Origin of the sequence: Nonomuraea sp. GTA35, from assembly GCF_041950525.1 — a bacterium.
GTDB lineage: Bacteria > Actinomycetota > Actinomycetes > Streptosporangiales > Streptosporangiaceae > Nonomuraea.
Genome location: NZ_JBGNUV010000004.1, coordinates 734627 through 790852, shown reverse-complemented (window position 1 = coordinate 790852; position 56226 = coordinate 734627). Strand labels below are relative to the sequence as shown.

Annotated in this window: 51 protein-coding genes (2 of these 51 only partly in view); 30 read left to right on the top strand and 21 right to left on the bottom strand. The window is 71.8% G+C overall.

Annotation, left to right across the window (positions count from 1 at the left end; all coding sequences use genetic code 11):
- From ACBJ32_RS22105 to ACBJ32_RS22085, 5 genes are all read right to left on the bottom strand, one after another.
- Window positions 1–674 carry the 5' portion of a DUF4097 family beta strand repeat-containing protein gene (locus tag ACBJ32_RS22105; RefSeq protein ID WP_375128290.1) on the bottom strand. It extends 52 nt beyond the left edge of the window, so 674 of the gene's 726 nt are visible here — the first part of the coding sequence; it begins with the start codon at window positions 672–674; the stop codon falls past the left edge of the window.
- A 93-nt stretch (window positions 675–767) separates the two neighbouring features.
- Complete coding sequence (locus tag ACBJ32_RS22100) at window positions 768–1607, bottom strand: LLM class flavin-dependent oxidoreductase (RefSeq protein WP_375128289.1); 840 nt, start codon at window positions 1605–1607, stop codon at window positions 768–770.
- The gene (locus tag ACBJ32_RS22095; RefSeq protein WP_375128288.1) at window positions 1604–2434 is read right to left on the bottom strand and encodes a GNAT family N-acetyltransferase; all 831 of its coding nucleotides are present in this window, start codon (window positions 2432–2434) and stop codon (window positions 1604–1606) included. The genes ACBJ32_RS22100 and ACBJ32_RS22095 overlap by 4 nt, the downstream gene beginning before the upstream one ends.
- A 120-nt stretch (window positions 2435–2554) precedes the next feature.
- Complete coding sequence (locus tag ACBJ32_RS22090) at window positions 2555–2902, bottom strand: STAS domain-containing protein (protein ID WP_357873163.1); 348 nt, start codon at window positions 2900–2902, stop codon at window positions 2555–2557.
- 34 nt (window positions 2903–2936) lie between these two features.
- Window positions 2937–4382: an LCP family protein gene (locus ACBJ32_RS22085; RefSeq protein WP_375128287.1), complete on the bottom strand. Its 1446-nt coding sequence runs from the start codon at window positions 4380–4382 to the stop codon at window positions 2937–2939.
- An 81-nt stretch (window positions 4383–4463) separates the two neighbouring features.
- Between ACBJ32_RS22085 and ACBJ32_RS22080 the strand changes: the two genes are divergently transcribed.
- Window positions 4464–5480 (top strand): glycosyltransferase family 2 protein, encoded by a 1017-nt coding sequence (locus ACBJ32_RS22080; protein WP_375128286.1) that lies wholly within the window; start codon window positions 4464–4466, stop codon window positions 5478–5480.
- A 51-nt stretch (window positions 5481–5531) separates the two neighbouring features.
- On the opposite strand, the gene ACBJ32_RS22075 is transcribed toward ACBJ32_RS22080, so the two are convergent.
- Both ACBJ32_RS22075 and ACBJ32_RS22070 read right to left on the bottom strand, forming a co-directional pair.
- The gene (locus ACBJ32_RS22075) at window positions 5532–7268 is read right to left on the bottom strand and encodes a CDP-glycerol glycerophosphotransferase family protein (protein ID WP_375128285.1); all 1737 of its coding nucleotides are present in this window, start codon (window positions 7266–7268) and stop codon (window positions 5532–5534) included.
- A 26-nt stretch (window positions 7269–7294) separates the two neighbouring features.
- Window positions 7295–8560: an SDR family oxidoreductase gene (locus ACBJ32_RS22070; protein ID WP_375128284.1), complete on the bottom strand. Its 1266-nt coding sequence runs from the start codon at window positions 8558–8560 to the stop codon at window positions 7295–7297.
- Window positions 8561–8672: 112 nt separating this feature from the next.
- On the opposite strand from ACBJ32_RS22070, the gene ACBJ32_RS22065 reads away from it, so the two are divergent.
- From ACBJ32_RS22065 to ACBJ32_RS22040, 6 genes are all read left to right on the top strand, one after another.
- A complete protein-coding gene (locus ACBJ32_RS22065; protein WP_357873174.1) occupies window positions 8673–10094 on the top strand; it encodes a CDP-alcohol phosphatidyltransferase family protein in 1422 nt (473 codons plus the stop codon).
- A gap of 11 nt (window positions 10095–10105) precedes the next feature.
- On the top strand, window positions 10106–10714 hold the full coding sequence (locus ACBJ32_RS22060) for a DUF5941 domain-containing protein (RefSeq protein ID WP_375128283.1): 609 nt from the start codon (window positions 10106–10108) through the stop codon (window positions 10712–10714).
- A gap of 77 nt (window positions 10715–10791) precedes the next feature.
- Window positions 10792–11526: a phosphocholine cytidylyltransferase family protein gene (locus ACBJ32_RS22055; RefSeq protein ID WP_357873179.1), complete on the top strand. Its 735-nt coding sequence runs from the start codon at window positions 10792–10794 to the stop codon at window positions 11524–11526.
- Between the two features lie 28 nt (window positions 11527–11554).
- A complete protein-coding gene (locus ACBJ32_RS22050) occupies window positions 11555–12595 on the top strand; it encodes an iron-containing alcohol dehydrogenase family protein (protein WP_357874258.1) in 1041 nt (346 codons plus the stop codon).
- Window positions 12573–13340 (top strand): CDP-alcohol phosphatidyltransferase family protein, encoded by a 768-nt coding sequence (locus tag ACBJ32_RS22045; RefSeq protein WP_357873182.1) that lies wholly within the window; start codon window positions 12573–12575, stop codon window positions 13338–13340. The genes ACBJ32_RS22050 and ACBJ32_RS22045 overlap by 23 nt, the downstream gene beginning before the upstream one ends.
- Window positions 13341–13526: 186 nt before the next feature.
- Window positions 13527–14411, top strand: coding sequence for a glycosyltransferase (locus ACBJ32_RS22040; protein ID WP_357873184.1), 885 nt, complete (start codon window positions 13527–13529; stop codon window positions 14409–14411).
- Here ACBJ32_RS22040 and ACBJ32_RS22035 read toward each other — a convergent pair.
- Entirely contained in the window at window positions 14408–15121 is a 714-nt protein-coding gene (locus tag ACBJ32_RS22035; protein WP_375128282.1) for an acetoacetate decarboxylase family protein, read from the bottom strand. The two genes, ACBJ32_RS22040 and ACBJ32_RS22035, sit on opposite strands and share 4 nt — an antisense overlap.
- A gap of 106 nt (window positions 15122–15227) precedes the next feature.
- Between ACBJ32_RS22035 and ACBJ32_RS22030 the strand changes: the two genes are divergently transcribed.
- Window positions 15228–15674 carry an RNA polymerase sigma factor gene (locus ACBJ32_RS22030; RefSeq protein WP_375128281.1) on the top strand — a complete coding sequence of 149 codons (447 nt, stop codon included), beginning with the start codon at window positions 15228–15230 and terminating at the stop codon, window positions 15672–15674.
- A gap of 13 nt (window positions 15675–15687) precedes the next feature.
- Complete coding sequence (locus tag ACBJ32_RS22025; protein ID WP_375128280.1) at window positions 15688–16575, top strand: hypothetical protein; 888 nt, start codon at window positions 15688–15690, stop codon at window positions 16573–16575.
- Window positions 16576–16592: 17 nt separating this feature from the next.
- Here the strand turns inward: ACBJ32_RS22025 and ACBJ32_RS22020 are convergent, their stop codons facing one another.
- From ACBJ32_RS22020 to ACBJ32_RS22005, 4 genes are all read right to left on the bottom strand, one after another.
- The gene (locus ACBJ32_RS22020) at window positions 16593–17555 is read right to left on the bottom strand and encodes a glycosyltransferase (protein ID WP_375128279.1); all 963 of its coding nucleotides are present in this window, start codon (window positions 17553–17555) and stop codon (window positions 16593–16595) included.
- Window positions 17556–17611: 56 nt separating this feature from the next.
- Window positions 17612–18841, bottom strand: coding sequence for an acyltransferase family protein (locus ACBJ32_RS22015; protein ID WP_375128278.1), 1230 nt, complete (start codon window positions 18839–18841; stop codon window positions 17612–17614).
- 173 nt (window positions 18842–19014) lie between these two features.
- Entirely contained in the window at window positions 19015–20661 is a 1647-nt protein-coding gene (locus tag ACBJ32_RS22010) for an LCP family protein (protein ID WP_357873200.1), read from the bottom strand.
- A gap of 138 nt (window positions 20662–20799) precedes the next feature.
- A complete protein-coding gene (locus ACBJ32_RS22005; protein ID WP_375128277.1) occupies window positions 20800–22320 on the bottom strand; it encodes a hypothetical protein in 1521 nt (506 codons plus the stop codon).
- 478 nt (window positions 22321–22798) lie between these two features.
- Between ACBJ32_RS22005 and ACBJ32_RS22000 the strand changes: the two genes are divergently transcribed.
- The 3 genes from ACBJ32_RS22000 to ACBJ32_RS21990 all read left to right on the top strand — a co-directional run bounded on the left by ACBJ32_RS22000 (window position 22799) and on the right by ACBJ32_RS21990 (window position 27039).
- Window positions 22799–24937: a glycosyltransferase family 39 protein gene (locus ACBJ32_RS22000; protein WP_375128276.1), complete on the top strand. Its 2139-nt coding sequence runs from the start codon at window positions 22799–22801 to the stop codon at window positions 24935–24937.
- Window positions 24938–25042: 105 nt separating this feature from the next.
- Entirely contained in the window at window positions 25043–25972 is a 930-nt protein-coding gene (locus ACBJ32_RS21995) for a glycosyltransferase family 2 protein (protein WP_357873209.1), read from the top strand.
- A gap of 2 nt (window positions 25973–25974) precedes the next feature.
- On the top strand, window positions 25975–27039 hold the full coding sequence (locus tag ACBJ32_RS21990) for a glycosyltransferase family 4 protein (protein ID WP_357873212.1): 1065 nt from the start codon (window positions 25975–25977) through the stop codon (window positions 27037–27039).
- Here the strand turns inward: ACBJ32_RS21990 and ACBJ32_RS21985 are convergent.
- On the bottom strand, window positions 26940–27917 hold the full coding sequence (locus tag ACBJ32_RS21985) for a YbhN family protein (RefSeq protein ID WP_375128275.1): 978 nt from the start codon (window positions 27915–27917) through the stop codon (window positions 26940–26942). The genes ACBJ32_RS21990 and ACBJ32_RS21985 overlap by 100 nt on opposite strands.
- A 203-nt stretch (window positions 27918–28120) precedes the next feature.
- On the opposite strand from ACBJ32_RS21985, the gene ACBJ32_RS21980 reads away from it, so the two are divergent.
- The 7 genes from ACBJ32_RS21980 (at window position 28121) to ACBJ32_RS21950 (ending at window position 37642) form a co-directional block, all read left to right on the top strand.
- Window positions 28121–28948 (top strand): class I SAM-dependent methyltransferase, encoded by an 828-nt coding sequence (locus ACBJ32_RS21980; protein WP_357873217.1) that lies wholly within the window; start codon window positions 28121–28123, stop codon window positions 28946–28948.
- Window positions 28945–29964, top strand: coding sequence for a lysylphosphatidylglycerol synthase domain-containing protein (locus ACBJ32_RS21975; RefSeq protein ID WP_375128274.1), 1020 nt, complete (start codon window positions 28945–28947; stop codon window positions 29962–29964). Before ACBJ32_RS21980 ends, ACBJ32_RS21975 begins: the two co-directional genes overlap by 4 nt.
- Before the next feature lie 93 nt (window positions 29965–30057).
- Complete coding sequence (locus ACBJ32_RS21970) at window positions 30058–31173, top strand: glycosyltransferase family 4 protein (protein ID WP_375128273.1); 1116 nt, start codon at window positions 30058–30060, stop codon at window positions 31171–31173.
- Between the two features lie 20 nt (window positions 31174–31193).
- Window positions 31194–32285: a sugar phosphate nucleotidyltransferase gene (locus ACBJ32_RS21965; protein WP_375128272.1), complete on the top strand. Its 1092-nt coding sequence runs from the start codon at window positions 31194–31196 to the stop codon at window positions 32283–32285.
- A 34-nt stretch (window positions 32286–32319) separates the two neighbouring features.
- Window positions 32320–33213 (top strand): DNA-3-methyladenine glycosylase family protein, encoded by an 894-nt coding sequence (locus ACBJ32_RS21960; protein ID WP_375128465.1) that lies wholly within the window; start codon window positions 32320–32322, stop codon window positions 33211–33213.
- A 49-nt stretch (window positions 33214–33262) separates the two neighbouring features.
- The gene (locus ACBJ32_RS21955; protein ID WP_375128271.1) at window positions 33263–35809 is read left to right on the top strand and encodes a bifunctional FO biosynthesis protein CofGH; all 2547 of its coding nucleotides are present in this window, start codon (window positions 33263–33265) and stop codon (window positions 35807–35809) included.
- An 84-nt stretch (window positions 35810–35893) separates the two neighbouring features.
- Window positions 35894–37642 (top strand): substrate-binding and VWA domain-containing protein, encoded by a 1749-nt coding sequence (locus ACBJ32_RS21950; protein ID WP_375128270.1) that lies wholly within the window; start codon window positions 35894–35896, stop codon window positions 37640–37642.
- A gap of 45 nt (window positions 37643–37687) precedes the next feature.
- Here ACBJ32_RS21950 and ACBJ32_RS21945 read toward each other — a convergent pair whose 3' ends face one another.
- The 3 genes from ACBJ32_RS21945 to cofD form a co-directional block, all read right to left on the bottom strand.
- Window positions 37688–38425 carry a lytic polysaccharide monooxygenase gene (locus ACBJ32_RS21945; RefSeq protein WP_375128269.1) on the bottom strand — a complete coding sequence of 246 codons (738 nt, stop codon included), beginning with the start codon at window positions 38423–38425 and terminating at the stop codon, window positions 37688–37690.
- Between the two features lie 78 nt (window positions 38426–38503).
- Complete coding sequence (locus ACBJ32_RS21940; protein ID WP_375128268.1) at window positions 38504–39778, bottom strand: coenzyme F420-0:L-glutamate ligase; 1275 nt, start codon at window positions 39776–39778, stop codon at window positions 38504–38506.
- The gene (cofD, locus tag ACBJ32_RS21935; protein WP_375128267.1) at window positions 39775–40713 is read right to left on the bottom strand and encodes a 2-phospho-L-lactate transferase; all 939 of its coding nucleotides are present in this window, start codon (window positions 40711–40713) and stop codon (window positions 39775–39777) included. The genes ACBJ32_RS21940 and cofD overlap by 4 nt, the downstream gene beginning before the upstream one ends.
- Window positions 40714–40894: 181 nt before the next feature.
- On the opposite strand from cofD, the gene ACBJ32_RS21930 reads away from it, so the two are divergent.
- The 4 genes from ACBJ32_RS21930 (at window position 40895) to ACBJ32_RS21915 (ending at window position 48150) form a co-directional block, all read left to right on the top strand.
- Window positions 40895–42991 carry a hypothetical protein gene (locus tag ACBJ32_RS21930; protein WP_375128266.1) on the top strand — a complete coding sequence of 699 codons (2097 nt, stop codon included), beginning with the start codon at window positions 40895–40897 and terminating at the stop codon, window positions 42989–42991.
- Between the two features lie 318 nt (window positions 42992–43309).
- Window positions 43310–43570 (top strand): WhiB family transcriptional regulator, encoded by a 261-nt coding sequence (locus ACBJ32_RS21925; RefSeq protein ID WP_020546325.1) that lies wholly within the window; start codon window positions 43310–43312, stop codon window positions 43568–43570.
- A gap of 114 nt (window positions 43571–43684) precedes the next feature.
- Window positions 43685–46843 carry a glycosyltransferase family 2 protein gene (locus ACBJ32_RS21920; RefSeq protein ID WP_375128265.1) on the top strand — a complete coding sequence of 1053 codons (3159 nt, stop codon included), beginning with the start codon at window positions 43685–43687 and terminating at the stop codon, window positions 46841–46843.
- Complete coding sequence (locus tag ACBJ32_RS21915) at window positions 46843–48150, top strand: DUF5719 family protein (RefSeq protein ID WP_375128264.1); 1308 nt, start codon at window positions 46843–46845, stop codon at window positions 48148–48150. Before ACBJ32_RS21920 ends, ACBJ32_RS21915 begins: the two co-directional genes overlap by 1 nt.
- 79 nt (window positions 48151–48229) lie before the next feature.
- Here ACBJ32_RS21915 and ACBJ32_RS21910 read toward each other — a convergent pair whose 3' ends face one another.
- Together ACBJ32_RS21910 and ACBJ32_RS21905 are read right to left on the bottom strand one after the other, a co-directional pair.
- Window positions 48230–48853, bottom strand: a complete 624-nt coding sequence (locus tag ACBJ32_RS21910; protein ID WP_375128263.1) for a TetR/AcrR family transcriptional regulator — start codon at window positions 48851–48853, stop codon at window positions 48230–48232.
- Between the two features lie 73 nt (window positions 48854–48926).
- Entirely contained in the window at window positions 48927–49754 is an 828-nt protein-coding gene (locus ACBJ32_RS21905) for a methyltransferase domain-containing protein (RefSeq protein ID WP_375128262.1), read from the bottom strand.
- 236 nt (window positions 49755–49990) lie between these two features.
- On the opposite strand from ACBJ32_RS21905, the gene ACBJ32_RS21900 reads away from it, so the two are divergent.
- A complete protein-coding gene (locus tag ACBJ32_RS21900; protein WP_375128261.1) occupies window positions 49991–50230 on the top strand; it encodes a hypothetical protein in 240 nt (79 codons plus the stop codon).
- A 150-nt stretch (window positions 50231–50380) separates the two neighbouring features.
- Here ACBJ32_RS21900 and ACBJ32_RS21895 read toward each other — a convergent pair whose 3' ends face one another.
- Together ACBJ32_RS21895 and ACBJ32_RS21890 are read right to left on the bottom strand one after the other, a co-directional pair.
- Window positions 50381–50764 carry a VOC family protein gene (locus ACBJ32_RS21895; protein ID WP_375128260.1) on the bottom strand — a complete coding sequence of 128 codons (384 nt, stop codon included), beginning with the start codon at window positions 50762–50764 and terminating at the stop codon, window positions 50381–50383.
- Window positions 50765–50855: 91 nt separating this feature from the next.
- Window positions 50856–51215 carry a metallopeptidase family protein gene (locus ACBJ32_RS21890; RefSeq protein ID WP_357873261.1) on the bottom strand — a complete coding sequence of 120 codons (360 nt, stop codon included), beginning with the start codon at window positions 51213–51215 and terminating at the stop codon, window positions 50856–50858.
- Window positions 51216–51595: 380 nt separating this feature from the next.
- Here ACBJ32_RS21890 and ACBJ32_RS21885 point away from each other — a divergent pair, with 380 nt between their 5' ends.
- The 5 genes from ACBJ32_RS21885 to ACBJ32_RS21865 are packed head-to-tail and all read left to right on the top strand — an operon-like array spanning window position 51596 to window position 55607.
- Window positions 51596–51964 carry a DUF3499 domain-containing protein gene (locus ACBJ32_RS21885; RefSeq protein WP_080042876.1) on the top strand — a complete coding sequence of 123 codons (369 nt, stop codon included), beginning with the start codon at window positions 51596–51598 and terminating at the stop codon, window positions 51962–51964.
- Between the two features lie 44 nt (window positions 51965–52008).
- Complete coding sequence (locus ACBJ32_RS21880) at window positions 52009–53358, top strand: phosphomannomutase/phosphoglucomutase (RefSeq protein WP_375128259.1); 1350 nt, start codon at window positions 52009–52011, stop codon at window positions 53356–53358.
- On the top strand, window positions 53355–53522 hold the full coding sequence (locus tag ACBJ32_RS21875) for a Trm112 family protein (protein WP_080042874.1): 168 nt from the start codon (window positions 53355–53357) through the stop codon (window positions 53520–53522). Before ACBJ32_RS21880 ends, ACBJ32_RS21875 begins: the two co-directional genes overlap by 4 nt.
- A complete protein-coding gene (locus ACBJ32_RS21870) occupies window positions 53519–54625 on the top strand; it encodes an SIS domain-containing protein (RefSeq protein ID WP_375128258.1) in 1107 nt (368 codons plus the stop codon). Before ACBJ32_RS21875 ends, ACBJ32_RS21870 begins: the two co-directional genes overlap by 4 nt.
- A 49-nt stretch (window positions 54626–54674) precedes the next feature.
- Window positions 54675–55607, top strand: coding sequence for a cation diffusion facilitator family transporter (locus ACBJ32_RS21865; RefSeq protein ID WP_375128257.1), 933 nt, complete (start codon window positions 54675–54677; stop codon window positions 55605–55607).
- A gap of 43 nt (window positions 55608–55650) precedes the next feature.
- Here the strand turns inward: ACBJ32_RS21865 and ACBJ32_RS21860 are convergent, their stop codons facing one another.
- Window positions 55651–55995 carry a MerR family DNA-binding transcriptional regulator gene (locus ACBJ32_RS21860; RefSeq protein WP_357873272.1) on the bottom strand — a complete coding sequence of 115 codons (345 nt, stop codon included), beginning with the start codon at window positions 55993–55995 and terminating at the stop codon, window positions 55651–55653.
- Window positions 55996–56098: 103 nt separating this feature from the next.
- On the opposite strand from ACBJ32_RS21860, the gene ahcY reads away from it, so the two are divergent.
- Window positions 56099–56226: the start of an adenosylhomocysteinase gene (gene ahcY, locus ACBJ32_RS21855; protein WP_375128256.1), read on the top strand. It continues 1300 nt past the right edge of the window; 128 of the gene's 1428 nt are visible here — the first part of the coding sequence; its start codon is at window positions 56099–56101; its stop codon lies off the right edge, out of view.

Below are 56226 nucleotides of genomic sequence, written 5' to 3'. Positions count from 1 at the left end.
CGCTTGCCCTTCCGGTCGTTCTCGACCTCCGAGCGCGTGCTCCCGTCCGTGCTCCTGGCCGTCACCGCGTACGTGCCCGAGGGAACCCTCGCCGTCACCCTGCCGTCGCGCGAGCGCAGGTCGAGGGTGGTCGGCGGAGCGGCGAACGCCACGTCGATCGTCCCGTCCGCGGTGCGGCAGCGCACGTACTCCGACTTCAGCCCCTCGGCCTCGATCGAGCCGTCGCTGTGCAGCCGCAGCCGCCCCGAGGCGCCCGTGACCTGGATGCGCTCCCGGCTCTTCGCCGCGACGTCCTGGGTGAGGCCGTCGAGGACGAGGCCGTCCATCACGTCGATCGAGAGGCGGACGCCGGGCGGGACCTTGACGTGGTAGCGGGCCCCGCAGTCGCCGAAGACCATGTTGCAGTCGGCGCTCAGGCGCAGGGTGCCGTCCCGGAGGGACCAGGCGGGGGCGTCGGCCGCCTTGCCGCGCACCCACCGGTCCACCTGGACGGCGCCGCCGGTGCCCTGGAGGACGCGGACGCCGCCCAGGGAGGCGTCGATCTTCAGATCGGTCCCGGTGAAGGGGAACGACTGGGCGGCGTGGACCTCTTCGGCTGCCAGGTCCACGCCGCAACCGGTGCTCGCTGCCGCCAGGAGCGCCGCGCATGCTGCGAATGCCGCAATCTGCCTCATGGCCACGATCGTGGCCGAGCGCGCCGTCCCGGCCATCGACCGTCCGGCCGAATCGGCATCGGCCATTCGGCCGGACTCCGGGGACGGCGACGGCTACAGCGCCGACAGCAGCGCGTTCACCTGCCCCAGCGGGTCGGCCCCGATCGGGCGCACCGCCACCGACGTGGCCCCGGCCGCCCACAGGCTCCTGACGTGCGCCGCGGCCTCCTCAGCGGTGCCGGACGCCATCGCCACGTCCTCGGGCGGCACCCCCAGGAACCCCGCCTGCCCGGCCACCATCGCCCGCGCCTCTTCCTCGCCGCCGGCCCCGAGGCGCAGGAACGTGAACACGACCAGCTCGTGATCCTGCCCGGCCGCGATCGTCTCGATGATCCCGGGCACCTGGTCGGGGCCCACGCCCTCGGGCACGATCGTCCCCTGGGCCACGCGCCCCGACAGCGCCAGCGAGCGCGGCCGCTTCACCCCGGCCAGCACGGGCGGCGGCTCGGCCGGCGGGTGCACCAGCGACACGCCGTCCAGGTGGACCTCCTTGCCGTGCAGGGTGACGGTCTCGCCGCGCAGCAGCGCGCTCACCGCGGTGATCGTCTCCTCCAGCAGGGCGAGCGGCGAGGACGGGGCGGCGCCCACCTGCCGCATCCAGTCCTGCACGCCGTGCCCGATCCCGGCGGCCAGCCGCCCCGGGTGCACCCGTGCCAGGTTGCCCAGCTCCATCGCCAGCAGCATCGGGTTGCGCAGCGGCGCGGGGGCGATGCCGAGGCCGACACGCAGCCGGGAGGTGACGGCGAGCGCCGTGGCGGCCGAGGTGAGTCCGCCCGTCCAGCCCAGGTCCTCCACCACCCACAGGTCGTCGACGGACGTCTCGTCGAGCGCTCTCGCGAACGGGACGAGCTGCTCGGGTGGCAGCCCCCGGTCGAACATGACGCCGAGTCTCACGATGCCCTCCAGTAGTAGCGGAACAACCGGCCGGTCTCCGAGTATCCAGCACGCAGGAAGGCGTTGGCGGTGGGGACGTTCGCGACGTCGGTGGCGGCCACGACGCGCTGCAGGCCGGCCTCGGCGAGCGTGCGGGTGCCCCGGGCCAGCAGGTCGTCGACGTAGCCGTGGCCGCGGTGCTCGGGCACCACGCCGATGTAGGCGATCGAGTGGTCGTCGGGCGCCACCAGCCCGACGGGGGAGTCGCCGAGGTAGCCGATGACGAACCAGTTGGGCTTGGCCTTACGGCTCATCAGGTCGTCGTACATCCATCGGGCCTCCTTCTCCGCGCCCGACGTGGCCACCTCCACCTGCGTGTCGTGATCGAGCGAGCCCTCGGAGACGCGGACGAGGAGGTCGATCACCTCGGCGGGGTCCATGCGGCGCGCGGGACGGTACGTCAGCCTGCCCGGATCCTCGGGGACGTCGCTCACGGCCACCCACTCCAGCAGCAGCCGCTCCACCTCCATGACGAACCCGGCCTCGACGAGCGCCTCGTGCTCGACCGCGCGATCGACGGCGGGATCGAGCCCCGGCTGGAGCGAGATGTCGTGGATCACCTTGGTCAGGCCCATCGCGCCGAGGCTGCGGCGCAGCAGGCCGCCGGCGGCGACGGGGTCGGGGCCGGGGTCGAACTGCCAGACGATCGCCGGCTCCGAGCCGGGGAAGGGCGCCCAGTAGGCCAGGCGGGCCTGCCCTTCCGCGAAGCACCACTCAGGCCGCGTCCTGCCCTCGTCGAAGGCGGCGCGCAGCTGGGAGCGCCCAGGCTCGGGGAACTGGTCGAACAACGTGAAAGCCTCCGCACCTCAGGGGGCTCTCCCGCGACTCGGAGAAGGGTCGTGGAGAGGCGTGCCCAACATGACATGACCATGTTCTCGCACACCTCTTACCGGTTCACCCGTTACCGCTCAGGCGGCGCTCTCCAGCGCGGCCCGCGCCTCGGTGAGGGAATGGCTCGTCTCGAAATGCCGGTCGAGGTTCGTGATCGTCAGCAAATGGCGGATCATTCCGGGCGCGAGGACCAGGATCATGCGCCCGTGCAGGTCCTGGATGTGGTTGAGCGTGGCCACCAGCACGCCGAGCCCGACGGAGTCGCAGAACGGCACCTCGGTGAGGTCCACGACCACGTTGAGGGGATCGGCCGCCGCCAATGCCTGTTCCAGCTCCGCCCGCAACCGGGGCGCGCCTGCAACGTCGAGATCGCCTACGACGTGCAGAACCGTACAGGGCCCCTCCCGCCAGTGCCTGACCACCATGGGCCTCACCTGCCCGACACCCAGATAATTATGCCTATTTCTTACATATGTTCTGCATTGCCGTTTTGGTGGTTGGTGTAACACTCGGTTTCGCAGTCGGGGTGCCGGTGGACTTCTGTTGCTGCACTTTCGGCTGGTCGCTGCCCAGGATCAGCTCGATGCCGTCGAGCTCCGCCTTCCGCAGCTCCGCACCGGGAATGGCGGCGGCGACGACTTTCGCCTGCGCCTCGAAAGCCTCGCCGTAACGGATGAAGGTCTGCTTGTAGTCCTTCTTCGAGGTGTTTCCCGGCTTGCCCGGCACCTTGAAACCGTAGGCGACCAGCGCCTCCTTCGTGCGCGCCCCCAGGCCCGTGATCAGCGTGCCGTTCTTGACCTCCAGCGTGATCTGGCCGGTCGCGATCGCCGACGGCTTGGGGGAGGCCGAGGCCGAGGCGGACGGCGTGGGCGCGGCAGGGTCCTGGTCCGCGTCGATCTTGGTGAACAGGTCGCGCGCCGCCTGCTTGTCCCACAGCACCGCCGACTCGCCCGTGGGGGTCTTGAAGTCGACGTCGGCCAGCGGCACCTCGGCGAACTTCACGTCCGTCAGCGAGACGTCCCGCATCTGCGTGGCCAGCCCGAGCAGCCCGTCGTCGGGGTCGACCTTCACCGTGCTCAGCGTGGAGTTGACGAACGAGGCCAGCTTGGCCGGGTTGGCCAGCGTGTCGGCGCTCAGCGCCCGGTTGAGCAGCGCCGAGATGACCTGCTGCTGCCGGTCGATGCGGTCGAGGTCGGAGCGGGCGGTGGCGCGGGTGCGGGCGTAGCCGAGCGCCTGCACGCCGTCGAGCTGGTGGGTGCCGGCCGGCAGGTTGAGCGCGATCTTGGTGTCGTTGATGGGCACGGGCGTGCAGACGGTGACCCCGCCGAGGGAGTCGACGACGTCGATGAAGCCCAGGATGTTGACCTCGATGTAGCGGTTGATCTGCAGCCCGGTGGCCGCCTCCACGGTCTGCTTGGCCAGCTTCGGCCCGCCGAACTGGTACGCGGAGTTGATCTTGTGGTCGCCCCTGCCCGGGATCGTCGTCCAGGTGTCGCGCGGCAGGCTCACCACCGTGACCTTGCTGTGGTCCTCCGACAGGTGGATGACCATCATCGTGTCGGTGCGCTGGCCGCTCTCGCGGCCCAGCTTGAGCCGGTTCTGCTGCTGGCGGGTGAGGTCGTCGCGCTTGTCCACGCCGACCAGCAGGATGTTCTCGGCGCCCCGGGACGCGGGCGCGGTCACCCCGGCGTCTACCGTGCCGATCTGGCGCGGGGTCGCCCACACCACGCCCGTGGTGATCAGCACGCCGGTGGACAGGAGGCCGGCGACCAGCACGTTGCGGCGGCGGGCCTTGGCACTCCTGCGCGGCGGCCGCCGAGTGCGGACGGGTGTCGTCAGCTTGACGTCACCGTAGGCGTCTCCGCCCACGAGCACACCGCCGTCCTCCTCGTCCGGGTCGCGCATCCCGTCCCCCTCTTGTCACCCCGGAGGATCGGCCTTTCGATTGCCCTCCTCCCACGGTCGTACAGTAGCGTGAGCCCCGCCATGAAGCAGTTCCCCGACTCGCCGCACGCGCCCGCACAGACGCGCGGCTGGCCCCCCATCTCCGTCGTCATGCCGGTCCTCAACGAGGAGCGGCACCTCCGCGAGGCCGTCGAGATGGTCCTCGCCCAGAGCTACCCCGGTGAGATCGAGGTCGTCCTCGCCGTGGGTCCGTCCCAGGACCGCACCCAGGAGGTCGCCGACGCCATCGCGGCGGCCGACCGGCGGGTGACGGTGGTGCCCAACCCGACGGGCCGCACCCCCAACGCGCTCAACGCGGCCATCGCCGCCTCCCGCAACGACATCGTCGCCAGGGTCGACGGGCACGCCATGCTGCCCTCCGACTACCTGCGCGTGGCCGTCGAGACGCTGGCCGAGACCGGCGCCGACAACGTGGGCGGCATCATGGCGGCCGAAGGGATCACCCCCTTCGAGCAGGCCGTCGCGTGCGCCATGACCTCCAAGATCGGCGTCGGCGCCGCCGCGTTCCACGTGGGCGGCACGGCCGGGCCGGCCGACACCGTCTACCTCGGTGTCTTCCGCCGGTCGGCGCTCGACCGGGTGGGCGGCTACGACGAGCACTTCCAGCGGGCTCAGGACTGGGAGATGAACCACCGCATCCGCCAGACGGGCGGGCTCGTGTGGTTCCAGCCGCGCATGCGGGTCTCCTACCGGCCGAGGCCCAACGTGAAGGCGCTGGCCAAGCAGTACTTCCACTACGGCCGCTGGCGGCGGGTGGTCGCGCGCACCCACGAGGGCACGATCAACCTGCGTTACCTCGCGCCCCCGGCCGCCGTGCTCGCCATGCTGCTCGGGCTGGTCGTCTCGCCGTTCTTCCCGCTCGCGCTGATCGTGCCCGGCGGGTACGCCGTGGCCATCGTCGCCGGCTCGGCGCTGACCGGCGGCGGGCTGCCGGCGAGCGCCAAGCTGCGGCTGCCGCTGGTGTACGCCACCATGCACTGCTCGTGGGGCTGGGGCTTCCTCACCAGCCCGAAGAAGCTGGCCCGGTCGCCGCGCTGACCCCGTCCTCCCGTCCCCGCACCCCGCCGTACCCCGGCGGGGTGCTCCAGCTCATCCTCCGGAGAAGACCCGCTCCACGGCCGCGTTGAAACGCGTCATCGCGTCCGGGTACTCCGGCCCGAACAGGTAGCTCCTGAGCTTCACCCGGGCCCTGGCCAGCGTGTCCTCCCCGTCCAGGAACTCCGCCAGCCCCGACAGGTCCTCACCCAGCAGCACCCCCGCCTCCGTGCTCGGATAACGCTCGTGGAAGGCGCGCTCGGGCAGCCCCGCCACGTTCGTCACCGCGTACGGCTTCTCGCTGGCCAGGAAGTCGGCCACCACGCTGGAGATGTCGCTGATCAGCAGGTCGCACTCGTTGAAGCAGTCGTACAGGTGCGGCTCGGGCCCGGTGACGACCAGGTGCCTGATGTGCGGCGCCGCGCCGGCGGGCCTGGAGGGGTGGCGGGCCTTCGACTTGGCCAGCTCCGCCGCCTCGATCATGGCGACGATCTTCCTGTGGGCCCGGGTGGCGCTCTTGTCGCGGTGCCCGGTGAGCGGGTGCGGCTTGTAGATCACGCGCAGCGGGGGCCGATGGTCGAGGAGGGCGCGGACGATGCGCGGGCCCATGGTGATCAGCGAGGTGTGGAACAGGTCGTCGTTCCAGCCCTCCCAGGTGGGCGCGTACAGGACGGTCCGGTACGGCAGCCCCGGCCCCTCCGTCGAGATGCCCTGGAGCTGGGGCCGGCCGACCTCGTGGATGTTCTCGTCCCTGACGCCCACCTTGGCCCGGCGGTAGCGGTCGCGGCCGGCGGGCCCCGCCACCCACACCTCGTCGTAGACCCGCGAGAACGGGTTGAACGAGGCCTCCTTGTCGCTGTCGCCGTGGTTGAGGAACGCGCTGCGCAGGGTCGGGATGCGCAGCATGTGCACGTTCCTGCCGACGTTGGCGACGTACAGGCAGAGCTTGGCCCCGGCCAGGGCGCGGAAGCTCATCAGGTCGGCCGACGACGGGATGCACACCATCGGCAGGCTGGTGCACTCCAGGTGCCTGGCCATGCCGCGCTCGCGCAGCACGACGATGGCGCGCCGGGGCATGCGTTCGAGGGTGGGCAGCCACATCCTGGCCTGGTAGGCGGCGGCCGTGGCGCCGGAGAAGTACAGGATCACCTCGGGGCGGTACTTCTCGACCTGCTCGCCCACGACCTCCAGCACCCTGGCCCGGTCGGTGAGCGGCCGGGCGCGGCGCACGTACGGGATGAGCGCGAGCGCCCCCGCCAGGCCCGCCGCGAGCGCCACCGCCGCGCCTGCCGTGGCCGGTACGGCGCCCAGGACGGACCCGAGCACCGGCAGCGCGTCCAGGCAGAGGAACGGCACGCTGCCGGCGTCACGCAGCGGCCCCGGCGGCATCCTGGGGATGCGCAGCGCGGAGACGTCGAGGTTGCGGGTGGTCACCGGCATCCTGCTGAGCATCTGGCGCAGCCGCAGCGCCAGCCCCGTGTGCAGGGCCCGCACCGCGTGGATCGCCAGCATCCCGGCCGCCAGCGCCGCGAACCACGGCAGCTCGGCCCCCGCCGTGCGCGCGACCAGGAGCAGCGCCATGGTCTCCCGGGCCGCGAAGCGCAGCGTGATCCCGAGGTGCACCTTGCCGAGCAGCTCGGGCAGCGGGCGGGCGGCGCGCGGGGCCGCGTACTCGACGAGGTACGAGGCCGCCGCCACCGCCCCGAACAGCGCCGGCGCCGGCCACAGCGCCGCCACCAGCAGCGCAGGGTAGCAGCCGAGCAGCGCAGCGATCACGATGAGTCTCCTCATGTGATCGCACGGTAACAAGCCCCAGGTCAAGTGCCGTCCACGCGGGCGTCTATGACTTGCCCTGATAGGTCGGAGATGAGGATGTCCAGGGAGGTCTGCGTGACCACGAGCGGAGAGGCTCCGGTATTGAGGCAGTTGACCCGGATGCCGTCGGCGGCCCATTCGCGGGCCAGCGCCCGGGTCAGCCCGGCCACGGCCGCCGCGCCCGACTCGTGCAGGGCGCCGGAGCCGGGCGGGACCTGCAGCAGCAGGCTGCCGCGCAGGTGCGGGCGGGCGGCGCGGGCGACGTTGAGCGCGCCCAGGTGGCCGACGCCCACAGCGTCGGCTACGGTCTCGCCGCTCGCCCGCGCCAGGTCGCCGGCGTGGCCCGCGCCCGCCACCAGCACCACGTGATCGGCCCCGCCCACGTCGTCGAGCGCCTTGGCCACCGAGCCGAAGTCCTCCACGCGCACGCCGCCGGCACGGGTCAGGACGTGCACCGTGGCGCCGTGCCCGGCGGCCTCCCGCGCGAGCTCGCAGTCGCCCAGCAGGACGATCACCTGCCCGGCCAGCGCGGCCCTGTCGCCCGCCGGCACCGGCCGGGGCAGACGGAAGAGCAGATCCGCGATGTGCAGGTCGGCCGGGTGGGTCACCTTGATGTTGCGCTCGCTGCCCTGGACCAGGTGGATCGGCACCTCGGGCAGGTAGCGCAGCACCACCCCGCAGTCGTCGGTGGCGGGCAGCCCGGCGAAGCCCGGGTCGGCCATCGCCCGCTCGTACGCCTCCCGGATCACCGAGAGCCGGAAGCACTGCGGGGTCTGGCTGCGCCGCAGCCGCGACCGGTCCAGCACCTCGCCGATCGACCCCTCGGGCGTCGCCACGAGGACCGTGTCGGAGCTCGGGATCGCCACGTTGACGGCCTCGTGGGTCTCCAGCGCCCGGACACATTCCGTGATGATCCGGGGCTCCAGGAGTGGGCGTACAGCGTCGTGCAACAGCACGTTGCACTCCTCCGCGCCGAGCGCCGCCAGCGCCCGCCATGTGCTCTCCGTACGGCTGGAACCGCCGTCCACCACCTGGCTGACCTTGCGATACCCGCCACGGGCCACGATCTCGCGCACCCGGTCGGCGTACCCGGGCGTCATCAGCACCACGATCTCGTCGATCTCGGGGGCGGCCTCGAACACCGCGAGCGAATGCTCGATGATCGTCCTGCCCGCGACCTCGACGAGCTGCTTGGGCGTGCCGAGCCCGACCCGCTGCCCCACCCCGCCCGCGAGGAGCACTCCTACCGACCGCAGCCGTGAATCCATACCGGCAGCGTAACGGTGCTGTTCCGTGATATCGCGTTGACCTGTCGCTACGCTGTGTCTACGCACCCCCCGAGACCGTGTGCTCCACCCCGACCGGGAGGAGACCTGAGCTTTGCCCGACTCATTGACCCGCGAGAGCACGACCACGTCGGTCGTGCTGCTCGCCACGACGCCCGCGTGCAGGCTCCTCAGCGGTGACGGCACGCTCCTCGACCGCCTCGGCGATCAGCTCGCCACGCTGCCCGTGCGCGAGGTCCAGGTGATGTCCGCCGCAGGCGGCGGCCTCGCCGCCGACCTGCGCGGCTTCGCCAAGATCGCGCGCACCGCCACGGGCGCCGTCGCCGTGCTGCCCGCCGACCTGGTGATCCACACCGAGGCGCTGGCCGTGCTGCTGGAGCATCCGGCGCGCAGCACCGCCGCGCTGATCTCGCACGACGCCACCGCCGGGCCGCTGCGCCCGCCCGTACGCGTGGAAGGCGGCCGGATCGTCGCGGCGGGCAGCTCCTTCCACCTCGTCCCCGAGGCGAACGCCACGTTCAGGGGCGTGCTGCAGGCGGGCGAGTCCGACCTGGCCTCGCTCGCGGACATCGCCGAGGAGCTGGCCGAGCTGGCCGACGCCGGCAAGCTCGGCCCCGTCACCCCCGTCGAGGCGGTGGACCTGCTGCTGGTCGGGCTGGTCAGGTCGGGCGTGACCGTGCGCGCCTCCGGCATCGGGCTGCTGCACGCCGACCGCGTGACCGGCCAGAACGCCGCCGACGCCGCCCTGGCCAGGCTGTCCGAGGTGGACGAGGCCAAGGTCAGGCTCGACGCCTCCGTGAAGGAGGACGACGGCTTCTTCGCCACGTTCTTCGTCTCCTCCTGGACCCGCTACCTGATCAAGCCCTGCGTGCGCCTCAAGCTCACCCCCAACACGGTCACCGGCATCTCGGCCGGGCTGGCCCTGCTGGCGGCCGTCTGGTTCTCGGCGGGCACCGAGGGCGGGCGGCTGGCCGGGGCGGGGCTGCTGTACCTGTCGTTCGCGCTCGACTGCCTCGACGGGCAGCTCGCCCGCTACACGCGCACGTTCTCCCCGCTGGGGGCCTGGGCCGACGGCATGTCCGACCGGCTCAAGGAGTACGCCGTCTACGTCGGCCTGGCCTTCGGCTCCGCCGCCGGCGACATCTGGTACCTGGCCGTGGCCGCGATGGTGCTGCAGGTCGTCAGGCACGCCATCGACTACACGTACGCGGGCGCCGTCGCCGACGCCGCCCGCATCGGCTCCATGTGGGGCAGGCCCGCGCGGTCCCTGCTGGAGTCGCAGGACGTGCGCCGCGCCCCCGGCGGCGTGCTCAAGCTCGCCCAGCGGCTCGAACGCGACACGATCGCCCGCTACCTGAAGAAGATGATCGTGCTGCCCATCGGGGAGCGCATGGCCCTGATCGCCGTCACCGCCGCCCTCTGGGACACCCGGGTCACGTTCCTGGCGCTGCTCGGCTGGGGCGGCGTGGCGGCGTTCTACCAGCTCGCCGGACGGATCGCGAGGTCGGCAAGGTGATTTCGGTCCACATGACACCCGTTCCGAGCAGCACGGTCGTGGCCTACCGCGACGACGGGCCGCTCTCGCGCGCCATGGGGCTGCTCGTGGCCGGGCAGCTCCCGCCGCTGCCGCCGGTGATCGCCGGCACGTTCGTCACCGGCGTGCTGCTGCTGCTCGGCGTGGCGGGGACCGACGGGCTGGCGGTGTTCGCCCCGGCCGTGACGCTGCTGCTGGCCGGACCGGGGAGCACGCATCCGCACGACGGCAGGTTCGACTGGCTCGTGCCGCCGATCCTGCGGCTCATCGAGTACACCTTCATCGCGGCCGTCGGGTTCGCCCACGAGGTGCACCCCCTGGTGATCTTCATGTTGCTCGGAGCGCTAGGGTTTCACCATTACGATCTGGTCTACCGGTTGCGCCAGCGCGTCTACCCGCCGTCGTGGCTGGCCACGCTGGGGCTCGGCTGGGACGGGCGGATGATGGTGGTCTCGCTGGTCGCGCTGTCGGGCTGGCTGACCGGGGGTTACGCGCTGCTCGCGGTCTACCTGTGGGGGCTGTTCGGCTGGGAGAGCCTGACGTGCTGGCTCGCCGCGCCCCGATCCGGGGTGGAAGCGACCGATATGGGAACGCAAGACTAACGCCGGATTACCCGCACGGGGGCCAAAGACGAATACTCTTTGGGCCATCGGAGTCATGCTCGACTGAGGAGTGCACGTTGCTGGGAATGGTTCTGGCCGCTGGGGCCGGACGACGCCTGCGGCCGTACACCGACACGCTGCCCAAGGCGCTCGTGCCGGTCGACGGCGAGACCACGATCATGGACATCTCGCTGCGGAATCTCGCCGAGGTGGGCCTGAGGGACGTCGTGGTCGTCGTCGGTTACGCGGCGCAGGCCGTACACGAGCGCAAGGACGCCCTTGAGGAGCGCCACGGCGTCAAGCTCACCCTCGTGCACAACGACAAGGCCGAGGAGTGGAACAACGCCTACTCCCTGTGGTGCGCGCGCGAGTACTTCGCCCAGGGCGCGCTCCTGGTCAACGGCGACACCGTGCACCCGGTCTCGATCGAGAAGACGCTGCTGGCCGCCCCCGAGACCAGCGACATCCTGCTCGCGGTCGACGACGTCAAGAAGCTGGCCGACGAGGAGATGAAGGTCACGCTCACGCCCGAGGGCTCGCTGCGCCGCATCACCAAGCTGATGGACCCGGCGCAGGCCTACGGCGAGTACATCGGCGCCACCCTCATCAGGCCGGGCGCGGCCGGCCGGCTGGCCGACGCGCTCAAGGCCACGTTCGAGCGCGACCCGCAGCTCTACTACGAGGACGGTTACCAGGAGATGGTCGACCGCGGCGAGGTCATCCACGCCGCGCCCATCGGAGAGGTCGACTGGGTCGAGGTGGACAACCACGACGACCTGGCCAAGGCCCGCGCCATAGCCGTTCACTACTGAGGGGGCGCGGATGCCGCTTCTAGCGAGGATGTTGCCGGCGCCGCTGACCATGGACGTCAGGCGCGGCGCGGTCGCCCAGCTCGGCGCCCTGCTGGCCGACAGCCGCGTGGCGACCTCGGGCAGGGTCGCGGTGGCCGTCGGCATGGGCCAGGGCGACCACATCGAGAGCCTCATCGCGCCCACGCTGGGCGAGGCGGAGGTGTTCAGGGTGGCCGACGGGTCGGTCGACGCGGCCGTCTCGCTCGGCGCCGACCTGCGCAAGGCGGCCTACGAGGTGGTCGTCGGCGTGGGCGGCGGCAAGACGATCGACGTGACCAAGTACGCCGCCTCGCTGGCCGGCATCCCCATGGTCGCGGTGGCCACCAACCTCTCCCACGACGGCATCTGCTCGCCCACCGCCTCCCTCGTCTACGAGGGGGGCAAGGGCTCGTTCGGCGTGCCGATGCCGCTGGCCATCCTGGTCGACCTCGACTTCGTGCACAACGCGCCCGAGTCGCTGGTCAGGGCGGGCGTCGGCGACGTGGTGAGCAACCTGTCGGCCATCGAGGACTGGCAGCTCGGCAACGTCGAGCGCGGCGAGCCGATCGACGGGCTGGCCTGCTCGATGTCCCGTACCGCCGCCGAGGCGCTCGTCGGGCGCACCGACTCCATCGAGTCCGACGCGTTCCTGACCGTGCTGGCCGAGTCGCTGATCCTGTCCGGCATGTCGATGGTCGTCGCGGGCTCGTCCCGGCCCGCGAGCGGTGGAGATCATGAGATCCTTCATGCCGTGGATCAGCTCTTCCCCGGCACCTCCAACCACGGCGAGCTCGCCGGCATCGGCGCCGCCTTCTGCTTCTTCCTCAGGCAGGACGAAGCCCGCGTCAAACAGGTCGTCGACTGCCTGCGCCGGCACGAGCTGCCCGTCGTGCCCGGCGACATCGGGCTGAGCGCCGAGCAGTTCGCCGAGGTCGTCGCGCTGGCCCCGGCCACCCGCCCCGGCCGTTACACGATCCTGGAGCACCTGCGCATGCAGGACTCGGAGATCCGCGATCGGGTGGGGGACTATGTCCGGGCCTTCGGTAGCTGAGCTGCGCCAGGTGGCCCAGCCGCCTGGCCATCTGGAGCGCAGGAACGGCGAGCACTGGGCGGGCGTGCTCTACATGCGCCGCCTGTCCATCTACGTCACCTGGATGTTCGCCAAGACCTCCGTCACGCCCAACCAGCTCACCTGGGTGATGACCGTGGCGGGGGTCGCGGCAGGTTTCGTGCTGGCCCTGCCGGGGCTCTGGGCGGCGGTGCTGGCCGCCCTGCTGATCCAGGTCTACCTGCTGCTCGACTGCTCCGACGGCGAGCTGGCCCGCTGGACGGGCAAGACGTCGCTGGCCGGCGTCTACCTCGACCGGGTCGGCGCGTACTTCGCCGAGGCCGCGGTGCTGGCCGGGCTGGGCTGGCGGGCCTCGGCCGTGCTGCCCGACTGGTACACCGTGTGCGGCTTCGCCGCCGCGCTCGGCGCCATCCTCATCAAGGCCGAGAGCGACCTGGTGGAGGTGGCCAGGGCCAAGGGCGGGCTGGGGGCCGCGAGCGAGGCGGCGGCCGTGCAGTTCCGCTCCGGGCTGCTGGGGCTGGGGCGGCGGGTGCTGGCGGCGACCAGGTTCCACCGGATCGTGCAGCCGATCGAGCTGTCCATGCTCGCGGTGGTGACCGCGGTGATCGACCTGGTCGTCGGCGATCTGACGGCGACGCGGGTGCTGGTCGTGGCCTGCCTGGCCGCCGCGGCGCTGCAGACCGTGCTGCATCTGATCAGCATCATGGCGTCGAGGCGACTCGCTTGATGCCGAGGCTGGAACCGAGGGGGCTTCCCGTCCGTCGTATTGATCGGACGTCCGCCGTTCGGTGGGGGTTCATCGTCGGTTCCGATACGCTTAGCTTCACCATTCCCAGACCATGCAGACCAGCAGACTCGGTGATCATGAAAGAATGCTCCGCCCGTGCTCTCAACGCGTCAGGACAGTGATTCGTTGAAGATCTCGTGCGTCATCCTCACCATGGGCAACCGGGTCGCGGAGCTGAACCGGGCGGTCGAGTCCGCGCTGAACCAGGTCGACGGCGACGTCGAGGTGGTGATCGTAGGCAACGGTGCCGACGTGCCCGAGGTGTCGGCGACGCCACCCGAGGGTTCGGCCGCGGTCGTGAAGGCGATCCGGCTCGAACAGAACACGGGCATCCCCGCCGGGCGTAACCGGGGCGTGGAGGAGTGCTCGGGAGACGTCGTGCTGTTCCTCGACGACGACGGCTGGTACGCCAACCCGAAGGTCGTCTCGCACGTACGGGACCGCTTCGCCACCGAGCCCGACCTGGCCGTGATCTCCTTCCGGATCATGGACCCCGACGGGAGCGGCAGCCAGCGCCGCCACGTCCCGCGCCTGCGCGCGGGCGACCCGCAACGCTCCAGCCCGGTCACCACGTTCCTGGGCGGCGCCTCGGCGATCAGGCGCTCGGCCTTCCTCCAGGTGGGCGGCCTGCCCGAGCGCTTCTTCTACGCGCACGAGGAGACCGACCTGGCCTGGCGGCTGCTCGGCGAGGGTTACCGGATCGAGTACGACGCCGAGACGGTGATGTACCACCCGCAGGTGCCGCCGACCAGGCACGCCCAGTTCCACCGGCTCAACGCCCGCAACCGGGTCTGGCTGGCGCGGCGCAACCTGCCGTGGCCGCTGGCGGTGCTCTACCTCACCAACTGGGTGGTGCTCACCGTGATCCGCGAGCGCGGCGCCTCGGGGGCGCTCAAGGCGTGGTTCTCCGGCTTCTTCGAGGGGTTGCGCAGCCCGGCGGGCGAGCGCCGTCCCATGGCCTGGCGCACGGCGTGGCGCATGGTCAAGCTGGGCCGGCCCCCGATCGTCTAGACCTGCTGCGCCTCGCCGAAGCTCATCTCCGCGTGGGAGATGGTGGTGGCGAACATCGCCCGCTTGGGCAGCCCCAGCTCGCTCAGCTCCTTGGCGATGGGATGGTTGCCCAGGCGGATCAGCGCGCCGCTGGGCCGGATCCTGGCGCCGCTGGCACGTACGGACCAGGGGACGCGCCGCGTCACCCCGTCGCGGTGCGTGTAGGCGTCGAGCGGCGCCATCGCGCCCGCGCCCGGTACGGGCAGGCCGGGTTTGATCAGCATGTCGAGCACGAGCCGCCCGTCCTTGCGCAGGATGCACCTCTTGTACGGCGACGCCAGCCGCAGCTCGATGTCGGCCAGCTCCTTCGGAAAGCCCCACAAGGTGCGCCCGGCCTCCAGCGTGAACTCCTGGTCCACCGGCAGCCAGTGCACGAACACGCCGGCCTGTCGCAGCTCCGTGAGCCCCATGGCCCCGGACGAGCCGGGCGGGCGCACGAGGAAGGCCATGCCGAACTCGTGGTAGGTGTCGAGGTCCCCGTCGCGGTAGTCGACGAACACCAGCATGCAGACGGCCTTGCCGGGCAGCACCTCGGCGACGTCCAGCCCTGAGTACGCGATCACCGCCCTGGCGGCGTCGGCACGCACCGGGTAGAGGGCACTGCACACCTCTGCGTCCCTCACCCGCACGGGCATGCCCACCGTCCGGTTCTGGATCAGATGCGATGCCATAGCTCCCAGTACATCAACCCGGAAGCCGTGTGACCATTCCCGTCCCGGTGGCGTCTAGGTGTGATGTGACGATCGAAGGACCACGGGGGGCATCATCATCGAGGACTTGTACCGCGAGCACTGGCCGCTCGTGTGCGGGTTCCTCCTGCGCAGGACGCGTGACCCCCACCTCGCCGAAGACCTGGCACAGGAGACGTTCGTCAAGGCGACCAGGGCCCTGCTGGGCTGGCGCGGGGAGAACCCGGCCGCCTGGCTGCTCACGATCGCGCGCAACGTGCTCATCGACCACGTCCGCCGCGCGCGCCGCGAGCTGCCCCTGCCCGAGCCCGACGAGCTGGGCGCGCCCGGGTTCCACGTGGACTCCCTGGAGGTGCGCGACGCCCTGGGCCGGCTGCCCGAGCAGCACCGCAGGCTGCTCACGCTGGTCTACTTCGAGGGCTTCTCGCTCGTGGAGGTGGCCGCGATGACCGGCAGGAGGCACGCCACGATCAGGACCGCCCTCTGGCGCGCCAGGAACGCTTTCGCCGATCTTTATGGAGCCCCCAATGACTGATGACTTTCCGGAAATGCCGGACTTTGACCCGAAGCTCACCCGGAAGGCCGTCCGCCGCGGGCTGGTCAGGACGACCACCAACGTGCTGGCGGTCCTGCTGGCACTCGCCCTGGCGGCCACGCTCGGCTCGGCGCTCGTCCAGGAGCGCGGCGATCGGGAACAACGCATGATGGACGTGCTCGGCACGGCCTTCAAGGTGTACAACCCGGCCTACACGGTGACGGTCGGCGACTGCTGCGAGACCACGCCGGTGTCGATGTCGTTCCAGGTCGCCGCGGCCCCGCTGCGTGCCGTCGGCGGCTTCTGGCCGGTGGGCGGCGAGACGTACACGATCACTCAGGACTTCTTCGGCCGCGTCGGCCACCTGCCTCTGGGCAGCACCGCCAACACCAGGCTCTCCATCGCTCTCTACGACCTGGGCGGCACGCTCGCGCGCAAGGAGCAGGTCCGCAAGGTGCTGGCCAGGCTTCCCGCCGGGCTCAACACGCTGGCGGTGGTGGAGTTCGCCGCGCCGCTGCAGCAGGCCGAGCTGAAGGGCTTCCTGGAGGAGAAGAAGACCTGCGCCGACAAGGTCGTCTATGAACGCAGGCCGAGCTCGCTGCCCATCACCTGGGGAGAGATCACCTGGGACCGCGGTGAGTTCGTCGAGGGCAAGGAGGGGTGCGGCGTGGGCCTGTCCAACTTCCGTTCCTGGGTCCGGCTGCTGCGCGAGCACGACGAGGCGAACCTGCGCCGCTTCGACCTGTCCCTGAACCGGTTGCGCAAGGCGGCCGGCGACGGCCTGGCCTACGCCTACGTGGACCAGCTCGCCTCGGTCGAAGAGCTGCGCAGGCTCATCGAGGACCCGCGCGTGCGCACGATCCGCCTGGCCGACGCCACCTTCGACCTGGACCGCCCCTAGCCCCCAGCCCCCAGCCCCTAGACGGCCAGCGCGTGCCTGGTCAGGCCGGCCCACGACTCGGCGCGGCGCACGAAGGCCTCGCAGTGGTCCGGCCAGTGGTGGCGCAGCCGCGCCGCCGCGTGCCCCTGCGCGCCGAGTCGAACCCGCCGCGCCGGGTTCTCCTTCAGATCCAGTACGGCGTTCAGCACCGCGTCCACGTCCAGCGGCACCACCAGCCCGCACCCGGCCCCCTCGACCAGCGAGGCGCCCTGCGGGGTGGTGATCACCGGCAGCCCCCTGCCCATGTAGTCCATGATCTTGGTGGGGGGCGTGCCGACCGTGTCGTCGGCCAGCGACAGGCCGGCCAGCGCGCCCTCGGCCATGCGCAGGGCGTGCCGGTTCGGGACGTACCCGAACCAGTCGAGCAGGCCCACCCGCTGCGCGTCCCGCAGCAGCGGCCGCACCTCGCGGGCCGCGGCGCCGATGAGGTCCAGCCGGATGCCGTGCGGGACCAGGCGCTCGGCCAGCCCGATCAGCTCCGTCACGCCGCGCTCGGCCGACAGGCGGCCGATGTGCACGACCCTGGTGTCGCCAGGAGGGGGAGGACTGGACGACACCAGGGTCGCCTCGGGGACCACGGCGGGCGTGATCACCCGGTGGCGCCTTTCGGCGCGGGCGAGTTGCTTGGCGGTGACCTGCTCGCGCACGTCCCAGACGACCGGAGGGCGCCGGTACGGCAGCGCCCGCAGCAGCCGGTGGTCGTGCACGATCAGCAGGTCCGCGTCCCGCACGCCGCGTCTGAGCGCGGTGCGCGCCCGGCTGTAGGAGGCCTGGCGGGGCACGTCGATCGCGGTCAGCCCCATGGCGGGGGTCACGTTGAAGTAGGTGAAGGGCGCGACGTAGGTCACCTCGTGGCCCGCGTCGAGCAGCGCCCGGATCTGCCGGTGCATGATCCGGGCGTCCTCGGGATGGTGGACGGTCGTGGCGACACATGCGCGCATGTGTCGATGCTGAGCGCTTACCAGGTCAAAGGCGTTAATGCGGGTGAAACGGCTGCTTAACTTCGAGAGGGGCGCCGATAGAGCCAGGTCAGGCGGGGCTCCAGGACCCACTTGAAGACCGTGCGGGTCTCCGGCAGGCACAGGATGATGGCCAGCGCGAAGCAGCTCGCGCTGATGGCCAGCACGCCCAGCGGCCCGTACAGCCACGGCATCGACAGCCAGCCCATCTCCTTGGCGATCAGCACCGGGATGCCGTGGAGCAGGTAGCAGTAGAGCGTGCGGGTGCCGAGGTCGGTGTACCAGGTCTCCTTCCTGGGCACCAGCGCCAGCACGGCCAGGCACATGGCCAGCGCGCAGACCAGCAGCCCGATGCGCAGGCCGAGGCCCATGTACCAGGACAGGTTGAGATCCTGGAAGCTGTTCTTGTAGTAGAACGGGCCCAGCTTCGCCATGGGCGCGATGAAGATCGCCACCGCCGCCGCGCCGAGGAGGATGAACCCCGAGACGGCCTTGATCCAGCGCCGGTTGAGCAGCTCGAAGTGCTCGGGCTGCAGCACCAGGCCGATCACGAAGAACGGCAGCAGGCCGAAGAACCGGTCCATGCTGAAGTCACCGGAGATCTGCGAGAACCCGGCGAACAGGTAGATCGCGATCGCCACCGGCACCGGGTACTTCATCCGCTTCCACACCGGTGTGGACAACCGCCAGAACAGCAGCGCCAGCAGGTACCAGTTGAGCCACGCCGGATCGATGATCGTCAGGCTCCACTTCGACCCGAGGGCGGTGCGGAGCGCGGCGTAACCCACCTCGACGATCACGTACGGGACCAGGAACGTGTCGACCAGCTTGTTGGTCTTGGCGTTGGAGTTCCAGAAGTTCCTGGACAGGTAGCCGCTGATCACCACGAACAGCGGCATGTGGAAGACGTAGATGAAGATGTAGGCCGCGCGCGCCGAGTCGGCGGCCAGCGTGGGCACCAGCGAGTGGCCGATCGGCACCAGCGCGATCAGGATGAACTTGACGTTGTCGAGGAACGGATCGCGCCTGCGCTTGGCCGGCTCCGCCGCCGGCTGCGGCTGCTCCTCACGCCCCTCGCCCGACGCCGGCCCCTCGGCGATCGCCGTCTGCGGCGCGGCGCGCTCGCCGGGGGCGACCCCGTGGGGATCGGTGGACTCGCTCCAGAACGCCTCCTCCGGCAACGGCCAGCGGGCTCCCGTGTTGGCGGGCCCCTGCTCCTCTGGGCTGCGCTGGGGCGTGGCCGATGGGGAGAATCTGGTGTCAGACACGGAAGAAGTCGCTCAGCTTCGCTCGGGGCCGGGGAACCGCGACGACAAGAGCGGGAAACCCACGAGGCTTGGTGTCGCGCTGCGTCGCCAACCCGCAACAGACTATCCCGCCCTCGCGGGTCCTGTCTCTCGCAGAGGAGCAGAATGCCCGCTTCCACAGGGAACTTGGAGCCTCAGGTGCACACGTTCTTCTGCTCGGAGGCGGTGATGGTGCTGTTGTTGACGCTGTCGGGGAGCTTGGTGACCTTGACCGACTCGAAGTCCTCGCCCACCAGGAGCTGGATGATCGGAGTGCCCTTCGTGGCGCCCCCCGCCGTGGCGTTGGTGACCGTCGACGTGTACGGCTGCACGTTGGTCCCCGCCACCTTGCCCGACGCGGCCTGCGGCTTGGGCAGGACGGAACCGCCCAGCGTGATGGCGTGGTCGGCCGCCGTCTCGACCGTCTTGGTGTAGTGGATCTCGCTCTTGGCCAGGCTCACCCCGCCGGGCGCCTCGTAGTTGCCCACCCCGACGACCTTGAAGCCCTGCTTGGCCAGCTCGTCGGCCACCTCGCGGGCCTTGCCCACGGTCTTGGTGCCGTTCAGCACCTGCACGCGCACCTGCTCGGGCTTGATCTTCTCCTTGGGCTTGGTGCTCGCGCTCGAGCTCGGCTCCGGCGTGGTGACCTCGGTGTCGGTCTTGATCGAGGTGAACAGCTCGGTGGCGTCCGGCTCCTTCCAGACCACCCGGTTCGGGTCCTGCGGGTCGGGGCCCCAGGGCACCGTGGTGAACTTGACGCCGTTCGCGGTCATCGCCCTGGCGCTCATCGCGATCTGGATGAGCTGCTCGGTGTCGTTGGCCAGCTCGGGGTCCATGGTGACCGAGCCCGCCGCGGCGGCGACGAAGTCGCGCAGCCGGCCGACGTCGGTGAGCAGCTCGCTGCTGGTGGCCTTGGCCACGACCTTGCTCAGGAAGATCTGCTGGCGCTTGATGCGCTGGATGTCGCTGCCGTCGCCGTACTTGCGCAGGCGCACGTAACCCAGCGCCTTCTCGCCGTTGAGCAGGCTCTTGCCGGCCGGCAGCACCAGCTTGGAGGCCTTGTCGTCGACGGCGGTGCGCAGGCAGATCTCGATGCCGCCCAGAGCGTCGACGATGTTCTTGAACCCGCTGAAGTCCACCTCGACGTAGTGGTTCACGCGGATGCCGGTGAGGGTCTCGATCGTGGAGATCGTGCAGGCGATGCCGCCCGCGTTGTACGCCGAGTTGATCATGTCCCGGCGCGGGGCCATCTCCTGCTTGGTGGTCTCGTTCTTGCACCGGGGGATCTGCACCATCGAGTCCCGCGGGAAGCTGATCAGGCGGGCCTTGTCGCGGTTGGGCGAGATGTGCATGAGGATGATCGTGTCGGTGCGCTTGCCGCCCGCGTCGGCCTGCCGGGCGAGCTCCTGGCCGTACCTCGCGTTGCCCTGGCCCGCGCGCGTGTCGGAGCCGACGAGCAGCACGTTGAGCGCGCCGGTCTCCGGGGGACGCGGGTTGATGATGTCTTCCTTGACGCTCTTCTGGTTGATGTTGCCGAAGGCGTCGCGGTAGGTGGTGTACGCGGTCAGCGCGCCCGCGACCATGACCGTGGTCAGGCCGATGCTGACCCAGGCCAGCACGCGCATCTTGGCCTGGCCGCCTGAGCCGCCGCCGGAGCGGTGGCCGCGCGGGGGCCGGTCGTCGGGCGGCGGGGGCGGCGCGGCGGCCGCCTGCCGGCGCGCCATCCGGCTGCCGGGTTGTGTGACGGCGGTACGGCGGTCCTGCACGGAATCGACTACCGGCACGCTCCTGTAGTCACTCATACGCCCCCTAGCCTCACTCCTTGCGCCGCCGGATTGGTCGCTCCGCGCCACGAGACTAGGTCACGTACGGCGTGCCCCGAGCCATGATCGCGGGGAACGGCCGTGACCCGGACGTGATGTTTCCGCGGCAAAGCATACTCAGAGCTGGACATTGGGTGGAATATCATCGCCAAACTCTTTCGCCCTCGGATCGCCACCGGACCGTCTGAGCAGGCCAGGCCCGAGGCTCTGGGCCGCCGCCAGACAGGCCAGGGGTACGGCCGGCAACACGTACCGGTAGTCGAACTCGGCGGCCGCGGCCGGTGTGATCAGCAGCACAACGGCCACCGACCAGGGCACCAGCCAGGCCGGACCCGCCGCGAGGCGCCTTCCCTCACGCCTGCGGGCGATCGCCGCCACCGGTGGCACGAGCAAGATCCCCAAGAGCACCGGGCCGGGCAGGCGCACCATGCTCTGATAGGCCCGCAACCATCCGGCGAAGGGCTCCACGATCTCCGTGCCGATCGCACCCTGCTCGTAGAGCTTGGCATACTCGGCGCCGACCTGCGCGGGATAGCGCCCAGGAGGTCCCGGCGCGGTCGCCGGGAACTGGTAGTAGCCGTAGATCTCGGCGTCGGGGTAGATCGGCCGGCCCCAGGTGAACGAGCGGCCCAGTTCCTCCAGCACGGAGGCGGCGTAGTCGAGGGGCTGCGTGACGATCGCCAGCATCGCGAACCTGGCCGCCAGGTCGTCGTTCTCCTTCGAGAACGTGATCCCCGGCCGCAGCACCAGCGGGGCGTCCTTGGCCCAGATGTACTCCTGCGAGGGCGGGCGCTGCTCCGGCGGGCGCGGATCGCACAGGACCTTCAGGTCGGGCGGCGGGTCCATCCTGGCGCAGTCGGCGAAGGACATCGTGCGGGCGTACAGGAAGACGCCGTTCGCGCCGACCAGGCCGACGCGCTGGTAGGTGACGTGGAACCAGGCGCCGTACGCGAGGATCGGCACCAGCGCGGCGGCCAGCAGCACGGCCGCCGGCTTGATCGCCACGGCCGACCTGATCCGCACGGCCAGCCTCTTCCGCGCGTCCGGACTTTTTCGTACGGTCGGACTTTTTCGCACGGTGGCCGGCCCGATCGGTTCGTCTGCCGGCCCGAGCCGGTGGTGCAGCGCGAACCAGGCCGCCAGCACCACGATCAGCGGCTGGCCGACCGTCCTGGTGAGCGTGGCGGCGGCCAGCAGCAGGCCGATCGCGGCGATGGCCGCCGTCCGGCGCGTGGCGCACAGCACCACGGCGGCGACCACCAGGAACATGAACAGCGTGTCGGAGACGAGCAGGTGCTCCAGCTCGATCTGGTACGCGTCCAGCAGCACCGGCACCGTGGCCAGCGTCGCCGCCCACCTGGGAGCCCGGCGGGCGGCCCGGTAGATCAGGATGCCGGTGGCCAGGCCGAGCAGGTGCTGAGCGGCCGTGACCGCGCCGAACGCGTGCAGCGGCTCCAGCAGCTTGAGGAACATCGAGTAGCCGGCCGGGCGCACGAGGTCGGGGCGGGGTTTGAAGACGGTGACGATGTAGGTGTAGGAGTCGGGGAACCACAGGGCGGGGCGGTAGCCCAGCATGGCCAGGCCCCGCAGGACGGTGCCGAGGGCCAGCACGGCCAGGAACCAGCGGTGCCGGCGCACCCACTGCCGAGGCGCGCCACCGCCCGGTGTGACGCTGTCACGTGTGGCGCTGTCACGTGTGGCGCTGTCACGTGTGGCGCTGTCAGGCGCGGCGCTGTCACGTGTGGCGTTGTCCGGTGCGGTGCTGTCACGTGTGGCGCTGTCCGATGCGGTGCTGTCCCGTGCGGCGCTGCCGGATGGGCGGCGTGTCGCGGGGTTCAGGACGCGTGCCAGGTCGGCGAGGCGCGCCAGCGGGCCCAGGCGCTGTGCCGGCCGGAGACGCGGATCGTGTGGCAGGCGCCGCCGGCCGCGGCCGGTCCTCGTGGGCTCCCCGTCGCGAGCCTCCGACCTCACCGCATGTCCTCCCGCTTCTCCGGCACGTCCGTACGCTACCGGCGATCGCCGGCACGCCGCGCCGCCTGCTGACCCACTCACCCGCACCCTGCGGCCCGCACGCGGGGACGGCGGGGGCGCCAAGGTTGGATACGCTCGCTCTCCGATGGAACTCGATCGACCCGGCCGGGTGCTCGCCACGCTGTCCGTGCTGCCCGCGCTGGCCGTGGCGGGCTGGTTGCTGGCGGGTCTGCCGCTGCTGCTGTTCGGCCGGTTCGCGCCGCTGCCCGCCACGCTGCTCGGGGTCCCGCTGGCGGTGTTGCTGTGCTGGGCGGGCACGCGGCGGCTCGGCTGGAGCACGACCCGCGAGGGCACGGCCCTCGACGGCACGGCGAGCGGTGGCGGCGCCCAGGCGGCGGGGACGCGCAGGGCCGAGGGGAGCGGCGGTGTCGCGCAGGCGGTGGTGTCGCGGGCGGCCGAGGGCGTTCTGGGGCGGGTCAGGGCCGCCACGTGGCAGGTGGCGGGCGTCCTAGGGGTCGCCGCCGCGTCGGGCGTGTTCAACGCGATCATGCACAGCGAGCAGATCGCCGTCAGGCGCGACCCGGCCACCTACACCCAGTACGCGGCCTGGATCGCCGCCCACGGCGGGCTGCCCGTCCCCGCCCAGGCCGAGGCGTTCGGCGGGCCGGATCCCGCGCTGGTGTTCAAGAGTGTCGGGTTCTACGACGTGGCCGGGGCGGTGGTGCCGCAGTTCATGCCGGGCCCGCCGATGGTGTTCGCGGTCGGCCACTGGCTGGGCGCCCCGTACGTGGTGCCGGCCGTGCTGGGGGCGCTGGCCGTGCTGACGGTGGCCGGGGTGGTGGCGCGGCTGGCCGGGGCCAGGTGGGCGGTGGTGGCGGCGGCGGCCTTCGCCGTGAGCCTGCCGGTCCTGTACACCTCGCGCACCACGTTCAGCGAGATCCCGTCGCTGATCCTGCTGTTCGGCGGCCTGGCCCTGGCGTACGACGCGCTCGCCCGGCGGGAGCGGGGCAGGGCGCTGCTGGCCGGGCTGGTGTTCGGGCTGGCCGTGCTGGTCAGGGTGGACGGGCTGCGGGACGTGCTGCCGGTGCTGGCGTTCGCGGGACTGCTGATCGCGATGCGGCGCTTCCGCAGGCCGGAGGGGGCGGTGGGGCCGCCGCTGCTGGTGGGGCTGGTGGTCGGGGCCGGGCTGGGGATGCTGGCGGCGTACCTGCTGGCCCGTCCCTACCTCTCCTATCTGTCCGGTTCGGTGAAGCCGCTGCTGTTCATCTGCGCCGGCGTCCTCGTGCTCACCGCCGCGGGCACGGCCGCCGCCCCGGCCCTCGCGCGGATCCGCCTGCCGAGGTGGGCGCCGAGGACGGGTGCGGTGCTGGTCGTGCTGCTGATGGCGGCCCTGTACGCGCGCCCGTGGGTGCAGACCGTCATCCGGATCCCCGCCAGTGACGACGACCGCCGCACGGCCGAGATGATCGAGCAGATCCAGCGGGCCAACGGCCTGCCCGTCGACGGCACCAGGCTCTACTTCGAGAGCTCCCTGCACTGGGTGATCTGGTACGTCGGCGCCCCCGCCGTCCTGCTGGCCACGATCGCCGCCGCCCTGCTCGTGCGCAGGTTGCTGCGCGGCGGCTCGTCGTTCGAGTGGCTGCTGCCGCTCGCCGTCGTGGGCTGGACGACCGTCACCACGCTGCTGCGGCCCGAGATCACCCCCGACCATCCGTGGGCCGCCCGCCGCCTGGTCCCCGTCGTGGTCCCCGGGATGATCCTGCTCGCCTCCTACGGCCTGGCCCGGCTGCGCCGCCTCACGGACCGGCACGGGCCGCAGGTGCTGAAGTGGGGCATGGCGGCGGCCGTGGTGCTCGTCCTGGTGCCCCCGGCCGTGACCTCGATCGGGACGGCGTTCACGCCGGTCGAGCGGGGGGAGGCGGCGGCGGTCGAGGCGATGTGCGCGCGGATCCCGGCCGACGCCTCGGTGCTGACCGTGGAGCGGGTCACGGGTGACCGGTTCGTCCAGGTCGTACGCGGCATGTGCGGTAAGCCGGCCGCGCAGGTGGCCCGGGTGGGCTCCGCCGACCTCGCGCCCGAGTCCGAGGTGCGGCGGCTGATCGAGCGGGTGCGCGCGGCGGGCCGGGTGCCGGTCGTGCTGGGGGCCGAGCAGGGGCAGGTCTCGCCGTACGGAGCGGCGTCGCAGATCATGGAGCTGGTCACGCGCCAGGACGAGCGGTCGCTCACCGAGGCGCCGAACGGCACCTGGTCCCTGCGGATGAACGTGTGGATGGCGGTCGCCTGACCGGCCTGCGATGAGCCAGACTGGAGGGAAAGATCGGGGAACCGGGAGTTCCCGCTGGCCCGATGTGGACTCGCCTCCCGGCTGGGCAGAGTACCCTCGACCCCCGTGAGCACGCTTGAGACCCCCAAGAGTGGAACCGCCGTGGAAGAAGCGCCGTACGTCACGATCGTCCTGCCCTGCTACAACGAGCAGGATCACGTCCTCGACGAGGTGGAGCGCATCACCAAGGCGATGGACTCGAGCGGCTACACCTACGAGCTGGTCGCCGTCGACGACTGCTCGACCGACGCCACCCTGGCCAAGCTCCAGGAGGCCGCGCCCAGCTATCCCCACCTGCGCATCCGCGCCTTCCACCGCAACGGCGGCGCCGGCACCGTGCGGCGCATCGGCTCGCAGGAGGCCAGGGGCGAGATCGTCGTCTGGACCGACGCCGACATGTCCTACGCCAACGAGCGCATCCCCGAGCTGGTGCAGATCCTGGAGAAGGACGCGACCATTGACATGGTGGTCGGGGCGCGCACCAGCGAGGAGGGCTCGCACAAGTTCCTGCGCGTGCCGGCCAAGTTCGTGATCCGCAAGGTGGCCGAGATGCTGGCCGGGCAGAAGATCCCCGACCTCAACTCGGGGCTGCGGGCCTTCCGCAAGGCGGTGGCCAAGCCCTACCTGCGGCTGCTGCCCCCCGGCTTCTCCTGCGTCACGACGATCACGCTGTCGTTCCTGTCGAACCAGCACGACGTCTACTACCTGCCGACGGAGTACGCCAAGCGGGCCGGCAAGTCGAAGTTCAGCTTCGTCTCCGACGCCTACCGCTACATCCTGCAGGTGCTGCGGATGATCATGTACTTCAACCCGCTCAAGGTGCTCATGCCGCCCGCGTTGTGGCTGGTGGCCATCGGGTTCGTGAAGGGCGTCTGGGACATGATCCAGCACCCGTTCTACTTCCCTGCCAACACCGTCATGATCTTCCTGTCCGGGCTGCTGATCGGGTCCGTGGCGCTGCTCGCCGACCTGATCGTGCGCTCGCGGGGAGAGTGACGTTGCGGATCGCGATCGTCGGCCCGACCTATCCGTACAAGGGGGGCGGGGCGCAACACACCACCGAGCTGGCGCACCGCCTGGCGGCGCTCGGCCACGACGTGGTGATCGAGTCGTGGCGCGCGCAGTATCCGTCCTTCCTCTACCCGGGGCAGCAGACGATCGACGCGCCCGAGGGCACGCCCTTCCCGGGGACCGTGCGGCGGCTCGACTGGCGGCGGCCGGACGGGTGGGTGGCGGCCGGGCGGCGGCTGCGGTCGGCGGACCTGGTGGTGCTGGCGGTGCTGAGCCCGGTGCAGGTCCCCGCGTACCTGGGCATCCTCTACGGGATCGGGCGGCGGACCCGTACCGTCGCCCTGTGCCACAACGTGCTGCCGCACGAGCGCAAGCCGTACGACGAGCCGCTGATGAAAGCCCTGCTCAAGCGGGTGGACGGAGTGCTGGCCCACTCCGAGCCGCAGGCCGCGCTGGCCAGGGGGCTCACGGCCGGGCCGGTCAGCGTGGCGGGGCTGCCGCCGCACCTGCCCTCGACCTCGGGTGACAAGCCGGCCGGGGTGGTGCACCGCAGGCTGCTGTTCTTCGGCATCGTGCGGCCGTACAAGGGGCTCGACCTGCTGCTGCGCGCGCTGCCCGAGGGGATCGCGCTGACCGTCGCCGGCGAGTTCTGGGGCGGGCTCGACGAGACGAAGGCGCTGATCGGGGAGCTGGGCCTCGGCGACCGGGTGGAGCTGCGGCCGGGGTACGTCGCGGCCGAGGACGTGCCGAAGCTGTTCGCCGCGGCCGACGCGCTGGTGCTGCCCTACCGCAACGCCACGGCCAGCCAGAACGTCTGGCTCGCGCACGAGCACGGCGTGCCCGTGATCGCCACCCGCGTCGGCGCGCTGGCCGACCACGTCACCGACGGCGTGGACGGGCTGCTGGTCGAGCCGGGCGACGCCGGGGCGCTGCGCGCGGCGATCGAGCGGTTCTACGCCTCCGGCGAGCCGGAGAGGTTGCGGTCGGGGGTCAAGGCGGTCGATCCCGAGCCGTTCTGGTCGGCGTACGCGGCGGCGCTGCTCGGCGCCTGAGTGCCGGGCGCGGGCCGGCGGCCGAGCAGGAACGAGATGCCCGCGGCGGCCGCGTCGGCCAGCGTGAACGCCAGCCGCGACACGATCGCCACCGCGAGCGCGGCGGGCGTGCCGACGATCGGCCCGAGCACGAGCACGAGCGCGCCCTCCCTGACGCCGACCCCGGCGGGCACGACCACGGTCAGGATCCCGGTCGCCCAGGCGAAGGCGTAGGCCCCTGTCGCCACCACGTACAGGTCGGGACGGCCGGCGACCAGCCAGATGTGCAGGCCGTACACGAGCCAGCCGAGCGCCGTCCAGGCCACCGCGACCACCACCGTGCGGCCGGGCAGCACGCTCTCCAGCGGCTCCCTGCGTGCGATGCGCAGCGCCAGGTTGAGGCCCCAGGTGAGCACCTTGGGATGCAGGCAGACGATGATCACCGGCACGAGCAGCGCGAGGTACCAGGCCTGTCGCACCGCTTCCAGCGTGCCCAGCGTGGCGGCGGCGATCGAGATCGCCACCCCGAGGTTGATCACCAGCCCCAGGGAGATCGTCGCGAACGTGCGCCGCGGCGGGCTCCCGTGATCGCGCCCGAGGTCCATCATCGCCGCGTACGCCCACACCGCGCCCGGGATGTACTTCCCGAGCTGCCCCACGAACATGATCCGCCCGGCGATCCGCACCGGCACCCGCGTGCCCAGGCCCGCCAGGATCTCCCGCCAGGCAAGCAACATGCAGAACTGGCCGACCAGCACGGCCACGAACGACCCGAGCACCGCCCACGGCGACATCGCGGCCAGCGCGGTGGTGGTGTCGTCCCAGTTGGCGGCCAGCCCGTAGCCCAGGAAACCGATCGCGACCAGGGCGAGGAAGACGCGCAGCAGGCGGCGGAGCATTGGCTCAGGTTACGCGCGGTTCTCCAGGTAAATCCAGCGGCCCGCCGCCCCGATGACGGCCGGCGCCGCGAGCGCGACCTGGGATCCGCGCATGCCACTTCGTTCCCGCCCGTCCGGGTCTCGCCAGGTCGGCCGCCGTACCGAAGCCGCTTTGACGCCTGATTGGCGTGCGCGTCCGCACGAGGTCGGTACGGTGGGGAACCGTGGTGAAGCAACGGGTCGCGCAGCTCGAATACTCGGAGTTCCAGTCCGCCATGCTCGACGAGGCGAAGCGCAGGCGGAAGGCAGCGAAGATCATCGCGGTGCTGGAGCACTTCAACGGGCCGCTCGGCGGGCTGACCGTCGGCGACGTGGGCTGCTCGGCCGGATTCATCGCCGACGAGCTGGCGCAGGCCGGGGCGAAGCACACGCTGGGCATCGACATCGACGTGCCGGGGCTGCGTAAGGCGGCCGACCGGTTCGGCGAGCGGGTGGCGTTCGTCTGCGGTGACGGCACGGCGCTGCCGTTCCCCGACGGCTCGATCGACGTGCTGGTGTTCAACCACATCTACGAGCACGTGGTCGACCCCGACGCGGTGGTGGCGGAGATGCGCCGGGTGCTGTCCGACGACGGGGTGCTCTACCTCGGGCTCGGCAACCGGCTCGGGGTCATGGAGCCGCACTACAAGCTGCCGTTCCTGTCGTACCTCCCGCCGGCGCTGGCCGACCGCTACGTGCGGGCGTTCGGGCGGGCCGACCACTACTACGAGCGGTTCAGGACGCGGCGCGGGCTGCGCAGGATGTTGCGTGCCTTCCACGTGTGGGACTACACCTTGCCCGTGCTGGCCACGCCGACCAGGTTCGCGGGGGGCGAGCTGTTCCCCGGGGTGCTGGGGAAGGTGGTCAGGACGGTGCTGTCGCGGATGCCGCGCGAGGTGCTCAGGCTGTTGCTGCCGGTCGTGCCGACGTACCTGTGGGTGGCCACCAAGACCCCGCGCCGGCCGGCGGGCGCGCGCCTGCCGCAGCCGCCCGAGCGGGTGCGCCCGCTGTGAGCGGCACCGACCCCGCCGCTGATCCCGCCGCTGATCCCGCCGCCGACCCCGCCGCCGGTTCCACTGACGCCCATCCCGCCGCCGGCTCGGCCGCCGCTCCGGCCGCCGAGAACGGCGGTCCCGGGAGCGCGGCCGAGGGGGTGCCGCGGCGCTCGCTGGGTCGCCGGCTGGTCAGGTACGGCTTTCTGGCCGTCGCGCTCGGCTTCGGCGGTTACGCGGTGGCCAGGGAGTGGGACGCGGTGGTGACCGGGTTCGCCCGGCTGTCGTGGGCCGCGCTGGCCGGCTCGCTGGTCGCGGTGGTCGCGGCGCTGCTCGGAGCCATGCTGACCTGGCGCACCCTGCTGGCCGACCTGGGCTCGCCGCTGCCCGCGCGCCCGGCGGCCAAGGTGTTCTTCGTGGGCCAGCTCGGCAAGTACATCCCCGGCGCCGTCTGGCCCGTGCTCGCCCAGATGGAGATGGGCCGCGACCTCGGCGTGCCGCGCCCGCGCAGCGCGGCGGCGTTCTTCCTGATGATGCCCATCCAGCTCGCCACCGGCCTGCTGGTCACGCTCGTGACGCTGGGCTGGAACCAGTACGGCTGGCTGCTGCTGTTCGTCCCCCTGCTGCTCGTCCTGCTCGAACCCAGGGTGGTCAACGCCGTCATCGGGTACGCCCTGCGCCGCCTCGGGCGTGAGCCCCTCGAACGCCCCCTCACCAGGCGCGGCATGCTGACGGCGCTCGCCTGGGCCCTGGCCGGCTGGCTCGCCTACGGCGTGCACCTGTACTTCGTCGCCCCCCAGGGCGGCCTGCTCTTCGCCGTCGGGGCCTTCGCGATGTCGTGGTGCCTGGGCATCCTGACCTTCGTGATCCCGGCGGGCGCGGGGGTCAGGGAGGTTGCCATGGTTGCGGTGCTCGCGCCCCATCTCGACTCGGGTGACGCAATTGCGGTGGCCCTTTCCTCCCGCATTGTCATCATCGTGGGGGATCTGATCTGCGCGGGCCTGGCGGGAATTGCGGCGCGTCGCGACTCGGTGTGATTTGGCCCACGATTTAGGGGAGGCTGGTCATAAGGTGAATTTATGAGGGGGACGCCCGGTCCCACGTTGATCTTGAGGGGAGAAGATCTTCGTATGCCTCGAGTGCTCGTCGATGCGGCGGCGGTCCCCGCGGACCGCGGCGCGTTGATCAGATATGTGGACGGGCTGGTGGCCGCGCTCGATCGGGCCGGCGCGGACCTGTCAGTGGTCTGCCAACGTGCCGAAGCGGAGCGCTACCGCCGCCTCGCGCCCACGGCCCAGGTGCTTCCCGGGCCCGTCGCGATCACGAACAGGGCCGCCAGGCTGGCATGGGAGCAGACAGGGCTCCCGCTACTGGCCCGCCAGGCCGGCGCCGACGTCATCCACGCGCCCTACTACTCCATCCCGCTCAGGTCGGGCCTGCCGACCGTCGTGACGGTGCACGACGCCACCTGGTTCACCGAGCCCGACGACCACAGCCCGCGTGCCGCGTTCTTCCGCTCGGCCACGCGCACCGCCGTACGCCATGCCCAGCGCGTCATCGTGCCGTCCAAGGCGACGCGCGACGAGCTGGTGCGCGTGCTGGCCGCCGACCCCACCCGCATCGACGTGGCCTACCACGGCGTGGACCTGGCGCAGTTCCACCCGCCGAGCGAGGAGGAGATCCGCAGGGCCGCCGTGAGGTGCGGGCTGCACGGCCAGCCGTACGTGGCCTTCCTGGGCGCCCTCGACCCCCGCAAGAACGTGCCGAACCTCATCAGGGGCTTCGCCGCCGCCGTGAAGCGGCTGGAGAAGCCGCCGGCGCTGGTGCTCGGCGGCGGCGTGCACGAGGACGACGTGGACGCCGCCTGCCGCGAGGTCGAGGCCACGGTGAGGGTCATCAGGCCCGGTTACCTGCGCGCGCCCGACCTGCCCGGGTTCCTGGGCGGGGCGCTGGTGGTGGCCTTCCCCTCGCGCGGCGAGGGGTTCGGGCTGCCGGTGCTGGAGGCCATGGCCTGCGGCGCCCCGGTCCTGACCACCCACCGCACCTCGCTGCCCGAGGTGGGCGGGGACGCGGTGGCCTACACTGAGCCGGACTCCGCCAGCATCGCCGCGGCGCTGGGTGAGCTGCTGGCCTCTCCCGAGCGCAGGAAGCAGTTGCAGGAGGCGGGGCCGGCGAGAGCTCGCGAATTCACCTGGGACGCCTCGGCGGAGGCGCATCTCAGCTCTTATCAACGCGCGATCGAATAGTTCGGTAACCTCACGGAGTGATGGAGAGCTCTTTGCCAGACCTCGAGGCGATCCTCCTGGTCGGGGGGCAGGGCACGCGCCTGCGTCCGCTGACACTGGGCACGCCCAAGCCGCTGCTGCAGACCGCCGGGGTGCCGTTCCTGGCCCACCAACTGGCGCGCGCCCGTTCCTTCGGCGTACGCCGGATCGTGTTCGCCACCTCCTACAAGGCGTCCATGTTCGAGCCTGCCTTCGGTGACGGGGCGGCGTTCGGGCTCTCGCTCGTCTACATGACGGAGGAGACTCCGCTGGGCACCGGCGGCGCCATCCGCAACGCCGCCGAGGCGCTCACGGCCGGCCCCGACGACCCGGTGCTGATCCTCAACGGCGACATCCTCTCCGGTCACGACATCGGCGAGCAGGTGCGCGTGCACCGCGCGAAGCAGGCCGCTGTAACGCTCCATCTGACAGAAGTGGATGATCCCTCCCGATTCGGCTGCGTGCCGACCGACGAGGCGGGGCGCGTGACGGCGTTCCTGGAGAAGACCCCCAACCCGGTGACGAACCGGATCAACGCCGGCTGCTACGTCTTCACCCGGTCCGTGATCGACGCCATCCCGCGCGACGAGGTCGTGTCGGTCGAGCGCGAGACGTTCCCCGGGCTGATCGAGTCCGGGGAGCTCGTGCTGGGCTACGCCGACCACACCTACTGGCTCGACGTCGGCACCCCCACCGCGTACGTGCAGGGCTCCCGCGACCTGGTGCTCGGCAAGCTCGCCTCGCCCGCCCTGCCCGGGCCCACGGGCGAGTACCTCCAGCTCGAAGGGGCCCGGATCTCGCCCGAGGCGAAGGTCCAGGGCGGCACGGCCGTCGGCGCGCGCGCCGTGGTCGAGGCGGGCGCCACGGTGGTGGGCTCGGTGCTGAGCGACGACTGCGTCGTCGAGGCCGGGGCCTCGGTGACCGACTCCGTGGTAGGCCAGGGCGCCCGGGTCTGCGCCGGCACGGTGGTGCGCGACGCGGTGATCGGCGACGGCGCCATCGTGGGGCCGGGCAACGAGCTGCAGAACGGCGTGCGCATCTGGCCGGGCATCGAGCTGCCCGAGCGCGCGCTGCGCTACTCCAGCGACGTCTGACCCACCCCAGGGGGCGGGGCAGACTGGACAGGTGATGGAGCGCAGGTGGGAGCCCGAAGGGCCGCTCGACGTGGGGCTGGCGTTGCAGCCGCACAAGCGCGGCGGCGGTGATCCCACCTGGCGCCGGACCCCCGACGGCGCCGTGTGGCGCACGTCCAGGACCCCCGACGGCCCCTGCACGCTCAGGGTCGGCGTCAAAGCGGGCGGCGTGCACGGCCAGGCGTGGGGGCCGGGGGCCGGCTGGGCGCTGGAGACGATGCCGGCGCTGCTGGGGGCCGAGGACGACCCGTCCGGGTTCAGCGTCAGGCACGAGGTGCTGGCGGAGGCCGCCAGGAGGCATCCGGGCCTGCGCATCGGGCGTACGGGGCGGGTGATGGAGGCGCTCGTGCCCGCCGTGCTGGAGCAGAAGGTGGTCGGGCAGGAGGCGTGGCGGGCCTGGCGGTGGCTGCTCGGCCGGTACGGCGAGCCGGCCCCCGGCCCTGCCCCGGAGGGCATGCGGGTGGTGCCCGAGCCCGGGGTGTGGCGGCAGATCCCGTCCTGGCACTGGCACCGGGCGGGCGCCGAGGCCGTGCGCGCCCGTACGATCGCCACCGCCGCCTGGCACGCCGGCAAGCTGGAGGCCGCCGCCACCACGCAGGAGCTCGACCGGCTGCTGCGCGCGCTCCCCGGGATCGGGGTGTGGACGTCGGCGGAGATCCGCCAGCGGGCGTTCGGCGATCCCGACGCGGTCAGCGTCGGCGACTTCCACCTGGCCAAGCTCGTCGGCTACGCCCTGACGGGGGAGAAGACCGACGATCCCGGCATGATGCGGCTGCTGGAGCCGTACACCGGGCACCGGCACCGCGCCACGGTGCTGGTCTGGCTCAGCGGCCTGCGCCCGCCGGCCAGGGGGCCTAGGATGGCCGTGCGCGACTACCGGTCGTTCTGAGCGCGCCCTGGGTGCGTACGGTGAACTCAGCCCGTCGTACTGTGCCTCTATGAGTTCTGACTCCGCGCTCCGCCGCGCCCTCGCCCGTGCCAGGGACGGCAAGACGCTCGACGTGACCGAGGCGACCGTGCTCCTGCACGCCAGGGACGGGTACCTCGACACGCTTCTCGAACACGCCTCCCGCGTGCGCGACGCCGGTCTGCGGGCCGCCGGCCGCGAGGGGATCATCACGTACAGCAGGAAAGTGTTCATCCCGTTGACCCGGCTGTGCCGGGACCGCTGTGGTTATTGCACGTTCGCGACGGCGCCGCACAAGCTGCCCGCGCCGTTCCTGAGCCCTGACGAGGTGCTGGAGATCGCCCGGCAGGGTGCGGCGATGGGGTGCAAGGAGGCGCTGTTCACGCTGGGGGACCGGCCGGAGGACCGCTGGCACCAGGCCAGGGAGTGGCTGGACGCGCACGGTTATGACGACACGCTGTCCTACGTGCGGGCGATGGCGATCAGGGTGCTGGAGGAGACCGGGTTGTTGCCGCACCTCAACCCGGGGGTGCTGAGCTGGCGGGACTTCCAGCGGCTCAAGCCGGTCGCGCCGTCGATGGGGATGATGCTGGAGACGACGTCGCGGCGGCTGTTCGAGGAGAAGGGGCAGCCGCACTACGGCTCCCCCGACAAGGACCCCGCCGTACGGCTGCGCGTGCTGGAGGACGCCGGCCGCACGAACGTGCCGTTCACGACGGGCATCCTGATCGGCATCGGCGAGACCGTCGAGGGCCGGGCCGAGTCGATCTTCGCGATCCGCAGGGTGGCCAGGGAGTACGGCGGCGTCCAGGAAGTGATCGTGCAGAACTTCCGCGCCAAGCCCGACACCGCCATGCGCGGCCTCCCGGACGCCGACCTGCAGGAGCTGGCCGCCACGATCGCGGTGGCCCGCCTGGTGCTCGGCCCCCGGGTACGCCTCCAGGCGCCGCCCAACCTGGTGGACTCCGAGTACGAGCTGATGATCAGGGCCGGTATCGACGACTGGGGCGGCGTGTCGCCGCTCACGCCCGACCACGTCAACCCGGAGCGGCCGTGGCCGCAGATCGAGGACCTCGCCGCGCGCACCGGCGAGTCCGGGTTCCGGCTCAGGGAACGCCTGACCATCTACCCGGAGTACGTGCTGGCAGGGGAGCCGTGGCTCGACCCCCGGCTGATCGCCCACGTCTCCGCCCTGGCCGACCCGGCCACCGGCCTGGCCCGCGAGGACGCCGTGCCGGAGGGCCGCCCCTGGCAGGAGCCCGACGGCGGCTTCGCCGCGTCCGGCCGGGTGGACCTGCACGTCGAGGTGGACACCACGGGCCGCACGAACGACCGCCGCGACGACTTCGACCACGTCTACGGCGACTGGGACGCCCTGCGCGAGCGCCTGGGCACCGCGACCGCCGCCACCTCCAGCGACGTGCGGCAGGCGCTGAAGCGGGCCGAGGCCGACCCGGCGGGCCTGACGGACGCCGAGGCCGTGGCGCTGCTCGGCGCCGACGGCGAGGCGCTGGACGAGCTGGCCGCCATCGCCGACGCGCTGCGCAAGGAGGCGGTGGGCGACGAGGTCACCTACGTCGTCAACCGGAACATCAACTTCACCAACGTCTGCTACACCGGCTGCCGCTTCTGCGCCTTCGCCCAGCGCAGGACCGACGCCGACGCGTACACGCTCAGCGTCGAGCAGGTCGCCGACCGGGCCGAGGAGGCGTGGGCGGCCGGCGCGACCGAGGTGTGCATGCAGGGCGGCATCCACCCCGACCTGCCCGGCAGCGCGTACTTCGACATCGCCAGGGCCGTGAAGGCCAGGACGCCGGGCATGCACGTGCACGCGTTCTCCCCGATGGAGGTCATCAACGGCGCTTCGCGGATGAACCTGTCGATCCGCGACTGGCTGGAGGCCGCCAAGGAGGCGGGCGTGGACTCGCTGCCGGGCACGGCGGCCGAGATCCTCGACGACGACGTGCGCTGGGTGCTGACCAAGGGCAAGCTGCCGGCCAAGGAGTGGATCGAGGTCATCACCACGGCACACAAGGTGGGCATCCCCACCACCTCGACCATGATGTACGGGCACGTGGACAACCACCTGCACTGGGTCAGGCACATCAAGCTGATCAGGAAGCTGCAGGAGGAGACGGGCGGTTTCTCGGAGTTCGTGCTGCTGCCGTTCGTGCACACCAGCGCCCCGATCTACCTGGCGGGCGTGGCCAGGCCGGGGCCGACCGCGCAGGAGAACAGGGCCGTGCACGCGCTGGCCAGGATCCTCCTGCACGGCGCCATCAGGAACATCCAGTGCTCCTGGGTCAAGCTCCAGGACGACCTGTGCCGCCAGGTCCTCCAGGGCGGGGTGAACGACCTCGGCGGCACGCTGATGGAGGAGACCATCAGCAGGATGGCCGGGTCGGAGAACGGCTCGTACAAGACGATCAGCGAGCTGCGCGCGATGGTGGAGGTCACCGGCAGGCCGGTCAGGCAGCGCACCACCGAGTACGGCGTGCCGGACGAGGAGCGGCTGGCGGCCTCGGCGGCCAGCGACGGCGTCTGCCAGAGCGTCAGGAGGGTGCTGCCGCTAGCCTAGCTGTAACGTGTTCTAACAAGGGCTTGCGCTCGCCCTGTGAGGCGCTGGGAGAATCATCACTCCCCTGGGAGAGAGGTTTTCACCGTGCGGTTGGGTCGGCACCGCGCCGCGCTGTCCCCCGAACAGCGACGGAGGAAGGCGTTCCAGCGTGGCATGCTGGCAGGGCTGACGGCCGTGGCCATCGTCGCGGCCGGCCTCGTCGTGATCTTCGGCGGTGGAAGGGTGCTGTGCAGCACACGAGAGCCTGTTCTGGTCAACGTGGCCGCCGCGGTGGACGTCGCCCCGGCGGTCATGCAGGCGGCGGACCGGTTCAACGGGACGAAGACGGCCGTGGGCGGCCGGTGCGTGCTGGTCCAGGTGACCGAGCAGCCGCCGGCCACCGTCCTGCGCACGCTGATCGGCGACCGGGCGGGCGTGCTGGCCGAGCGGCCCGACGGCTGGATCGCCGACTCCTCGGCCTGGATCAGGCTGGCCCGCCAGCAGGGGGCGAGCTCGCTGCCCGCGGGGGAGAGCGTGGTGGCGACCTCGCCGCTCGTCTTCGCCACCCGCGCGTCGCTGGCCCAGCGCTTCTCGGTGGGGCAGACGGAGATGAACTGGCGGATGGTCTTCCCCTCGACCGTACGCGGGCGGGTGACGCCCAACGCGGACGAGCCGGACGTCGTACGGGTGCCCGATCCCTCCCTGGCCGGGGCGGGCATCGCCACCGTGGCCGCCGCCAGGGACGTCGTCGGCACCGGGCCTGACGCCGACAAGGCGCTGACCGCGTTCGTCCGCTGGGCGCAGGCCGGATCCGCGCCCGACTACCGCAGCATGCTGGCGGCCGTGGACGACCACACGTTCTGGCAGCGGCCCGTCGTCATCGTGCCCGAGCAGTCCGTGTGGAACCACAACCTGCGGCCCTCCGCCGACCCGGTCGTGGCGCTGCACCCGCGCGAGGGCACGATCAACCTCGACTACCCGTACGTCGTCACCGCCGCCGACCCCGACGTCGCCGAGGCCTCCACCGTCTTCGCCGGCTGGCTGAAGGGGGCGCAGGCGCAGGAGATCGTGCGGCGGGCCGGTTTCCGGTCGGGCGACGGCACGCAGGCGCCGATCTCGCCCGGCCCGCAGATCCCCCCAGCCGCCCCGAAGACCAGGTCGTCGGTGTCGCCGCAGGACATCGACGAGGCCCTGCGCGCCTGGAGCCGGCTCGCCCCGCCGACCAACATCCTCGTGCTGGCCGACACCTCCAAGCACATGGCCGAGCCGCTGAACGGCCGGACCCGGGTGAGCGTGGCGCTCGACGCGGCCAAGATCGGGCTCCAGCTCTTCCCCGACTCCACCCACATGGGGTTGTGGGAGTTCGCCGACGAGGTGGGCGGGATCAGGAACCACCGGCAGCACGTCGGCCTCGGGCCGATCAACGAGCCCGAGACGGGGCAGGTCATCCGGCGCAGCCGGCTGGACCAGCTGACCAGCACGATCAGCGCTCATCCGAACCGGGACAGCTCCCTGTACGACTCGATACTCAGCGGGTTCCGCAGGGTGAGCGGCGACTACCGGGAGGAGATGAACAACGTCCTCCTGGTGATCACGGCCGGGCGGGACGACGGCAGGGGCACGGAGCTGACGCGGCTTCTCGATCGGCTGCGGCGGGAGTGGAACCCGGACCGGCCGGTGCAGATCATCGTGATCGCGTTCGGCAAGGGGGTCGATCGGGCCGGCCTGTCGCAGATCGCGGCCGCCACGAACGGGTCCCTGCACGAGGCCGAGGAGCCGGGGGAGATCATCGACGTCTTCCTGGCGGCCCTGGCCCGCCGCCTGTGCCACCCCACCTGCAAGCCGACGGCCTAGGCCGGCCGCCGCGAGGTGATCGCGACGGCCGGCCGGGGAAGAGGGTTACGCGCGGGCCCAGAGGGCGGGCACGTTCGGCGGTTCCCAGCCCGCGAGGGCGGTGTGCGCCTGGAGGCACCGGTAGGTGGCGCCGTTGTAGGTGACGGTGTTGCCGGCGGCGTAGGCCGTGCCGGCCTTCCAGGTGCCGGAAGGCGTGGTCGTCGTCGGCGTCGGTGTCGGGGTGGGGGTCGGCGTGACGGTCGGGGTGGGGGTCGGGGTCGGGTTGCCGCCACCGCCGCCGATGTTCAGGTCGACGCAGGAGTAGAAGGCGTTGGCCGTGTCGGAGATGTTCCAGATGGCCAGGACCTTCTGCCGGCCCGAGTAGCCGGAGAAGTTGACCGTGTGCGAGATCGTCTGCGGCGGCTGCTGGCCGTTGCCGTTGAACACGGCCACCCGGGTGTTGCCGATGTAGTACTCGTAGTTCAGCGTCGCGTGCCTGGCGGTGAACGTCCAGGTGAAGGTCACCGAGCTGCCCACCGAGGCGACGGGCCAGGCCTTGCTCTCGTCGCTGAGCTGCGCGAACTGCCCGAGGTTGGCGTGGCAGCTCCGCAGCCCCTTCGGGCCTTCCACGCTCTGCGGCTCGTAGATGATGTTGCCGCAGCCGGAGACCTTGCCCTGGGCGCAGTTCGCCTGGCGGGAGGGCGGCGTGAGCACGTAGCCGTGCGCGAACGCCGGGGTGGTGTTGAACACCGTGGTGGCGACCGCGATCACCACCACGGCGACTAACGTGAGGGTCCTTCTCATGAAGTGCTCCTTCACATGGGGGGATGTCCCCAATGTAAAGGAAAGTTTCCTAACGGTAAACGCCTGGCTGACCGCCTGTCAGCGCGTGACGATGAAGTCGGCGGGGTCGCGCGGCGCCCGGTCGCGCGGCGGCGCGGCGGCATGGCCGACGGCCACGCAGCCCATCGGATCCCACGACTCGGGCAGGTCGAGCACCTCGCGGACGACCGGGCGGCAGAACATCGTGGACGACACCCACGCCGAGCCGAGCCCCTCCACGGCGAGCTGGATCAGGAAGTTCTCCACCCCGGCGCCCGTCGCCACGATGAACATCTCCCGCTCCGAGGCGTTGCGCCGATCGTCCCTGTAGGTGTGCGAACCCTCCATCACCAGGCACGGCACCACCAGGTAAGGCGCGTTGCGCAGCACGTCGCCCCGCTTGATCCGCTTGGCGATCGACTGCTCGGAGAACCCGTCGCCGCGCAGGTCGGCGATCCACGCCTCGCGCATCGCGTCGAGCAGCTTCGTCCTGGTCTGCGGCGACTCCAGCAGCACGAACCGCCACGGCGTCGTGTGGTGCGGCGCGGGCGCCGCGATGCCGGCCGCGACCGCCCTGCGCACCGCCTCCGGATCGACGGGCTGGTCGGAGAACTCCCTGATCGTACGGCGGGCGAACACGACGTCCCGCGACCCGTAACGGAACAGGTCCTCGTCGGCCCCCCGCACCAGCGGCCGGACCCCGGGCCCGTCGTCCTCGGTCACCAGGTGGCCCAGCCCGCGCACGATCGCCACCGGGACCCCGGCGAGCTTGCCCTTGACCAGCTCCGCCGCGCTCGCGATCTCGTCGGCCAGGGCCGTGACCGTGGCGCTGAGCTGGTTGCCGTAGGAGTCGGAGGCGCCGCGGTAGTCGTCGAGCGGCAGCACGCCGGCCGCGCCGATGGCCACGTCGGTGAGCCCGTTGCGCCACGGCCGCCCGAACGTGTCGGACACGATCACCCCGACGCGCCCGCCCAGGCCCGCCCTGATGCGCCTGGCCGAGGCGTCGGAGTCCTCCGGAAGGAGCAGCACGGTGCCCGGCTCGGTGTTGGAGGCGTCGACCCCGGCGGCGGCCATGACGAAGCCGTGCCTGGTCTGGGAGATCACGGTGTCGCCGCGCCTGGCGACCACGCGCTCGGTCTCCTCCAGGATGGCCTGGGTGCGATCCGGCGCCTGCCGCAGCCGGCCCTCCGCCTTGCTCACGATCTTGGAGGTGACCACGACGATGTCGCCGTCGCGCAGGTCGGCGCCGGCGAGCAGGGCCGCGACGTCGTCGCCCGGCCGCACCTCGCCGAGGCCGGTCACGGGGATCACTTCGATGCGGGTCGCCTGGGTCACCTGGACAGCTCCTGGGCCAGGTCGAGGGCCGTGCGGGCGATGCCGGCCGCCGCCTCGGCGTCGTGCATGAGGATCGGGCGGGCGAGCACGCGCACGCCGTCGAGTGCCACCCCGGCGTCCTCCTCGGCCACCAGCCAGCCGTCGATCAGCTCCGCGCCGTACAGCTCCAGCACCGCCTGCGCGGTCGTCTCCACCCCGATCGCCGTCAGGCAGGCGTCGGCCATGCCCCGCACCGGCGCGCCCCCGACGATCGGGGAGACGCCCACCACGGTCTTGGGCAGCAGGGCCTCGCGGATGCCCGGGACCTGCAGGATCGTGCCGATGCTCACGACCGGGTTGGACGGCGGCAGGATCACCACGTCGGCCTGCTCGATGGCCTCCAGCACGCCGGGGGCCGGCTTGGCGGAGTCGACCCCGACCAGCGGGAACGACTGGGCGGGCACGGAGGCGCGCAGGCGTACCCACCACTCCTGGAAGTGGATCGCGCGCTTGCCTCGCTCGTCCTCGATCACGACGTGCGTCTCGCAGCGGTCGTCGCTCATCGGCAGCAGCCGCACGCCGGGCTGCCAGCGGGCGCAGAGCGCCTGCGTGATCTGCGAGAGCGGGTAGCCGGCCTCCAGCATCTGCGAGCGCACGATGTGGGTGGCGAAGTCGCGGTCGCCCAGCCCGAACCACTGCGGCTCGACGCCGTACGCGGCCAGCTCCTCCTTGACGACGTGGCTCTCCTTGGCCCGGCCCCAGCCCTGCTCCTCGTCGATGCCGTTGCCCAGGGTGTACATCACGGTGTCGAGGTCGGGGCAGACCCGCAGGCCGTACAGGGTGATGTCGTCACCCGTGTTGCCGATGACGGTGATCGAGGCGTCGGGCGCGGTGGCGCGCAGCCCCCTGAGGAAGCGGGCGCCGCCGATGCCGCCGGCTAGTGACACGATGTGCATGCGGCCCAGTCTTCCATCGGGCTCTGACAGCGCCGTCTTGGGACCGGTTTTCCGCCTTTTGTCATCGGTGTACTGCCAGGTATTGGGCGATTTGATATAGAAGAGGTTCTTGGGACTCCCGGCAGGTGAGTCAGTGATGTGGCAAACTCCCTTCGGGCTAAAGGGTCCGATGGGGGTACTTGTGAGCAAATTTGACGTTGCCCGGCTCAAGGAGCCGGCGGCCTGGGTCATGCTCGTCGCCGGGTTGCTGAACGTGGTGCTGGCGATCGGGCACATCCTGATCGGCTCGTCCGGCTCGTCGTCCTTCACCGAGCGCGCGGTCTCGAACTTCTCGGGCGTGACGAGTCCGGTCGTGACGGCGTTGCTGCTCGGTGCCGTGTTGCTGGTCACCAAGGTGGGCGAGCCGTCGGCCAAGGCGAAGCCGATCACGTACGGCGCCGCGGCCGGTCTGCTGCTCGCCGCCGTGTTCGGCATGCTCGCGCTGCTGGCCGGGCTGTTCGCCGGTGGCGGGGCCCGCGCCACGATCGAGTACGTGCTCCTCGGCGTGCCCACCCTCGCGCTGACCGCCATCGCGCTGGTCTACCTGCTGCCGCAGGTGCTGCCGGAGCGGCCGGCCGCTCAGGTGTACCACGGCCAGTTCGGCCCGCAGCCCGGGTTCTTCGACCAGCAGCAGTACCCCCAGGGCCAGCCCCAGGCGGGCCCCGGCTACGGCCAGCCCGGTTTCGGCCAGCAGCCCGCGCCGGGGCAGCCCGGGTTCGGCGGTCCCCAGGACCAGCAGCCCGCCCCCGCGTACGGCCAGCAGGCCCCCTCGGGGCAGCAGCCCGGCTTCGGCGGCCAGCAGGACCCCCAGGCCCCCGCCGCGTACGGCCAGCAGCCCCCGTCCGGCCAGCAGGACCCGCAGGCCGCGCCCGCGTACGCCCAGCAGCCCCCCTCCGCTCCTGGCTACGGCCAGCAGCCGATGTCCGGCCAGCAGCCCGGCTACGGCCAGCAGCCCCCCTCCACGCCCGGCTACGGCCAGCAGCCTCCCTCGGCCCCCGCCTACGGCCAGCAGCCCTCCGCCACCCCGGGCTACGGGCTGCAGCCCCCCTCCACGCCCGGTTACGGCCAGCAGCCCCCTTCCACCCCGGGCTACGGCCACCAGCCGCCCTCCACCCCCGGCTACGGCCACCAGCCGCCCAGCTTCGGCGGCCAGCCGGAGCAGCCCGAGCCCCAGGCCGCGGCCTACAGCCCGCAGCCGGCGCCGCTGATCAGGGGCGCGCTGCCCGCCGCCCCCTCCGACCAGTCGCAGCCCGAGCCCTACGCCCCCGAGGGCTTCGGCCAGTACACCCCGGCCGACACGGCCCCCTCGACCCCGGCTCCCGCGCCGGAGTACGCCACCCCGCCCGCCGGCGAGTACACCCCCGCCCCCTATGTCCCGGCCGACAGCCAGCCGAACCTGTACGGCCAGGCCAGCCAGAACCCGTACGCGCCCGCCGGGAACGACCCCTTCCCCACGCCCGCGGAGCAGCAGCCCAGCCCGTACGCCCCCGCGGAGCAGCAGGCCGGCTCCTACGCTCCCGCCGAGCAGCAGCCCGGCTCGTACGCGCCCCCGGCCGAGCAGCCCAACCCGTACGCTCCCGCCGAGCCCAACCCCTACGCGCCTGCCGAGCAGCCCAACCCGTACGCGCCCTCCGCCGAGCAGGCCTACCCCTCCGGCGACACGACGCCGAACGTGCAGTACCCGCCGCAGGCCGAGCAGCCCCAGCAGTTCGGCCAGCAGCAGCCGTACTTCGGGCAGAGCGCCTTCGACCAGCAGCAACAGCAGCCGCAGGGCGGCCAGCCGTTCACGGGATACTCCGGCCACGAGTTCGCCGCCCCGCCCGCCTACCAGGAGCCCGACCCGCCGGTCGACCCCCGCTCGCAGCAGCTCATGGACGCCTACCAGCAGGCGGAGACGTACCAGTCGAACGTCGGCACCCAGCCCGAGCTGCGCGTTCCCGAGTACGGCGGCCAGCAGAACAGGGCGTACGACGACCCGTTCGGCCACCCCCAGCAGCAGCCCCCCGCCCAGCCCCAGCACGGCGGGTACGAGCCGCAGCAGGGCCAGTACCAGCCCACCCACCAGGCCCCGCAGCAACCGCAGCAGGGCGGCTGGCCGGCGGACGCGCAGGGCGGCGAGTCGACGATGCGGATCGACCCCACGTCGTTGGGGGGCGGGTTCGGCGGCGACCACCGCCGTCCCGGGGACGACCCGATCGACCCGACAGCCATATACACCCCCAACGAGCCACGCAGGTAACGGACCGGCAATGAACGGCTAGAGAGAAGGTGGGCCACGGGCGGGTGTCTTCCCGCCCTGGTACGGTTCCGACCGCTGACAGCGTTGAACGAGCCAGGCCGATGCCATGCCCGTAAGGCGTCGGCCCGGGTGCGAACATCACATGCCGAGCACACCGGGGCGAGATCTGGTCTTTCCCCGGATAGCTGCATGCCGCTTGACGCCACGTGCAGCACACGCGTGTAATTACAACCATGTTGTTACGCCTTCCCGTGGGTGGGTAATAAGGAAGGCGTCCATGGGGGGCTCCATTGCGGGCGGGCGGCAGGGAGGTGTGCAGTGACCGATCCGGTCATCGCACAGGATCAGCTTGACGCTGAAGAACTCGGCTGGCAGGAGCGTGCGTTGTGCGCGCAGACTGATCCGGAGGCGTTCTTCCCGGAGAAGGGCGGCTCCACCCGAGAGGCCAAGAAGGTCTGCCGATCGTGCGAGGTTCGTGCCGAGTGCCTGGAATACGCACTCGAGCACGATGAGCGGTTCGGCATCTGGGGTGGGCTGTCCGAGCGGGAGCGCAGACGGATCAAGCGCCAGGCGGTGTAGTGATAAGGGGGGAAGGGGTCACGCGGGGAGCCGTGTGACCCTTTTCGCATCTCCTGAACGGCTTGCACATGTATGGTGGGCCCGCCTGATCTTCCCCCCAGGAGTCACCCACCCATGTCCCGTCCCTACGTCACCGCGATCGTCGTCGCCCATGACGGCGCGCGCTGGCTCGGGGAGACCCTGCGCGCGCTGATCAACCAGAGCCGCAGGCCGGACCGCGTGGCGGGCGTCGACAACGGCAGCAGGGACGGCTCGGCCGACCTGCTGGGCCAGACGCTCGGCCCCGGCAACCTGATCTCCCTGCCCCGCTCCACCGGTTTCGGCGAGTCGGTCGCCAAGGCGCTCGACCGGCTGCCGCCCACCGGGCGCGAGGAGTGGATCTGGCTGCTCCACGACGACTGCGCCCCCGACAGGCGCGCGCTGGAGATGCTGCTGAGCGCGGCCGAGCAGGATCCCAAGGCCGCCGTGCTCGGCCCCAAGCTGCTCGACTGGATCGACCGCAGGCGGCTGCTGGAGATCGGCGTCACCGTCGGCCGTACCGGGCGCAGGGACACGGGGCTGGAGCCGCGCGAGTTCGACCAGGGACAGCACGACGGGACGCGGGAGGTCCTGTCGGTGTCCACGGCCGGGATGCTGATCCGGCGGGACGTGTGGGAGAGCGCGGGCGGGCTCGATCCGTTCCTGCCGCTGTTCAGGGACGACCTCGACCTGTGCTGGCGGGTGCGCAACGCCGGCCACAAGGTGCTGAACGTGACCTCCGCCGTGGCCTGGCACGCCGAGGCGGCGGCCCGCAGGCGGCGGCGCATCACGGTCAGCGGCGACCACCCGCGCCGCCTCGACCGGCGCAACGCGATCTTCGTGGTGATGGCGAACCTGCCGTTCATGGCGATGATGTGGGCGCTGCTGCGGAACGTGCTCGGCTCCTTCTTCCGCACGCTGCTGTTCATCGTCAGCAAGCAGCCCGCGAACGCGCTGGACGAGGCCGTGGCCATGGCCTCGGTCCTGGTGCACCCGTTCAGGCTGCTGCGGGCGCGGCGGGCCCGCAGCCATGGCCGCAAGAAGGGATATATCCGCATAAAGCGGCTTATGACCCCTCGGGGTGCGGCCTATCGGCGCCTCACCGACATGGTGCAGAGCTTCCTCGCCGGCGAGGCGCCGGTCGACGCCGCCGGCCAGCACCACCACGCGGCCCACGGCGAGGAGCAGGACGCCGTCCCGCCGTCCGACACCGGCGCCTTCCAGCGTTTCGTCGGCCGGCCCGGCGTCATCCTCATGTTCGCGCTGACCGTCGTCTCGCTCCTGTCCGAGCGGTCGCTGCTGGGCGGTGAACGGCTCGGCGGGGGCGCACTGGTGCCCGTGACGGGCGGCGCCGCCGACCTGTGGGCGTTCTACCTGGAGGGCTTCCACGACGTGGGGCTCGGCTCGACCGCGCCCGCGCCGCCGTACGTGGCCGTGCTCGCCGCCCTCTCCACGCTCGCCCTCGGCAAGACCTGGCTGGCCGTCTCCGTGCTGCTGCTCGGCTCCGTGCCGCTGGCCGGCGCCACCGCGTACCTGGCCACCCGGCACCTCATCCCGTCCGTGCCCGCCCGGGCCTGGGCGGCGGGGACGTACGCGCTGCTGCCGGTCGCCACGGGGGCCGTCTCGGGCGGGCGGCTGGGGACGGCCGTGGTGTTCGTGCTGCTTCCCGTGTACGCCTGGCTGCTCGGGATCCTCCTGCTGGCTCCTGACCGGCGGCGGGCCCGGCGGGCCGCTTGGGCGCTGGGATTGTGGCTGGCGGTCGGGATGGCGTTCGTGCCGCTGGTGTATCCGCTGTTCGCGGTGCTGGGGGTGCTGGGGGCGGTCGGGCTCGGCGGGCTGGTCGCCGGCGCCCGCCGCCAGGGCGGGGCCGTCGCCGACGCCACGAGCACCGCCTCGGACGCCGCCACGACCTCGGGCACCGCCACACCGTCTGGAACCTTCGCCACCGCCCCCGGTTTCACGCCCGCCACCGGCCCCGGCTCCGGTTTCACGCCCGCCCCAGCCATCGGTCTCGCCACCGCCACCGCCACCGCAACCGGCTTCGGGTCCGGCGTCGCAACCAGCACCGTCACCAGCCCCGCCAGCGGCGGTGGCGATCGGCGTGAACGGGCCGGTGGCCGGCGAGGCCGAGCCCGCGGCGGCGTCCTGAGCAGGGCAGGCAAGGGCGGCAGCGGCAGGGGAGCGGGCGGCCGGGTGAGCCGTGAGGTGCTGGTGTCCATGGCGATCGCGCTGGCCGTGCCGCCGGTGCTGCTGCTGCCCTGGACGGCCGGTCTGGTGACGGACCCGGGCAGGCTCCTCCTGGAGGCCGGCCTGCACGACCCCGCCCTGGTGGACCCGTCCCTCGCCCCCGAATCCCTGCTGGCGCTCAGCCCCGGCGGACCGGGGCTGCCGCCGTTCTGGGTGACGGCGGGCCTGGTGGCGGCGGCGCTGGCCGCGCTGCTCATGCGCCGCCAGCGCCTGATCGTCGCCATCGGCTGGGGCGTCGCGCTGTACGGGGTGCTGGCGGGCGTCCTGGTCAGCCGCATCACGGTCGAGGGGGCGAAGGCGTGGCCGGGGGTGCCGCTGGCCATCGCGGGGACCGGGCTGGTGGTCCTCGTGGGCCTGACCGCCCACCGGCTCGCCGAACTGCGCGCCGGGGGCGGGCTGCGGCGGGTGGGGGCGACGGCGATGGTGGTGGTGGCGTTCAGCACGCCGCTGCTGGCGGCCGGCTACTGGGTGGCCGGCGGGGTGCGCGGGCCGCTCGTGGGCGACGCCAGGGACGTGCTGCCCGCGCTCGCCGCCGCCCGTACGACGCAGGGGGAGCGCACCCTGGTGATCAAGGGATCGGGGTTCGCGGTGCTGCACGGGCGTACGCCGCTGATCGGCGAGGCGGAGCTGCCCGTCGCGGCCCAGGTCCGGGACCGGCTGGGCGCGGCCGTGCAGGGCCTCGTCGGCGGTCGCGGCGGCGACGCCGCCACGCTGGCCGCGCAGGGCATCGCGATGGTCGCCGTGGCGCCCCCGGTCTCGCCCGACCTGGCCAGGACCCTCGACTCCCAGCCTTCCCTGGAACGCATGAGCCTGTCGGACACCGGCGGCGGCCTGTGGCGCCTGGCCGAGCCGGTCACCCGCGTCCCCGCCCGGCCGGTGAGCGTCCTGCACACGGTGTGGCTGTGGGCGCAGGGCGCGCTGCTGCTGGTGGCCGCCCTCCTGGCCTCCCCGGGCCGCCGCCGGCCCGAACCCGCCGACACGCCCGCCGTGGCACTGGCGGGTGCGTGATGAAGAGGTTCGTGGAGAACAGGTTCGGCCTGCTGGCGCTGGTCATCGTGTCCCTGGCGGCCATGTACGGCATCGCCTACCTCACCAGGCCCGCCGTCCCCCCGCCCGCTCCCGCGCAGCCGCGCAAGGTCGCCGTGGAGTCGGTCACCGCGGTGTGCCCGGGGACGAAGGGGGAGCAGGTCAACGTGTTCCTGCCGGGCACGCTCAACGGCGAGACCATGGAGAACGGCAGGCCGTACGTGACCAGGGGCCCCGGCGGCCTGGAGGCCGGCTACCTGACCCGCGCGACCGCGGGCACCGCGCGCGGCCTGGCCGGGGTCCGCTGCACGGAGCCCGCCCCGGAGACGTGGCTGGTGGGCCCCGGCCCGGCGAACGCCGGCGTGCGCCTCCACCTCACGAACGCCGACAAGGCGCCCGCCCTGGCGGACGTGCAGGTTTATGCGGCGGAGGGCAGGATCTCCAGCGAGGCCGGCCTCGGCCTGGAGATCGCGCCGGGCGAGCACAGGGAGATCGACCTGAGGACGCTGGCGCCGTCGGCCGACGTGATGGCCGTGAGCGTCACCACCACGTTCGGCCGCGTCGCGGTCGCGGCCAGGGCGACGCCGGAGACGGGCGGCGTGGACTGGCTCCCCTCGGCCGCCCCGCCGGCCACCCGCGTGGTCGTACCGGGCATCCCGGGAGGCGGTGGCCTGCGCCGGCTTCTCGTGGCGGCCCCCGGCGACGCCGACGCCGTCGTGGAGATCAAGGCGGTGACCGAGGACGCGGAGTACGCGATGAAGGGCCGGGAGACGCTGGACGTACCGGCGGGCAGCGTGACCGCCCTGGACATCACCACGGGCGTGGCCGGCTCCGCCGCCGCCCTGGTCCTCACCTCGCGGACCCCGATCGTCGCCGGCCTGATCGCCACCGGCACTGGCGAACGCCCGGACGTCGCCTTCACCGCCGGCACCCCGTCCCTGGCCCTGGGCAGCGCCGTCGCCCGCAACGCCACGGGGTCACAACTGCTGCTGACGGCGCTCGGGACGCAGCCCGGCAAGGTACGGGTCCAGGTGGTGCCGGGAAAGGGGACGGCGCAAGCCCCGTTCGAGGTGGAGATCCCGGCGGGCCGGACGCGGGCGGTGAAGCTGAAGGCGAAGGGCGACTACGCGGTGGTCGTCACGCCGGTGGCGGGCGAGGTGTACGGCAGCAGGCTGGTGGAGGAACGCCGGCGAACGGGCGTCCTCCTCACCACCCAGCCCCTGGCCCCGGCCCGGATGTTCACGATGCTCCCGCCCTTGACCCACACCTACGACGTGGTCGTGCCCTGAACCGGGTGGGCCTGGGGAGGTCCGGAGGGAACCGCACCCCGCGGGGGGCTCGGGCCGCTGCGCACGACCCCGCCCCAGCTCACGCCCGCGCCTGCCCGATGCCGTCCAGTACGGCGCTGACCAGGTCATCGACGAACTCGACGGGCAGGTCCTGAGGGGCGGAGGCGTCGTACAGCAGCCCCGTGAGGACCGTCTCGTGACAGACCCCGACGATCATCGCCACGGCCGCGTCCACCCTCGCGTCCGGGGCGAGCCGCCCCAGCTCGACCTCGGCCCGCAGATATCCGTGGAGCTGATCGCGCCAGTCCTCTCCTGGCACGCCGCTGGCGGTGAACGCGTCGAGGACCTTCGGCCGGCCGATCAGCCCGGCGAACGCGGGCAGCACCGCCTTGTGGAACGCGAGGCCGTACGCGATGTGGGCCCGCAGGTTCTCCCGGACGGGACCGTGGCCGGGTCTGGGCAGCTCGCCCATGCCCTGTCCCACCGCGCGGATGTGCGCGCGCACGGCGAGCGCCAGCAGTTCCTCCTTGTCGGCGAAGTGGTTGTAGAGCACCCCGTCGGCCACGCCGGCCTCGCGGGCGATGGCGCGGACGGTCAGGCCGGCGGTGCCGCGTTCGGCGATCAGGCGTGCGGCCGTGGCGACCAGGTGGTCCCGCAGGGTGAGGTCGGTCCCGTGGAGTGCCGGCGCTTTTCTCGGTGACACCAGGACACCGTATCGAGGGGGAGCGCGATGCCGTACGCCGCCGCCGTCGCGCTCGGCCGGCTCGATCTCCTGCTCAGCGGTCGGCCCGCACGAGCCAGGCGGCGTTGCGGAGGCGGACGGCGTCCCCGTCCTCGAAGTTCCGGAACGCCGACTCCAGGGCCGTGCGGACCGGCGCCGGATCGGCGCCGCCGAGGTGGTGCTGGACGGGGCCCCAGCCGCTGAAGAACTCGGCCGCGTCCGAGGCGTTCCTGCCGAGCTCGGCCATGGCTTCCGCGTGTGTCACCGTGATGTTCCCGAAGCCCGCCCGCGTGAGCACCTCGCGGATCCGGTCGGGGTCGGCGAGGGAGAGTGGGCCCGAACGATCCGGTGCGGAGGCCGGACGCCAGCCGGGCAGGAGCCCGCTGATGGCCGCCAGGATCGTGCCCAGGTCCGTGCCGTGCGGGTCCTTCATCGTCACGAAGGCGAGGCGGCCGCCGGGCCGGAGCGCCCTTGCGACGTTGCCGAACGCGGCGACCGGATCGCCGAAGAACATCACGGCGAACCGGCTGACCGCCACGTCGAACGAGCCCGCCTCGAACGGGTGGACCTGGACATCGCCCCGCTCGAACGCGATGTTCCGGACGCCCTCGGCGGCGGCCACCGATCGTGCCCGCGCCAGCATCGGTTCCGACAGGTCCACTCCGACGGCGTGCCGGGCGCTGCGGGCGGCGAGCCTGGTGATCTGCCCGTTCCCGCAGCCGATGTCGAGCACCCGGTCGCGGTCGCCGATCCCCGCCGCCTCCAGCAGGGCTTCGTTGAAACCGCTGTTCGTGGCGTCGTAGCGGTCATGGTTGTCGGCCCAGTGCCGGCCCTCGTACCCGTTCCACGCCTTCGCCTGCTCGGTGTTGACGATCGCTGCCATCGGCACTCCCTGTGTGAACGACTGTTCATGAACCTGTGTTCATAATGGGCCGCCGAGAGGCCCCCGTCAACCGGCGGCGCCGTTGCCGCACGCCGGGAGTGTGGTGAGGATGGGGTGACCGGTGAGGCCAGAGATGCACCACGCCGGGGATAACTCAACGTAACTATTGGCTACCTTGTGTCACGCCGAGGTGGTGGCGGAGGGTGATAGTCCGTAGCCACATCGAGGAGGTTCTCGTGCAGACATCCCCCCGTAGGATCGCCGTCGCCGGGGTGATCGCCGCTGCAGCCGGGCTGATCCTGCCTGCCCCAGCCGCGCACGCCGTGATAGATCCCGCCAAGCTCGCGGTCCTGGAGTCGGCCCAGAAGGTGGATCCGATCCTGATGACCAACTGCACCACCGGCACGGTCGCCGACCCGGCCGCTGCCGTGGTCGTCCCGCCGGAAGTCCCGCTCGTGGGCTGTCTCACGCTCTGACAGGGGCAACGCCGATTCGTGGGGCGGCCTCCGCGAGCGCGACCAGCGCCCGCAGAGGGCCGCCTCTTCACGTGAGGTGATCGGGGCGCGTACGAGGGGCGCGACGCGGGTCCCATCCCGATGCGCCCCCCGAGACCGCACCGCGCGTGGCTACTCCACGACCTCCAGCCCGTTCCCGTCCGGGTCCCGCAGGCTGAACATCGGTGGCACGCCCGGCCAGCGCAGCAGCTCGCCCACCTCCGCCCCGCGCTCCACCAGCTCCTTGTGCAGCGCCGCCGCGTCCGGCACCGAGAGCCGGATGCCCGTTTCGACGCCGGCCTTCGCCTCCGGGCCTGCGGGGACGAGCGCGATCGAGGTCGCGGCCCCCGCCGGCGCCACCTCGATCCACCGCCCGCCGAGTTGCTCCACCGGGGCGTCCAGGCGCTTCTCCAGGCCCAGAACGTCCACGTAGAAGGCGACGGCACGGTCCTGATCGGTGACGGGGACGCCGACGGTCCTGATGCCGGTGATCGCTGCGTCCACTCGCTCGCTCATCTTGAGTCTCCTGTCGTCTGCTCGCCGAGTTGGACTCGTGGATCGTCCTGAACTCATCGCGGCGGACCGGAGAAAACCCGGGGGAACCCGGCTAGCGGCGGTCGTCGTAGCCCGGGTCCACGGTTTCCGGGGCCAGGCCCAGCAGCGTGGCCACCTGCTCCACCACCGTGTCGTGGACCATCGCACCCAGCGTGTCCCTGTCCCGGGCGCGGGCCTCCAGCGGCCGGCGGTACACCACGATGGAGGCGGGGGACTGGCCGGTGGCGGCGTCGGCGCGGCCGAAGGGTATCGGGTCGGAGTTGAGGCGGGGGCCGTCACCCAGCTCGCTCAGCGGCGGGACGTCCTCCACCGCGAACTCCACCGCCGACAGCTGCCTCTCCCAGCGGGGCCTGAGGCGGTCGACCGCGTCGAGCACCAGGTCGTCGAAGCGTTCGCTGCGGGACTTGGCCATGGGGACGTGGGAAGGGGCGAGCGGGCCGCGGAGGCCGCGACCGTGGCGATCGCGCCGTCTGGGACCGCGCTTGGGTATCACGTGTGCAAGTGTACGGGGCCGCTTCGCCGATCCTCAGGAGCGCCGCCGGGGCAGATCGAGGTGGTGGCACGGGGTCGCCTCCCCGCTCTCCGAGAGCGTCGCGGGCAAGATCGGGGTGGTGCGGAGGATTGGGCAGGTCAACAGGTGGGGAAGCCGGGGAAGGTGGTACCGGAGCAAGGGGAGGAGGGTTCGGGGCATGTGGGTGGAAACGCTGCGACAGGTGTCCGAATTGTGGCGACACGCTCGTTAAGAGCGCTCAGGTAGTGGCGCCTCGCACTCTTACCAGATACGGTCCCTCCGTGAGCCCCGTCCGCCGCTGTTCCCGCACCGCCTGCAGCCAGCCTGCCGTCTTCACGCTCACGTACGTATACGCCGACTCGACCGCTGTTCTCGGCCCTCTGGCGACGTACGCGGAGCCACACTGTTATGACCTGTGCGCCGAACACGCCGAGCGGCTGACCGCCCCCCGCGGCTGGGAGGTGGTGCGGCTGCCGACGGACGGCGCCTCGCCCAGCTCCGACGATCTCGAAGCGCTGGCCAACGCGGTCAGGGAGGCCGCGCGGCCCACGTCGTCCGGTGGAGGTGAGCCGGTCGGGCAGGGCGTCGAGGTGAGCCGCCGCGGGCACCTGCGCGTCCTGAGATCGGCCCAGCAGCACCGCGACCGGTAGGCTCGTCCTGTACGGCGGAAACGACCGAGGGGCGGAGCTGGAGAGTGGGCGACCTCGCCAAGATCTTCAAAGCGTACGACGTTCGCGGGGTTGTGCCCGACGAGCTGGACGAGCCGACCGCCGAGGCTGTGGGAGCGGCGTTCGTCGAGGTGACGGGGGCCCAGTCGGTGGTGGTCGCGCATGACATGCGCGAGTCGTCCCCGCTGCTGGCGGAGGCCTTCATCAGGGGCGCCCGCTCGCGCCGTGCCGACGTGGTGCACGCCGGGCTGGGCTCGACCGACCTGCTCTACTACGCCAGCGGCAGCCTGGGGCTGCCCGGGGTGATGTTCACCGCCAGCCACAACCCCGCCCGCTACAACGGCATGAAGATGTGCCGGTCGGGCGCGGTGCCGATCGGCGGTGACACGGGGTTGGCGGAGATCCGCGACAGGGCGGCGGAACTGGTCGGAGTGACGGCCACGCCCACCGGCTCCGTGATCGAGAAGGACCTGCTCCAGGGCTATGCCGACCACCTGCGCGGGCTGGTCGACCTGAGCGGCATCAGGCCGCTGAAGGTGGTCGTCGACGCGGGCAACGGGATGGGCGGTCACACCGTTCCCGCCGTGTTCGAGGGGCTGCCGATCGAGCTAACCCCGCTCTACTTCGAGCTCGACGGCGCCTTCCCCAACCACGAGGCGAACCCGCTGGAGCCGCAGAACCTCCTCGACCTGCAGCGGGCGGTCATCGACAGCGGCGCCGACCTGGGGCTCGCCTTCGACGGCGACGCCGACCGGTGCTGGGTGATCGACGAGCGGGGCGAGTCGGTCCCGCCGTCGGCGATCACCGCCCTGGTCGCGGTGCGCGAGCTGGCCAAGTACCCCGGTGCGACGATCATCCACAATCTGATCACCTCGCTGGGCGTGCCGGAGATCGTGCGCGAGCACGGCGGCGTGCCGGTGCGCACGCGGGTGGGCCACTCGTTCATCAAGGCCGAGATGGCCAGGTCGGGGGCCGTGTTCGGCGGTGAGCACTCGGCCCACTACTACTTCAGGGACTTCTGGTTCGCCGACTCGGGGATGCTGGCCGCCATGCACGTGCTGGCCGCGCTGGGGGAGCAGGAGCGGCCGCTGTCGCAGGTCGTGGAGTCCTACGCGCGTTACCACGCCTCAGGCGAGGTCAACAGCACGGTGTCCGATCAGGCGGAGGCGCTGCGGCGGGTGCGGGAGGCGTTCGCGGGGCGCGGCGAGTTCGACGAGCTCGACGGGCTGACCGTGAGCGGGTCCGGCTGGTGGTTCAACCTGCGGCCCTCCAACACCGAGCCGCTGCTCAGGCTGAACGCCGAGGCGGCCGACGAGAGCAAGATGACGGCGATCAGGGACGAGGTCCTCGCCATTGTGGGAAAGGTGTCAGATTGAAGATCGACGACTGGCTGCTGGAGATCCTCGCCTGCCCGGCGTGCAAGGCCCCGCTGCGGGCGGAGAACGAGGCGGAGGAGCTCGTCTGCACCGGCTGCGGCCTGATCTACCCGGTCCGGGATGACATTCCCGTCCTGCTCGTCGACGAGGCCAGGAAACCGTGACCTGGGAGCCGGAGCGGCTTGACGACCAGCGTCACCTCGGCGAGGGCGATCCTGGCGGCATGCTTCCGGCCGTCGCGGCCTCCGCGGCGCACGTACGCACCGGCTACCGCACCGCCGTCGAGGCCCGCCTCGATCGCCTGGCCGACCACGGGCGCCCGCGCGCCATCGTGGTCGCGGGCATGGGCGGCTCCGCCATCGCCGGCGACATCCTGGCGGCCGTCGTCGGCAACGGCGCGCCGCTGCCGATCGTGACCCTGCGCTCCTACCAGCTCCCCGGCTGGGTGGGGGCCACGGACCTGGTCATCGCCGTCTCCGGCTCGGGCACCACCGAGGAGACGCTGGCGGTCGCCACCCAGGCGGTGCGGCGCGGCTGCACGCTGCTCGGCGTCGGCGCTCCCGGCTCCCCGCTGGAGGCCATCGCCACCCAGGCGTCGGCCGTCTACGTGCCGGTGCCGGTCACCGGCCAGTCCAGGGCGAACCTGTGGCTGCTGAGCATCCCCCCGATCGTGGCGGCGGCGGCGCTGCGGCTGGTGTCGGTGGAGGCCGACCTGTTCGAACGGGTGGCCAGGCTGCTGGAGGACATGGCGCACCGGTGCCGTCCGTCGAGCGAGTCGTTCATCAATCCGGGCAAGTCGCTGGCGATGGACCTGGCCGAGAGCGTGCCGATGGTCTGGGGGTCGTCTCCGGCGGCGTCCGTGGCGGCGTACCGGCTGGTCTGCCAGCTCGGTGCGAACGCGAAGTATCCCGCCATCCACGGCGAGCTGCCCGAGGCCGGCCACCATCAGGTGGAGGTCCTCGACGGGCCGATGGCCGAGCGCGACATCTTCGCCGACGCGGCGGTCCGCACGCTCAGGCTCGTCGTCCTGCGCGATGTCGAGGAGCACCCTCAGGTGACGCGGCGGCGCGAGGCGTCGCTGCGGCTGGCACGCGAGCGCGACGTGCCGGTCACCGAACTGACGGCCGAGGGGGAGCATCCGCTGGAGCGGATGGCGAGCCTCATAGGGCTCGGCGACTATGCGAGCACCTATCTGGCCCTGGGTTATGACATCGATCCGACCTCTGTGTCAGCGATCACTGAGGTAAAGGCGAGGATTTCCCAATAGGATCCTCTATCAGGCCTTTGTAGGTGATCTTTATGACTGGAGTAGACCGGTGAGCGCGAGCGGCGGAACAAAAGCAATCGTTGCGGCCTTGGTCGCGAACCTGTCCATTGCCGTGGCCAAATTCGTGGCAGCGTTCTTCACCGGGTCCTCCTCGATGCTGGCGGAGGGCATTCACTCGGTCGCCGACTCGGGCAACCAGGTGCTGCTGCTGGTCGGCGGCAAGCGGGCGGCCAGGGCCAGAACGAAGGAGCACCCGTTCGGCTACGGGCGCGAGCGGTACTTCTACGCGTTCGTGGTGGCCGTGGTGCTGTTCACGATCGGCGCGGCGTTCTCGCTGTACGAGGGCGTGCACAAGATCTCCGACCCGCACAAGGTGGAGGCGCCCATCTGGGCGTTCGCGGTGCTGATCTTCGCGATCATCGCCGAGACGTTCTCGTTCCGTACGGCGATCATCGAATCGAACGCGGTGCGCGGAAAGCAGTCGTGGGTGGCGTTCATCCGCCGCTCCAAGTCCCCCGAGCTGCCCGTCATCCTGCTGGAGGACCTGGGCGCGCTGTTCGGTCTGATCTTCGCGCTGTTCGGTGTGACGATGGCGGTCGTCACCGGCGACGGTGTCTGGGACGGCATCGGCACCCTGATGATCGGCGTGCTGCTGGCCGTGATCGCGGTCGTGCTCGCCATCGAGACCAAGTCGCTGCTCGTCGGTGAGGGCGCCTCGCCCGACGTGGAGGAGCAGATCAGGACCGCGCTCGAAGGGGCGCCCGAGGTGTCGCGCGTCATCCACATGCGCACGCTGCACCTGGGCCCGGAGGAGCTGCTGGTGGCCGCGAAGATCGCGGTCGAGCACAACGACACGGCGGCCGAGGTGGCGTACGGCATCGACGAGGCCGAGCGGCGCATCCGCGAGGCCGTGCCGATCGCGCGCGTGATCTACCTGGAGCCCGACCTGGACCGCCTCGAGAGCACCTCCGCCTCCGGCTGACCGGCCGGATGGGCGGCGGCGCGCTCGGCGTGCCGCCGCCCGTTCAGCGGGCGCCGCTGGAGGGGCGGAGCAGGCGCAGCGCCTTCTCCTTCTCGAAGTCCAGGGCGCGGCGGGGCACCTGGATACGGCCGATGCGGACCCCGAGGTCGCGTACGGCGGCTGCCACGGCCGGCTCGCTCAGCACCCGCAGCGCGAACGCCAGCTCCGCGGGCGACACGTCGAACTGCTTCTCCAGCTCCACCCCCTGAGCCACGGCGGCCAGCTCCTCGGGCCCGAAACGCCGGTGCGCCCCCTGCTCGCGCACCGGCGGGAGCAGGCCGAGCGCCTCCCGGTACCGGAGCATTCGTGGGGACATTCCGAGCCGCTTGGCCGCTTCCGTGATGCGCATTCTTACATTCTTACGTCAGGTTAGCCCCTCATGAGATGCGTCCTCGTACGAGCGCCGCCTAGACTCGTCGGCGACAACCATCAGTGACGCGAGGGGAAACCCGATGGACTTCAAGGTCGCAGACCTTTCACTTGCCGACTTCGGCCGTAAGGAAATCCGGCTCGCCGAGCACGAGATGCCCGGCCTCATGGCGGTCCGCAAGGAATACGCGGCCTCCCAGCCCCTTCGCGG

Excerpts from the sequence above, each read along its gene's own strand:
- ACBJ32_RS22020 (WP_375128279.1), bottom strand. The coding sequence starts at position 17,555 with ATGCGCGCATGTGTCGCCACGACCGTCCACCATCCCGAGGACGCCCGG.
- ACBJ32_RS21895 (WP_375128260.1), bottom strand. The coding sequence starts at position 50,764 with ATGAGCGAGCGAGTGGACGCAGCGATCACCGGCATCAGGACCGTCGGC.
- ACBJ32_RS22045 (WP_357873182.1), top strand. The coding sequence starts at position 12,573 with ATGTCCGGGCCTTCGGTAGCTGAGCTGCGCCAGGTGGCCCAGCCGCCT.
- ACBJ32_RS21890 (WP_357873261.1), bottom strand. The coding sequence starts at position 51,215 with ATGGCCAAGTCCCGCAGCGAACGCTTCGACGACCTGGTGCTCGACGCG.
- ACBJ32_RS22000 (WP_375128276.1), top strand. The coding sequence starts at position 22,799 with ATGGAACTCGATCGACCCGGCCGGGTGCTCGCCACGCTGTCCGTGCTG.
- cofD (WP_375128267.1), bottom strand. The coding sequence starts at position 40,713 with ATGCACATCGTGTCACTAGCCGGCGGCATCGGCGGCGCCCGCTTCCTC.
- ACBJ32_RS21945 (WP_375128269.1), bottom strand. The coding sequence starts at position 38,425 with ATGAGAAGGACCCTCACGTTAGTCGCCGTGGTGGTGATCGCGGTCGCC.
- ACBJ32_RS22080 (WP_375128286.1), top strand. The coding sequence starts at position 4,464 with ATGAAGCAGTTCCCCGACTCGCCGCACGCGCCCGCACAGACGCGCGGC.
- ACBJ32_RS22060 (WP_375128283.1), top strand. The coding sequence starts at position 10,106 with ATGACACCCGTTCCGAGCAGCACGGTCGTGGCCTACCGCGACGACGGG.
- ACBJ32_RS22085 (WP_375128287.1), bottom strand. The coding sequence starts at position 4,382 with ATGCGCGACCCGGACGAGGAGGACGGCGGTGTGCTCGTGGGCGGAGAC.
- ACBJ32_RS21960 (WP_375128465.1), top strand. The coding sequence starts at position 32,320 with ATGGAGCGCAGGTGGGAGCCCGAAGGGCCGCTCGACGTGGGGCTGGCG.
- ACBJ32_RS22035 (WP_375128282.1), bottom strand. The coding sequence starts at position 15,121 with ATGGCATCGCATCTGATCCAGAACCGGACGGTGGGCATGCCCGTGCGG.
- ACBJ32_RS22010 (WP_357873200.1), bottom strand. The coding sequence starts at position 20,661 with ATGAGTGACTACAGGAGCGTGCCGGTAGTCGATTCCGTGCAGGACCGC.
- ACBJ32_RS21860 (WP_357873272.1), bottom strand. The coding sequence starts at position 55,995 with ATGCGCATCACGGAAGCGGCCAAGCGGCTCGGAATGTCCCCACGAATG.
- ACBJ32_RS21915 (WP_375128264.1), top strand. The coding sequence starts at position 46,843 with ATGAAGAGGTTCGTGGAGAACAGGTTCGGCCTGCTGGCGCTGGTCATC.
- ACBJ32_RS21955 (WP_375128271.1), top strand. The coding sequence starts at position 33,263 with ATGAGTTCTGACTCCGCGCTCCGCCGCGCCCTCGCCCGTGCCAGGGAC.
- ACBJ32_RS21970 (WP_375128273.1), top strand. The coding sequence starts at position 30,058 with ATGCCTCGAGTGCTCGTCGATGCGGCGGCGGTCCCCGCGGACCGCGGC.
- ACBJ32_RS22050 (WP_357874258.1), top strand. The coding sequence starts at position 11,555 with ATGTTGCCGGCGCCGCTGACCATGGACGTCAGGCGCGGCGCGGTCGCC.
- ACBJ32_RS22075 (WP_375128285.1), bottom strand. The coding sequence starts at position 7,268 with ATGAGGAGACTCATCGTGATCGCTGCGCTGCTCGGCTGCTACCCTGCG.
- ACBJ32_RS21965 (WP_375128272.1), top strand. The coding sequence starts at position 31,194 with ATGGAGAGCTCTTTGCCAGACCTCGAGGCGATCCTCCTGGTCGGGGGG.
- ACBJ32_RS22025 (WP_375128280.1), top strand. The coding sequence starts at position 15,688 with ATGCCGGACTTTGACCCGAAGCTCACCCGGAAGGCCGTCCGCCGCGGG.
- ACBJ32_RS21985 (WP_375128275.1), bottom strand. The coding sequence starts at position 27,917 with ATGCTCCGCCGCCTGCTGCGCGTCTTCCTCGCCCTGGTCGCGATCGGT.
- ACBJ32_RS22090 (WP_357873163.1), bottom strand. The coding sequence starts at position 2,902 with ATGGTGGTCAGGCACTGGCGGGAGGGGCCCTGTACGGTTCTGCACGTC.
- ACBJ32_RS21905 (WP_375128262.1), bottom strand. The coding sequence starts at position 49,754 with ATGGCAGCGATCGTCAACACCGAGCAGGCGAAGGCGTGGAACGGGTAC.
- ACBJ32_RS21920 (WP_375128265.1), top strand. The coding sequence starts at position 43,685 with ATGTCCCGTCCCTACGTCACCGCGATCGTCGTCGCCCATGACGGCGCG.
- ACBJ32_RS22070 (WP_375128284.1), bottom strand. The coding sequence starts at position 8,560 with ATGGATTCACGGCTGCGGTCGGTAGGAGTGCTCCTCGCGGGCGGGGTG.